The sequence below is a fragment of the Amycolatopsis sp. NPDC051371 genome (genome assembly GCF_040682155.1).
Classification (GTDB): domain Bacteria; phylum Actinomycetota; class Actinomycetes; order Mycobacteriales; family Pseudonocardiaceae; genus Amycolatopsis.
Map to the genome: position 1 here is coordinate 109693 of NZ_JBFBAG010000020.1, position 56816 is coordinate 166508.

Here is a 56816-nt window from a genome sequence, read left to right on the forward strand (position 1 = left end):
GGCCGCTCCTGCCGGACGTCGTCGACGTAGACGTCGACCTTCTCGTCGAGGAACGCCACCAGACCGGCGACGCGCTCACTTTCCGGCAGCGGCGTCGGATAGCTCCAGGCGAGGTCCTCGTGCCCGGTCACGTCGAAGTGGTCGGCGGCACCCTTGTACGGGCAGTGCGTGACGGTGTCGATCTTCTCGAGGAGATCCATCCGGACGTCGACGCGGGGCAGGTAGTAGCGGGTCGGCAGGCCGGTCTCGAACAGCAGGTGCGGCCGGACGGTGTCGGCGACGGTGACGCCGTCGACCTCGATGCGCACGTGCCGCGAGCTCGGCAGGATGTCGACGCGGACGCCGGGGTCGCGCGGGTGCGTGAAGATCTGCTCGTCCTCCTCGAACCAGTCGAACGCGCCGAACTCGAAGCGGACGTGGTCCCGGAGCTCCTCGATGGGCGAATCCGGGTATTCCAGCGCGGCGTCCACCGCCTCGGCTCCGCCACCCTTTATCGTCGACAGAACACCTTCTCCGCGGCTGGGCGAGTGCGACGTCCGGCCGGAGGGGGCGAGAACGCCGCTCACGACGTCCGCGCGCGGGAAGTAGTACGTGGGGTAGTACGGAACTTCCCACACCAGAAGGGGGTGCACCGTGTCCGCGACGACCTGCCCGCCGAGGAACACGCGTACCCGCTTCGCGCCTTGTGCCACGCGGACCCGGCCGCGTACCGGAGTGCTCATGCCCCGGTCAACGGGTCCCGGAGCGGGCGTATTCCGGCGAAACCGGGGTTCGGGCGGCTAGCGTGGCAGGAAGCACGAGGACGACAGGAAGCGGGCAAGGGTGGCCGGCGTAGAAGCTCCAACGGTCGGGACCCCCGCCGGGATGCGCAAGATCAACCAGCGGGCGGTGCTCGACCTGCTGCGCCGCGGCGGACCGGCGACCCGGCCGCAGGTGGCGAAGGACACGGGGCTGTCGAAGCCGACGGTGAGCCAGGCGCTGCTGGCGCTGGAAGCCGCCGGGCTGGCGCGCCCGACCGGGCAGACCTCCACCGGCACCGGGCGCTCGGCCGTGCTGTACGAGGCCGACCCCACTGCGGGCTACGTGCTGGGCGTCGACATCGGGCGTGAGCACATCCGCGTCGCGGTGTCGGACCTCGGCCGCACGATCGTGGCGCGCCGCGACGAGCGCAACACGGCGCGCTCCGGCGCCGCGCTGGTCACGGCGGTCGGGAAGATCGCGGCTTCGGCCGTCGCGGAGGCGCGGTTGTCGCAGACCGACATCGTTGTCCGCGTGGTCGGTTCCCCCGGCGTCGCCGATCCGGAGAAGCGCTGCTTCCGGCACGCGCCGAACCTGCCGGGCTGGGGCCGGGCCGGGTTGATCGACGACCTCGAGGCGGCGCTGGGCCCGGACCTGATGGTGGAGAACGACGCGAACCTGACGGCGGTCGGCGAGGGCGAAAGCGGCGCCGCGCGCGGGGCATCGGTGTTCGGCTGCATCACGATCGGCACCGGCGTCGGCATGGGCATGATGGTCGACGGCCGGGTGTTCCGCGGCGCGACGGGCGCGGCGGGCGAGATCGGCTACCTGCCGTACGGCCGCACCCGCGCGGCCGACTCCCCCGGTTCTCCGCCCGCGCGTGGCCACCTCGAAGAGGCGACGGCGGCCCAGTCGGTGGTCCGCGGCGCGCGCGAACTCGGTCTGGGGACGGCGAAATCGGCTCGCGAGGTGTTCCGCCTGGCCCGCGAAGGCGACGAACTGGCCCGGCGCGCCCTCGAAGCCGAGGCCGACCGCCTGGCGTACACGGTGGCCTCGGTCGCGGCGGTGATCGACCCGGAGCTGATCGTGCTGGGCGGCGGGATGGGGACCGCGGCGGACCTGTTGCTGGAGCCGCTGGATCGCGCGCTGCGGGCGTTCACGCCGTTGGTGCCGAAGGTGGTCCAGGGCGAGCTGGGCGAGGACGCCGTGCTGGCGGGGGCGATCAGCGTCGGGCTGCGGGCGGCCCAGGGCCTGGTCTTCGACCGCCGCGTCGGAGCTGCATGACGGCGCTCGCGGCTGCGGTCACTGCCCGGTGCTGATCAGGCCGCGCGCCAGGCTTCGCCGCCGGTCGAAACGCGCCACGGCGTCAGCTTCAGCACCGTGATCTTCGGGTCCCGGTAATCCTCGCCGCCCAGGATCTTCGGGTCGTAGCCCAGCGGTTCCGGTGCCGACGCGAACAACTCCCACAAGTACTTCCGGGTCGGGATGTCGTCGGCGAACTCCGCCCGGCACTCCGCCACCGCGACCTCGTGCTGCGGGTCCCAGTACGAACACGACACGTACGGCGATGCCGCCAGGTGCGCCACCTTCAGCGGCGTCGGCCGGGTGAACAGCCACCCCGTCAAGCCGTCCGGTCCCTCTTCCCAGATCGGGTGGACCACCCGCGACCGCGGCCGGCCCCGGCCGTCGACGGTCACCAGCGTGCACCACACGATGCGGTGCGCCACGCGGACGAACGCTCCGGCCAGCTCGGCCGGCACTCTGCTAGATTCCACAACCATGGTTGTGCACCCTACGCCGGACGACCTCGATCTGTCACTCACCGCCCTGTTCGCGGGCTGGGCGATGACCGACGAGGTGCAGCGGCGGCTCACCGCGCAGGGCTTCGGCGACCTGCGCTTCAACGACGGCGTCGTGATCCAGCACGTCCTGGCCGCGCCGCTGTCCATCACCGCGCTGGCCGAGCGCATGGGCGTGACGCAGCAGGCCGCGTCGAAGGCCGTCGCCGATCTCGAACGCCGGGGACTCCTGAGCCGCGAACCCGATCCGGCCGACGCACGCACCAAGCTGCTGCACCTCACCGAGCACGCGCACGACGCCGTCGAAGCCACCCGGACCCTCAGAGCAGAACTTCAGGGCGAACTGCAAACGGAGTTCGGCGCGGCCCGCGTCGAGGACACCCGGGCTTTGTTGGCCGCGATCATCGGTCGCTTCGGCGGCGGCGACGCGATCCGCGCCCGCCGGGTCCGCCCGCCTCGCTGATTACCCGCCACGTAATCGACCACGGAGCCCGCGAGGCCGACGATGGGCGGATGAGCCGAACGAACCGCATGATCGTCGTCGACTGCCTCGAGAACCTGTTCGTGCACAAGGACTTCGACGCCGCGAAGGCCGCGCTGCACCCCGATTTCGTCACCCACAGCCCCGGCCTGCCCGACGGCCGCGACGCGTTCGCCGACGCCGTCAGGAACTCGCCGCTGGCCGGCGCGACGGCGGAGATCGAACACGTCGTCGCCGAGGACGACCTCGTCGTCGTGCACCTGCACGTGGCCGGCCACGCCGTCGTCGACATCCTGCGCGTCGTGGACGGCCTGCTCGTCGAGCACTGGGACGTGAAGGAAACTAGCGCGTGATCACGCAGGTCCCCGACGCCGTCGCCAGCAGCTTGCCGTCGGCGTCGCGGACCTCCCCTTCGGCGAACGCGATCCGCGAGCCCTCCTTCACCACGCGCCCGGTCGCCCGGATCGCGCCGCGGCCCGCGTGGATGGCGCGCAGGTAGCTCACCTTCAGCTCCACCGACGAGTAGCCGACGCCGGCCGGCAGCGTCGTGTGCACCGCGCAACCGACCACCGAGTCGAGCATCGTGGCCGCGAGCCCGCCGTGGACCATCCCGATCGGGTTGTACAGCGACTCGTCGGGCTCGATGACGGCGACGACCTCGCCGTGGCCGATCCGCTCCCAGCGCATCCCGAAGTGCGCGGCGATCGGCGGCGCGGGCAGGCGCCCCTCGGCGATGGCCGTCAGGTATTCGAACCCGGTCATCGTGGCGCCGAGCCGGGCGGTCGGCAGCGGGTCCTGCCACGTGATGGTCTTCGAGCGGGTCTGCGCCCCGGCGGCCACGTCGGTCATCTCGGCTCCTCGACTATGACAACTGTCTTAATCGCAGCCTCGCCCGCGCACCCGCCCGCGTCAAGCGCGCGTGACCCAGGCCACGGGCCGGCCGGGCCAGGGTGGAATCATCCGGGGGTGGACAACGACCCCGGCCGCAAGCTCATCGACCCCGAACGGGTGGCCGCCGCGGTCGACGGGCTGGGCGACCGCGCCGTCATCGACGAGTGGGCCCAGCGCTTCTCCGTGGTCGCCGACCCGTCGCGGCTGGCTCTGCTGGTCTCGATCCACTACGCCCGCGAAATCAGCGTCACGGACCTCGCCGCGGTCACCGGCATGACGGACACCGCGGTGTCGCAGGCCCTGCGGCTGCTGCGCGCGCACGGACTGGTCACCACCCGGCGCGACGGACGCGTCGTGCGCTACCGGCTCGCCGACGCCACCGTGCACGAACTCATCCATCGGGTGCGGCCACACCCCCAGGAGTCCGCGACCGATGAGAGCGACCGGTAGCGTGCGAGCATGACGGGATTGCCCGAGACCATCACCGCCTGCCTGTTCGATCTCGATGGAGTTCTTACCGGTACGGCCGTCCTGCACAGCCAAGCTTGGAAACGGACTTTCGACGAGTTTCTTCGCGCCCGCGACGGCGCCGGGTTCAGCGAGTTCACCGACCAGGACTACGCGACCTATGTGGACGGCCGCCCGCGCGCCGACGGAGTCCGCGAATTCCTGCGCTCGCGCGGGATCGAGCTGCCGGAGGGCACCCCGGACGACCCGCCGGACGCCCCCACCGTGAACGGTGTCGGCAACCGCAAGAACGAGCTCGTCCTGAAGATCATCGACGAACGCGGCGTGAACCCCTACCCCGGCTCGATCCGGTACCTCGACGCGGCCAAGGCGGCCGGCCTACGGATCGCCGTCGTGACGTCGTCGGCGAACGGCGCGAAGGTGCTGGACGCCGGGGACCTCAGCAAGTACGTCGAAGCCCGCGTCGACGGCCTCACGATCCGCGAGCAGCACCTGAAGGGCAAGCCCGCGCCGGACTCGTTCCTGGCCGGCGCCGCGGCGCTCGGTGTCGAGCCCGCGCACGCGGCCGTGTTCGAGGACGCCCAGTCCGGCGTCCAGGCCGGGAAGGCCGGCAACTTCGGGTACGTCGTGGGCGTGAACCGCGCGAACCAGGCCGACCAGCTGCGGGCTCACGGGGCCGACATCGTCGTCGACGACCTCGCCGACCTCCTGGAGGATTGATGACCGAAGAAGAACCCCGCGGCTACGAGTGCGCGGCGTGGGAGCTGCGCTGGCGGGGGATGGACGTCGACGCCCTCCAGCGCACCGAGTCGGCGTTCGCCGTGTCCAACGGGCACATCGGGATGCGCGGCACGCTCGAGGAAGCCGAGCCGCGCGGCCTGCCCGGCACCTACCTGAACGGCTTCTACGAGCAGCACGAGCTGCCCTACGCCGAAGCGGGCTACGGCTACCCCGAAGAGGGCCAGACCGTCGTCAACGTGACCGACGGCAAAATCATCCGGCTGCTCGTCGAGGACGAGCCGCTCGACATGCGCTACGGCGCCGCCACCAAGCACGACCGGGTGCTCGACTTCCGCAAGGGCACGCTGTGCCGCAGCACCGAGTGGTCATCGCCGACCGGGCGGCGGGTCCGCGTGCGCACCGAGCGGCTGGTGTCGTTCACCCAGCGCGCGATCGCCGCCATCCGGTACGAGGTCGAGCCGCTCGACGAGGACCTGCAGCTGGTCGTCCAGTCCGACCTGCTGGCCAACGAGCCGATCGAGTCCGACACCAGCGACCCGCGGGTGGCCGCCGCGCTGAACTCGCCGCTGGTCGGTGAATTCCACCGCGCGTCCGACTACAACGCCGTGCTCGTGCACCAGACCCGCCGGTCCGGGCTGCGGATGGCCGCGGCGATGGACCACAAGATCGAGGTGGACGACGGGATCCGCGCCCGCATCCACTCCGAGGAGGACCTCGCGCGGCTGACCGTCGCGGTCGACGTGCCGAAGGGCGGGCGGCTGCGCATCACCAAGTTCCTCGCCTACGGCTGGTCCGCGCAGCGCTCGGTGCCCGCGCTGCGGTCGCAGGTCGAGGCGGCGCTGGCGGGCGCGCGCCAGACCGGCTGGAAGGGTCTGGTCACCGAGCAGCGCCAGTTCCTCGACGACTTCTGGGCCACCGCGGACATCGAGATCGAGGGCGATCCCGAGCTGCAGCAAGCGGTCCGCTTCGCGCTGTTCCACCTCCTGCAAGCCGGGGCCCGTGGCGAAAGCCGCGCGATCGCGGGCAAGGGGCTGACCGGCCCTGGCTACGACGGGCACGCCTTCTGGGACACCGAGTCGTTCGTCCTGCCGGTGCTCACCTACACGATGCCGGACGCGGCGCGCGACGCCCTGCGCTGGCGGCACTCCACAATGGACAAAGCGCGGGAACGCGCGCACCAGCTGGGGTTGCGCGGCGCGGCGTTCCCGTGGCGGTCGATCAACGGTGCCGAGTGCTCGGCGTACTGGCCGGCGGGCACGGCCGCGTTCCACGTCAGCGCGGACATCGCCGACGCCGTGCTGCGGTACCTGAACGCGACCGGCGACGAGGAGTTCGAACGCGACTACGGCGTCGAGCTGCTGCTGGAAACCGCGCGGCTGTGGGCGTCGCTGGGCCACCACGACCGGCACGGCGCGTTCCGCATCGACGGCGTCACCGGGCCGGACGAGTACTCCGCGGTGGCGGACAACAACGTCTACACGAACCTGATGGCGAAGCGGAACCTGCTGGCCGCCGCGGAATCGTGCGAGCGGAACCCCGAGGTGGCGGCGCGGTTCGGCGTCGACACGGTCGAGCTGGACTCGTGGCGCGCGGCCGCCGCGTCGATGTTCCTGCCCTACGACCAAGAGCTCGGCGTGCACCCGCAGTCCGAGGGCTTCCTCGACCACGACGAGTGGGACTACGAGCACACGGACCTCGCGCACTACCCGCTGCTGCTGCACTTCCCGTACTTCGATCTCTACCGCAAGCAGGTCGTGAAGCAGGCGGACCTGGTGCTGGCGCTGTACCTGTGCGGCGACTCGTTCAGCCTGGAGGAGAAGGCCCGCAACTTCGCCTACTACGAGGCGAGGACCGTGCGCGACTCGTCGCTCTCGGCGGGGACGCAGTCGGTGGTCGCGGCCGAGGTCGGACACCTCGAGCTGGCCTACGACTACCTCGCCGAAGCCGCGCTGACCGACCTGCACGACGTGCACAACAACGTGCGCAACGGCCTGCACATGGCGTCGCTGGCCGGGGCGTGGCAGGGTGCCGTGGCCGGCTTCGGCGGCCTGCGCGACCACGGCTCGACGCTGGCGTTCGCGCCGCGGCTGCCGCCGCAGCTGGACCGGATCACGTTCCGCCTGATGTTCCGCGGCACCCGGTTCCAGGTCGAGATCGACCGTGACCAGGCGACCTACCACGTGCTCGACGGCGCACCGCTGGAAGTGCTGAACCACGGCGAGCGCATCACGATCACCGCCGAACCGCAGCGCTTCGCGATCCCGAAGATCGACGCGGGCGACCCGCCGAGCCAGCCCCCGGGCCGCGCTCCCATGCGGCGCGACTCCGAAAAGGTGCGTCAGTACGCCGACCCGGTCAACCCGGTCACTCCGGAAGGTCGCTGACGGCGTCCCGCCCGGGTGGGGCCGGAACCTCTTCGGTCCCACCCGGGTTGACGTCCGGGTCGGGCGCGGTGGGCACGTCGTGGGTCAGCTTGCCGGGGGTCGGCAGCTTCGGGAGCTCGTCGTCTTCGTCGTCACGGGCGTGGATGCGCTGCTGCTCGCTCATGCTTTCCGGAATACCCGGTTTTCCCGGCCGCGGCCAGGGGTCAGGCCGCCACGACCTTGGTCCCGGCCTTTTCCCGCGCTTTGTCCTGCAGGGTCAGCAGCAGGCCGTCGCGGGTCGACCAGGGGCAGATCGAGACCTTGCCGCCCGCGACCGTGAGCAGCGCTTCCGCCACGATCGCGCCCGCCAGGGCCTGGTGGGCGCGGCTGCGGGAGATGCCCGGCAGCTCCGCGCGCTTCGACGGCGGCAGCGCGGCGAGCCGCGGGATCCAAGCGCGCAGGTCGTCGAGCCGCAGCTCCTTGCACTTGTTCGGGCGGGCCCCGGACAACCGCGCGAGCTGCTGCAGGACTTTCGAGCACCCGACGACGCGCGGGTCGTCGACGTCCGCGGCGCTCAGCGTGGTGGTCACGACGTCGAGCGCGTGCGCGCGCAACGCCTTGACCTGCTTGCCCGACACGCGTTCAGTCGGCAGCCAGTCCCGCGTCATCGACCGCGCACCCAACGGCAGCGACCGCGCGAAAGTGGCCTGGTCGCCGCTGCCGGCGGCCAGTTCGACCGTGCCGCCGCCGATGTCGAGCACCAGCAGCGGCCCGGCCTCCGCGCCGAACCAGCGGCGGGTGGCCAGGTAGGTCAGTTCGGCTTCGCGGCGTCCGGAGAGGAACCGCAGCTCGACGCCGGTTTCGCCGGCGACGTGCCGGACGACGTCGGCGGCGTTGACGGCATCGCGGATCGAAGAGGTCGCGAGCGGGTAGATGTGGCTCACGCCATGGCGGTAGGCGGTGGTCATGCCCGCGGCGACGGCGGCCGTGACGGCGGCGATGCCACGCGCGGAGAGCCGGCCGCGGTCGTCGAGCTCGCGGTCGAGGCGCAGCCGCGTCTGGTGGTTCAGCAGCGGCTCGCGCGGCGATCCGTCCACCGGGACCACCACCAGGCGGGCGCTGAACGATCCGACGTCCAGTACGCCCACCGCGGGTTCTTCGATTTTTCGCACGGTTCGGCGCACCTCACTTCCGGTCTGGTGGATATCCCCGGTTCGACAGGTCGAAACACGCAATACTGCCCGAAATCACCGCGGATCGCCGGTGATTGTCGGTTTTGACCCCTCCGGACGTGCCTTATTGACGCGAAGGTCACAGCCGGATAACCCGATCGAGTGAACTGCGGCACGCTGGACACGATTCGGTAACGCCCACTCTCCCACTCCCGACTTCACCGGTGTGCGGCAGGGGAACGTGAGCGAGCGGCATTCGACGCTCGTACGGCCGGCCGCCGCCGTGCTCGCGGTGGTGGCCGGGCTCGGTTGCGTCCTCCTCGGCGTCACGGCGGTGCTCACCCCGGGCGATCCGAGCACTCCCGGGGTGGCCGTGGACCGGCCCGTGACCGTCGGCGCCGGTGTCCTGCCGGCCGCGCTGGCAATCCCCGACCTGGGCCTCGCGCTGAACCACCTGGTCGACCTCGGCCACGTCGGCGGCCGCCGGGAGCAGCCCGGCACGGCGCTGGGCGTGGGCTGGTTCGCCGACGGCCCGGCCCCCGGTGCGCCGGGCGTCGCCGTGCTGTCCGGGCACGCCGGCTTCGGGTACTCACGCGGCGCGTTCGCCCGCCTCGACATGCTGAAGCCGGGCGCCCCGGTCGTCGTGCGCGACGACGAAGGCCGCGAGGCCCGCTTCACCGTCCGCAAGACCGCGACGTTCCCCGCGGACGAGCCGGACAGCACGCTCGTCGCGCCGGAAGGGCCGGGCCCCGAGCTGCGCCTGATCACCAGCGACGGGACCCACGACCTCGCCGGGATCGACTCCCCGCGAATCGCCGTCTACGCGGTCCCGGTCTGAGCCGCGCTCAGCCGAGCAGCTCCCGCAGCTGGGCCACCGCCGAAACCCGCGCCTCGCGGCCGGGCAGCATCGGGTTGACGACCAGCGTCGTCGCGCCGGCTTCCTCGAACGCCGCCAGCCGCTCCTTGACGTACCCGGCCGGGCCGACCAGCGAGATCGAGCGCAGCAGCTCGACCGGCACGGCCGCCGCGGCCTCGTCCTTCTTGCCGTCGAGGTAGAGGTCCTGGATCAGCTTCGCCTCGGCCTCGTAGCCGTAGCGGCGGGCGAGGTCGTTGTAGAAGTTCTTGCCGCGCGCGCCCATCCCGCCGACGTAGAGGGCGACGAGCGGGCGCAGGTGGTCGAGCAGCGGCTCGACGTCGTCGCCGATCGCCAGCGCGGCGCTGACGAACGTGTCGAGCTCGCCCAGCGCCGGGTCGCGCTTGGCCTTGCCCGCGGCCAGGGACTCGCCCCAGACGTCGGCGGCCTTCTCCGGGTGGAAGAAGATCGGCTGCCAGCCCTCGGCGATCTCGGCGGTGAGCGCGACGTTCTTCGGCCCGAGCGAGGCCAGCAGCACCGGGATGCGCTCGCGCACCGGGTGGTTGATCAGCTTGAGCGGCTTGCCGAGACCGGTGCCCTGCTCCGGCGGCAGCGGGATCGTGTAGTGCTTGCCGTCGTGGACGACGCGCTCGCGGCGCCACACCTGCCGGCAGATCTCGACGATCTCGCGGGTGCGAGCCAGCGGCGCGTCGTACTTCACGCCGTGGAAACCCTCGATGACCTGCGGCCCGGAGGCACCGAGCCCGAGGATGAAGCGGCCGTCGGAGACGAAGTCGAGGCCGGCCGCGGTCATCGCGGTGAGGGTCGGCGTGCGGGTGTAGATCTGGAAGATGCCCGACGCGAGCTGGACGCGCTCGGTCTTCGCCGCCAGGTAACCGAGCTGGCTGACGGCGTCGAAGGAGTAGGCCTCGGGAACGAAGGCGACGTCGAGGCCGACCTTCTCGAGTTCGACGATGTCCGCGACGCTGTCGGCGAAGCCTCCGGCGTAGTTGATCGCGGTCCCGATCCGCATGGCCACCTCCATTGCTGAGCAAGCGCTTAGTAGCGGATCCTAACGGGACCGGCCGGCCCGCGCGGCGGCGATGTGCGCGCCGCCACTCACCGGCCCGGGGCTCCGGCGGAGCCGGGTTCTCGGTGACGCTCCGGATCGTCACGGCCGGGCGCGGAATTCGCGTGCTCCGGCCCGGGCCGGCGTGATCACAGCCGGATCTCGCGTGATCCGGCCCGGAACTCGCGTGATCAGGGCCGTAACTCGCGAGTTCCGGCTTCAATCACGCGAGTTCCGGGTTCCGTCACACGAGTTCCGTGGCCGATCACGCGGGTTCGGAATTCGGCGCGGGTCAGCCGGGGACCACCGTGCCCCGGACGTCGCCGAAGCCGATCCGGGTGCCGGCCGGGCCGGGGGCCGTCGCGGTGATGACCACCTCGTCGCCGTCCTCCAGGAAGGTGCGCTGCTGGCCGCTGGGGAGGCGAGGGGTTCGCGGCCGCCCCAGGACAGCTCCAGGAGCGAGCCGCGCTGGTCGCGCTCCGGGCCCGTCACCGTGCCCGAGGCGAACAGATCGCCCGTACGCAGGCTCGCGCCGTTGACCGTCAGGTGCGCCAGCTGTTGCGGCGCCGTCCAGTACTGCGTGGCGAACGGCGGGCTCGACACCAGGTGGCCGTTGAGGCGGACCTCGATCGCCAGGTCCAGTCCCCACTTTTCCCTGGTGCGCAGGTAGTCGAACGGTTCCGGGTCCTGCGGCGGGCCGTCGACCCGCGCGTGCTCAAGCGCCGCGAGGGGGACGATCCACGGCGACACCGACGTCGCGAACGACTTGCCGAGGAACGGGCCGAGCGGCTGCGACTCCCAGGCCTGGATGTCACGGGCCGACCAGTCGTTGACCAGGCAGACGCCGAAGACGTGGGCCGCGAAGTCCTCAGTGGACACTCGCGTGCCCGGCGTGGACGGGACGCCGACGACGAACCCCACCTCCGCCTCGATGTCCAGCCGCCGCGACGGACCGAACGCCGGAACGTCGGCGTTGCGCGGCTTCCGCTGCCCGTGCGGGCGGACGACCGGCGTGCCCGACGCCACCACCGTGCCCGCCCGGCCGTGGTAGCCGATCGGCACGTGCTTCCAGTTCGGCGGCAGCTCGGCCGCGTCGGGCCGGAAGATCCGGCCGGCGTTGAGGGCGTGCTGCTCGCTCGAGTAGAAGTCGACGTAGTCGGCGACCTCGAACGCCAGGTGCGTGGTCACCTCGGCCAGGGGCACGAGGTGCGGGCGCAACTGGTCGGCGTACCGGGGTTCGGTCAGCCAGGTCCGGACGCTCTCGCGGACCTCCCGCCACGTGTCCGGCCCCGCGGCCAGCAGCGGGTTGAGCACCCCGGCGGTGAGCAGCGGCGCGAAGGCGGACGCGGTCTCGGCGGCCGCGGCGGTGAGGTCGAGGACCTGCTCGCCGACGAGCACCCCGACCCGCCGCTCGGGCGCGCCGCGGACCGAGAAGACGCCGTGGGGCAGGTTGTCCAGGCCGAACGGCGTGTCGTCGGCGAGGTCGAGCCAAGTCACGTCTGCTCCTCGTTGTCCGGACCGGACGGCGTTTCGGCTGCCGGGTCGAGCCAGGTCACGGCTGCTCCTCGTCTCGGTGGTGCCGGCTCCGCGGCGAGCCTGCGCGGAGGTCGAACCCGGTCACGGCCGCTCACCGTCCCGGTGATGCGGGCTCGGCAGCGGCGCGCCGGGTCACGTCCGCTCACCGCCCCTGCGGTGCCGGCCGAGTCCGGCCAGCCCCGGGGCTCGACCGCTCCGCTGTGCGGTCGAGCCCGACCGGGACGTGAATCGGCGCCACCTGCGATCGGTCACGATCGCGGCCGACCTCAACGGCGAGCCGCCGGTGAAGCCGGCCACGATCACTCCTTGTCCCCGGCGGAGCGCGCCGCCACCCAGGCGGCCACCACGTCCGCCAGGACCGGGAGCGGCAGGGTTCCGCTGCCCAGCACCGTGTCGTGGAACTCGCGGATGTCGAACCGCTCGCCCAGCGCCCGCTCGGCGTCGGCGCGCAGCCGCTCGATCTCCAGCCGGCCCACCATGTAGCCGAGCGCTTGCCCGGGGTGGCCGGCGTAGCGGTCGATCTCCGCCTCGATCTCGATCCGCGCCATCGGCGTGTTCTCGAGGAGGAAGTCCACCGCCCGCTGCCGGCTCCAGCCCAGCGCGTGCAGCCCCGTGTCGACGACCAGCCGCGCCGCCCGCATCGAGTCCTGCGTCAGCAGGCCGAGCCGCGAGACGTCGTCGGAGTACAGCCCCATCTCGTCGGCGAGCCGTTCCGCGTACAACCCCCAGCCTTCGGCATACGCGTTGAATATGGCGATCCGCCGCAGCAGCGGGACGCCGGTGAGCTGCTGCGCGAGCGTCAGCTGGAAGTGGTGCCCCGGCACGGCTTCGTGGAACGCGACCGACTCGCCGAGCGTCCGCTGCCGCTGGTCCGCCTCGTGCGTGTTGGCGTAGTACGTGCCCGGCCGCGAACCGTCGAGCGACGCGTCGATGTAGTAGGCGATCGAGCCGCTCTCGGCCTCGGCGGCGGGCACCGGGGCGACCTCGCACTTCTGCTCCGGAATGCGCGAGAACCACTGCGGCGCCACGGCTTCCGCCCGCGCGATCGTCTGCCGCGCGGCGTCCAGCAGCTCGTCACCGTCCCGCCAGCGCAGCGCCGGGTCCGTGCGGATCCGCTCGAAGATCTGCGCGAGATCGGTGGTGTCGAACACCTTCTGCCCCAGCTCGCGGTACTCCGCCGAGAGCTGCTCGATGATCGCCAGCCCGGTGTCGTGCAGGTCCTGGGCCGTGCGCTCGGTCGTCGTCTCCGCGCGGATGAGCGCCGCGTAGCGCTCCGGCCCGCCCGGCAGGTCGCCGATGCCCGGCGACGACTCCGGCCGCCCGGCCGGGACCACTTCGCCGGCCAGGAAGTCGCGGTAGCGCGCGTACGCCGGCCACACGACGTCCGCCAGCAACCGGTCACGCTCGGCTTCGAGCCCGTGGACCGGCACCTTCAGCGGGTCGGCTTCCGGGGCCGCGAGGTAACGCTCGACGTACCCGACCCCGATGCGCGCCAGGAACTCCGGCGGCGTGAGACCCTCGGCGAGCGCCGACCGCTGCCGCTCGATCAGCTGGTCCATGTACGTGCCGACCGCCGCGAGCCGGCTCAGGTAGCCGCGGGCCTTGGCCTCGTCGTCGATCACCGTCTGGGGCAGCATCATCAGCAGTTCCAGCGCCGGTGCGGCGAGCCCGTCGCTCACCGCGATGTCGGCGCGGCCGGAGTCGAGCACGTCGATCGTCGTGCGCGCCTGCCAGATCACGACGTCACGGGTGACGCGCTCGGCGGCCGGCAACGCCGCCGCGTCGAGTGCTTCCGCCCGCGTGATGATGCCGGCGAACGCGGCGCGCTGCCGGGCGCCCGCCTCGGCGGACTGGTCGGCGAGCCGGTCGTGCGCGCCCGGGAGGCCGTAGAGCGACGGCAGCAGCGGCTGTGCCTCGAACATCAGCTCCAGGCACTCGTCCGCGAGCGAATCCGGGGTGTCGGTCCGGCTCGCCACCCAGTCCGTGACGACCTTGGCCAGTGCCGGCAGCGGCAACATCCCGTGGCCCAGCACGACTTCGTGGAAGTCGCGGATGTCGAAGCGGTCGCCGAGCGCCGCCTCGGCCTCGGCGCGCAGCCGCTGGATCTCCAGCCGCCCCACCATGTACCCGAGTGCCTGGGCGGGCCAGCCGGCGTACCGGTCGATCTCCGCCTCGATCTCCATCCGCGCCATCGGCGTGTGGTCGACGAGGAAGTCGATCGCCCGCTGCCGGCTCCAGCCCAGCGCGTGCAGCCCGGTGTCGACGACGAGCCGGCCCGCGCGCATCGAATCCTGCGTCAGCATGCCCAGCCGGGCGACGTCGTCGGAGTACAGGCCCATCTCGTCGGCCAGCCGCTCGGCGTAGAGCCCCCAGCCCTCCGCGTAGGCGTTGAACATGCCGATCCGCCGCAGCAGCGGCAGGTCCCGCAGCTCCTGGGCGAGGCTGAGCTGGAAGTGGTGCCCCGGCACGGCTTCGTGGAACGCGATCGCCTCGCTGGTGAAGCGCGGGCGCTTGTCGGCTTCGTGCGTGTTGGCGTAGTAGGTACCCGGCCGGGAACCGTCGAGTGACGGCTGCAGGTAGTACGCGATCGTGCCGCTCGCCGCGTCGGCCTCGGGCACCGGCGCGACCTCGCACTTCTCCGCCGGGATGCGCGAGAACCACTGCGGCGCCACGGCTTCGGCGCGGGCGATGGCGTCCCGGGCCGCGGACAGCAGCTCCTCGCCGTCCCGCCAGCGCAGCGCCGGATCGGTGCGCAGGCGCTCGAAGATCTCGGCGAGATCGGTGGTGCCGAACACCTTCTGCCCCAGCTCGCGGTACTCCGCCGAGAGCTGCTCGATGATCGCCAGGCCGGTGTCGTGCAGGTCCTGGGCCGTGCGCTCGGTCGTCGTCTCCGCGCGGATGAGCGCCGCGTACCGCTGTGCCCCGCCCGGCACGTGGCCGATCCCGGGCGCGGTGTCGGGCCGGCCGACCGGCTCGACCTCGGTCCGCAGGAAGTCGCGGTAGCGGGCGTAAGCCGGGTGGACGACTTCGGCGAGCAGCCGGTCGCGGTCGGCTTCGAAGCCGTCGACGGCCGCCGTCGTGGCCACCTTCAGCGGGTCGCTGTCCGGCGAGGCGAGGTAGCGGTCGATGTACTCGACGCCCACGCGCGCGAGGTACGCCGCCGGCACGAGCCCGTCGGCCAGGCTCTCCCGCTGGCGCTCGGTCAGCGCCTCGAGGAACGTGCCGATCGCGCCGAGCCGGGCGAGGTAGCCGCGGGCCTTCTTCTCGTCGTCGAGCTGGTAGTACGGCAGGTAGAGCAGCAGCCCCAGCGCGGGCGCGGTCAGCCCGTCGCTGACCGCGATGTCGGCGCTGCGGGCCCCGAGCCGGTCGGCTTCCACCTCGGCGGAGGCGATGACGACTTCGCGCGTCACGGCTTCTTCCGCGGTCAGGCCCTCACCGGGCAGCGCCCGGGCGCGGGCGGCCAGGTCACGGAACGCGGCGAGGAACCGCTCCTGCGCGGCCCGGCTCTGGTCGGCGAGCCGGTCGTGGTCGGCGGGCAGGCCGAAGACCGACGGGTACAGCGGCTCCTGCTCGAAGGTCAGCTCGACGAGCTCGGCGGCCAGGCCGTTGGCCGTGTCGCCGTGGCCGGCCACCCAGTCGTCGACGACGGAAGCGAGTGCCGAAAGCGGCAGCGCGCCCCCGGCGAGCACGAGGTCGTGGAACGCGCGGACGTCGAACCGGGACCCGAGCCGTTCCTCGGCGCCGGCGCGGATCCGCTGGATCTCCAGGCGCCCCACCATGTACGCCAGCGCCTGCCCCGGCCACGCGATGTAGCGGTCGATCTCGGCCTCGATCTCGACGCGGGCCATCGGCGTGTGCTCGGCCAGATAGTCGACGGCCTGCTGCCGGCTCCAGCCCAGCGCGTGCATCCCGGTGTCGACGACCAGCCGGCCCGCCCGCATCGAGTCGGCGGTCAGCATGCCGAGGCGCGCGACGTCGTCGGAGTACAGCCCCATCTCCTCGGCGAGGCGCTCGCTGTAGAGGCCCCAGCCCTCGGTGTAGGCGGTGAAGCCGCCGATGCGGCGCAGCAGCGGCAGCTCGGTCAGGTCGGTCGCGATGCTGAGCTGGAAGTGGTGCCCCGGCACCGCTTCGTGGAACGCGACCGACTCGGCCGAGTGCCGGAACCGCTCGGTGGCCTCGTGGGTGTTCGCGAAGTAGATGCCGGGCCGGGAGCCGTCGGCGGCCGGGCGCAGGTAGTACGCCGGGGGCGCGCCGGGTGCGGCCTCCGCCGGCACCGGTTCGACCAGGCAGGGCTGCGCCGGGACGTGGCCGAACCACTTCGGGGCTTCGGCGGTGGCCCGGGCGACGGCGGTGCGGGCGGTGTCCAGCAGCTCGTCGGCGCTGCTCCAGCGCAGCTCGGGATCGGTGCGCAGCCGCCGGAAGATCTCCGCGAGGTCGTCGGTGCCGAACACCTTCCGGCCCAGCTCGCGGTACTCGCCGGCCAGCGAGTCGATGATGTCGAGACCCGTCCGGTGCAGGTCCTCCGGGGTGCGGTCGGTCGTCGTGTGCACCTTCGCGAGGCGCACGTACGTCTCTTCGCCGCCGGGCAGCCACTTCAAGCCGGGCTGCTCGGCGGACCGGCCGTGCGCCTTGACCTCGGTGACCAGGAACTCGCGGTACTCGGCGAAGGCCGGGCGCACGACGTCGGCCAGCAGCTCGTCGCGCCGGCGGCCGAAGTCCTCGTCCGGCGCGGGCTGGCGGCGCAGCGGGTCCGCGTCCGGGTCGGCGAGGTAGCGGTCGAGGTGCGCGATCGCGGCCTCGACCAGGTGCGCCACCGGGACGAGGCCGGCGGCGATGCCCTCGGCGTGGCGCCGCGCGGCCTGGCGCAGGTACTCCGGGATCGCGGCCAGGCGCCCGAGCTGGGCTTCCGCGACCTCCCCCGCCGTCACGGTCGTCATCGGCAGCGCGATGAGCAGCGAGGCCGCGGGCGCGACCATGACGTCGGTGACCGTGAACTCGGCCATCCGGCTGTCGATCGACGCGATGCGGTCTTCCGCCGTGGCGATCAGGACCTCACGGGTGACGCGGTCCTCGGCCGACAGCCCGGCGGCGTCCAGCGCGCGAGCGCGCTCGGCGAAGTCCGCGAGCCGGGCCCGGTGCGCCTGCTCGGCTTCGGCGGACAGGTCCGGCAGGCCGGGCTCGGCCGGGCGGACGCCCAGCAGCGCGGGCGTCAGCGGATCGGCGGCGAACAACGCTTCGACGAACTCGTCGGCGAGTGCGGTGACCGCGGTCATGGCAGGACCCCCAGCTTCGGTGATGTGCTCCACGGCCGACCCTAACGGAGATCACCGACAGGAACGGTGTGCTGTTCGCCGGGGGCGGACCACCTCGGCGCGGCCGCTCCGGCGAGGCGGTAGCGTTCAGCGGGTGGCCGTGACCGATCCCGTGGATACCCGACTGCTCGCCGCGCTCGCCGACCTCGGCAAGGCCGCGGTGCACGAGCTGGCGGCCAAGGTCGGCATGGATCCGCGCGAGGTCGCCTACCGGCTGGTGGCGCTGTCCGGCAGCGGGCTGCCGCTGCTCGTCGGCGTCGAGAGCGACCCCCAGGGGTTGCGGGCGGCGATCGCGGGCTCGCCGCCGTCGTGGGCGAACCGGCCGCCACCGCAGTTCCCACCAACACAGCAGTTCCCGCCGTCACAGCAGTTCCCGCCGTCACAGCAGTCCCCGCCCTCGCAGCAGTTCCCGCCTTCGCAGCCGGTGCCGCAGCAGCCCGCGCCGCCGATGCCGCCGCCGGGCCCGCACGGGGTGCCGTCCGGTCCGTACACCGTGCAGGGTGCGGCTTCGGGGCCGTACAACGTCCAAGGAGCGCCCTCGGGGCCGTACAACGTGCAGGGGACGCCGTCCGGGCGGTACCCGGGCCCGCCGCGGCCGCCCCAGCAGTTCGCCCCGCCGCCGGATCCGGTGGTGAGCACGTGGGGCCTGCCGCAGACGGCCTCGTGGGCCCGCGGTGACCAGCCCGGCCGCCCCGCGGCTCCGGCCGGGGGCAAGAAGGGCCGGCTCCGCGAGGTCCTGGAAACCCAGGGCCTCGAGGGCGAGCAGCTTTCGGTGCAGCTACTGGAGGTTCAGGACCCGGCGGACTACCTGTTCAGCGCGGCGGGCTACCGCTTGGAAGAGGGCGAACGCGCGGTGGTCGTGCACACCGAGATCACCAACCGCGGGGCGATCCCGTTCGCGTCGCTGCCGGACAACTACCTCGAGCTGCTCGCCGCCGACGGCGCCGCGATCGGCAAGGCCCCGGTGTCGCTGACGTCCCGCCCGCCGCACAAGATCGGCGTCCAGCCGGGCGAAACCCTGGGCGGCCACACGGTGTACGTCCTCCCGGACGCGACGCGGGTGGTGTCGGTGCGCTGGAGCCCGCGGCCGGAGCCGGACGAGCGCACGCTGACCTGGTCGATCGAGGACTAGTAGCTTTCGTCGCGCCGCGGCCGGTGCGAATGTCTTGAATGAGTCATTCAGGTCTTCGGAGGTCCTGAATGACTCATTCAAGACCTTTGGTCCGGGCTACCGACTCCGGCTCGGGCTCGGCGAACGCCCTGACTCCAGCGGCCCGAACCTCGAACAACTTGCCGAGCGCGATCAGTAGCTCTCGTCGCGCAGGATCTCCAGGGCCTTCGCCAGGTCGTCCGGGTACTCCGACTCGAACTCGACCCAGCGGCCGTCCGCCGGGTGGGCGAATCCCAGGGTCTTCGCGTGCAGCCACTGGCGGCTCAGGCCGAGGTGGCGGGCCAGGACCGGGTCCGCGCCGTACGTCAGGTCGCCGACGCACGGGTGCTTCAGCGCTGAGAAGTGGACACGGATCTGGTGCGTCCGCCCGGTTTCGAGCTTGATGTGCGCCAACGACGCCGCGCGGAACGCCTCGACCACCTCGTAGTGCGTCACGCTCGGGCGGCCGCCCTGGACGACCGCGAACTTGTAGTCGTGGCGGGGGTGGCGGTCGATCGGGGCGTCGATCGTGCCGCGCATCGGGTCCGGGTGGCCCTGGACGATCGCGTGGTAGCCCTTGTCGACCGTGCGTTCCTTGAACGCGCGCTTCAGCACCGTGTATGCGTGCTCGCTCTTGGCCACCACCATCACGCCGGTCGTGCCCGCGTCGAGCCGGTGCACCACACCCTGGCGCTCGGCCGCGCCCGACGTCGCGATGCGCAGGCCGGCCGCGGCGAGGCCGCCGACCACGGTCGGGCCGGTCCAGCCCGGGCTCGGGTGCACGGCGACGCCGACCGGCTTCGAGATCACGACGATGTCGTCGTCGTCGTGGAGGATCCGCATGCCCTCGACCGGTTCGGCGATGACCTCGACCGGGTTCGCCGGCTCCGGCAGCGTGATCTCCAGGAGCCCGCCCCCGGACAGCCGGTCGGACTTGCCGGCGGGACGGCCGTCGAGCAGCACGTCGCCGGATTCGGCCAGCTCCGCGACGACGGTCCGCGAAAGGCCCAGCAGCTTGGCGAGGCCGGCGTCGACCCGCATCCCGTCGAGCCCGTCGGGCACGGGGAGCATCCTCGAGCTCACGCCTGTTCCTCCGGCTGCTCGGCCTTCTTCTTGTCCTTGGTCGACGTGCCGTCGTAGTCCTTGCCCAGCAGGGACAGCAGCACGATCAGCGCGCCACCGACGCAGATCGCCGAGTCGGCGATGTTGAAGATCGCGAAACCCTTGCCGTTCGGGGCGAACGCCGAGATGAAGTCGACGACGTGGCCCTGCAGCCCGCCGGGCGCGCGGAAGATGCGGTCGGTCAGGTTGCCGGTGGCGCCGGCGAGCACCAGACCGAGGCCGATGGCCCAGCCGATCGAGCGCAGCCGCCGGGACAGCCAGATGATCGCGATGACGACGGCCAGCGCGACCAGCGCGAGCACCCACGTCATGCCGGTGGCCATCGAGAACGCCGCACCCGGGTTGCGGATCACCTGCAGGTAGATGAGCCCGCCGAGGATCCTCAGCGGCTCCTTGCCCTCGAGGTTGGCGGCGACCAGGTTCTTCGTCACCAGGTCGATCGCCCAGAACACGACCGCGACGGCGAACACCCAGCCCACGCGGCGCTTCGGCAGCGGCTTCACCGGCGTCTCGGCAACGGGCTCGGGCACCGCCTCTTCGGGCGCGGCGGTGTCGGGTTCGGAGTGGCTGGGGTCGGTGCTCACCGCTCCATTCTCCACGTCGCTGGTCAGGCCGTGTCGGCGGCGGTGACCGGTCCGCGCAGGAGCACGGCGAACGCGGCCCCGAACAGGACGCCCGCCGCCACGAGTGCCCCGGCCGGCGGCGCCGGGAACACCACCGTGACCAGGACGAAGACGCCGGTGACGGCCAGCACGAACCAGCTGCGTTCGTAAGCGGCGAGCACCAGGAGGCCGAGCGCCGCCAAGAGCGCGCCCCGCACGTCCCCGGGCAGCCGCAGCTCGAGCGCGCCGACCAGGTCCAGCAGCGGGACGGCCACCAGCGCGCCCAGGGTGCCGAGCACGAACCGGACGGGCCGGGGCGGTGTCTCCGCCCGGCGCAGGTTCAGCCAGTACCAGCCCGCCACGGCGAGCACCACGCAGGCGAGGCCGGCGAGCCAGCCGAGCGTCGCCGATGGCACGACGTCGACCGCGGTGGCGGTGGCGGTGCCCGAGAGCTGGTTGTCGGGGAAGCTCGTGCCGCCGACCCCGCCGGTGCCGAGGCCGGCCAGGCTCTGGCTCAGCTGGTACCCGCGCATGTTCACGAACTCGCCGGTGGCGGTGGCATCGGCCGGGATCAGCGCGACCGCCACCATCACGAGCTGCGCGAACCCCAGCGCCGCCAACGGGAACCAGGACCGCCGCGAACTCCCCATCCGGGCAGGATAGCGGCGAACACCCGGCGACGAGGACGGTCCTCGAGACGAGCGGCCGAGGCGAGCCGCTCAGCAGAACGGCGGCAGCTCCCGCGGGTCGCCGACCGGGGCCCAGCGGCCGTCCACCTTCGCGTACTCCCAGCGGGCCCCGCGCGCGACGATCCGGCGCAACGCCAGCACGACGCGGTCGACGTGCTCCTCCGTGCTGCCCAGCCCGAGGCTCACGCGGATCGCCTGCCGCCCGTCGCCGCCGGTGACGCCGATGAGCCGCCGGGCCGCGATGTGCGCGCAGAAAGCGCCGTCCCGGACGCCGATGCCGTATTCGGCGGACAGCACGGCCGCCACCCAGCCCGGGTCGAAGCCGTCGACGACGAAGCTGACCGTGCCGACGCGGTCGACCGGCGCGTCGAACAGCCGCAGCTCGGCGCAGCCCGGGATGCCTTCGAGACCCTTGCGCAGCCGGGTGAGCAGAGCCTGCTCGTGCGCCACGACGGCGTCCCAGTTCTCGCTGAGCGTCTCGCACGCGACGCCGAGCGCGTACACGCCGACGGTGTTGGGCGAGCCGGCTTCGTGGCGCTCGGGCCCGGTGTTCCAGACCACTGCGTCCTCGGTGACGAGCTTGGTCGCGCCGCCGCCGGCGAGGTACGGCCGCGCGGCGCGCAGCCAGTCGGCGCGGCCGATCAGCGCGCCCGCACCGAAAGGCGCGTACAGCTTGTGGCCGGACAGGGCGACGTAGTCGACGTCCAGCTCCTTGATCGAGATCCGGCGGTGCGGGGCGAGCTGGGCGGCGTCGAGCGCGATGCGGGCGCCGTGCTTGCGCGCCACGGCGGCGATCTCCGCCACCGGCAGGAGCTCACCGGTCACATTGGACGCTCCGGTCACGACCACCAAACGCGGTCCCTGCGGGGAATCCGCGAGGGCTTCGTCCACAGCGGACACTGCGGCGAGGCGGGTGCGCGGGGTCGGGATCCGCCGGACGTTCGGGCCCTGCCACGGCAGCAGCGCGGCGTGGTGCTCGGTGTCGAAGACGACTACCGTGGTGTGCCGGGGCAGGCTGCGGGCGAGCAGGTTGAAGGAGTCGGTGGTGTTGCGGGTGAAGACGACGGTGTCGGTGCGGCGGGCGTCGACGAAGCGGCGCAGCACGTCGCGGGTGCGCTCGTAGAGGCGCGTCGAGACCTGCGACGCGAAGCCGGCGCCGCGGTGGACGCTCGCGTACCAAGGCAGGAACTCGTCGACCTTCGCGCGGACGGCGTCGAGACAGGGGGCGCTCGCGGCGTGGTCGAGGTTGGCGTAGCCGACGGTTTCGCCGGTGACGAGCGGAACCCGCAGGGACGCTCCGGCGACGGCCGGAATGCTTTGCGGGACAAGGGTTCCAGGGAAATCAACCGGAGCGGTGGTCGTCCTGGTGCGATCGATGGCGAGAGTCATCGGTGCCTCCTCGGCGGTCCGGGGGACCCCGGCGAGGGGCCCGCGCTTGCCGGTCGCACCCGCGACCGGCCCGGTCTTCACCCGGGGCACCCCACCGCGGTAGGAGGGTTGCCGGCCAGCAAGCCGGGGCTTCGCGCTGGCACTCATGACCTGAGCCAGAAGGTAACCGAGAACGCCGCCGGCGGCCAACCCCCGACTCACATTCTGAGACGCCGCTCACAGGCTCCGCCTTCACGGACCTCAGAGTTTCGCGCGGAAGCGTCCCGGCAGCTGCGTCACGGCGCTGTCGGCGAGGTGCGTCGCCGTGCCGGTGTACTGCTCGGCGCCCGCGGTGAAGCGCCAGCCGCCGATGGTCTTGCCGTCGACGGCTTCGCCGCTGGCCGCCGCCACGGTCGTCGAGACCTCGGCGAACGACTTGCCGTCCCAGTTCGCCGCCGGGGCGTCCGGCAGGGTCCAGAGCGTGAAGTGCACGTGGGCGCCGGTGCTGCTGCCGCCGCACGGCAGCGCGTTGCCGGTCGAGCCGAGCTCGGCCCCGGCCTCGACGTGCTCGCCGTCGGTGACCTCGATGCCTTCCATGTGGTAGTACCCGGTCCGCCAGCCGCCGGCGTGGTCGATGGTCACCCAGTCGCCGCCCGCGCAGTGCTGCAGGTGGACGGTGCCGGCCAGCGGCGCGCGCACGGTGCGGTCGGCCGGGCTGAAGTCGATGGCGTTCTTGACGCCGGTGCTGCCGTCGTCGGAGTGGATGCCGGCCGAGTAGACCTGCTGGCCGGCCTTGAACGGCAGGGCGAGCGCCGGGAACGGAGCCACTTCCGCGATCGCGGCCGGCGCGGCGGCCAGCCCGAGGACGGCGGTCATCGCGGCCGCCAAGACCGCCCCACGAACGTCCAGTCTTGTCACCGTGCGTACTCCTTTGACCTAACGCTCACCCATTCGAACTAACCGGATCGAGCGCACAGTAAGCCAAAGATTGGATCACTGGGAAGATCACGTGATCTTTTCGCGAGGGCCGCTCACCCTCGCGGGAAAAGATCACCAGGTCGACGGGGAAACCGGACAAGCACCGGACAACGGCCAGCTCAGGGCATCGTCCGTGACTGAGGAGGCATCGCGTGTGATTGGAAGGGCATCACGCGTGACTGGAGAGGCGTCACGCGTGATTCCGGGGTCGACCCGAGTCGTCCGATCGGTCACGGTGCGGTCGCGACCACGAACGGGTTAACGGCCCGACTCGCCCTTCCAGCGGGCCAGGCGGCCGGCGCGGTCCACCGCACGGAGGCGGCGCTCGACGGAGTCGCGGACGACGCTCGTCGTGACCACCAGCAGCTGGTCGTGCTCCTGGAGCCGGCTGGTCTTCTGCGGTGTGAAGCCGGCGCCTTCACGCACAACCAGGCTGACCGTCGCGCCGACCGGCAGCCGCAGCTCGGACAGGTACACACCGTGCAGCTTCGACCCGAGCTGGATGCGGACCTGCAGCAGCTCGGCGCCCAGCTCGTCCAGTGGCGCAGAGTCGACTTCGATCTCGTGCGGCTCGGACTTCTTCGCCAGCCCGAGCCACCGCCCGAGCGGCCCGAGCGTCGCGCCCTGGACCAGCGTCAGCACGATGACCAGCACGAACACCGCGTCCACCAGCCGTTGCGCGCCCGGCACCCCCTGCGACAGCGGGATCATGGCGAGCACGATCGGCACCGCGCCGCGCAGCCCGGCCCACGACAGGAATGCCTGTTCCCGCCACGGCAGCCGGAACGGCAGCATCGCCAGCACGACCGAGATCGGCCGGGCCAGCAGCAGCACGACGGCGCCCGCGACCAGGCCCGGCACCACCGCCTCGAGCAACCGGCCCGGCGAGGCGAACAGGCCGAGCAGCACGAACAGCCCGATCTGCGCCAGCCAGCCGAGCCCCTCGGCGAACGACAGCGTGTCGGAGCGGTGCGGCAGCCGCGAGTTGCCGAGCACCAGCGCGGCGACGTAGGTGGCGAGCAGCCCGGACGCGTGCAGCAGCTGCCCGGACGAGTAGGCCACGACGCACACCGCGACCGTGGCGAGCGGGTAGAGGCCGGTCGCCGGCAACGCGGCCTTGCGCAGCGCGAGCCCGCCGAGCCAGCCGAAGGCGAGCCCGATCGCCAGGCCCGCCGCGAGTTCGTAGACGACCAGCAGCGGCAGCGTCCAGTCCACAGTGGCGCCTTCGGCCAGCACGACGACGGCGATGTACGCCGGCGCGTCGTTGATGCCCGACTCGAGCTCCAGCGCTCCGGTGAGCCGTTTGCCGATCCCGGCCGAGCGCAGCACCGAGAACACCGCGGCCGCGTCGGTCGACGCGAGCACCGCGCCCCACAGCAGCGCGAACCGCCAGTCGAGACCCAGCAGCCAGTGCAGGGCGGCGCCGGTCACCGCGACGCTCACCACAACGGCCACAGTGGACAGTGCGATCCCGGTGCGCAGCGCGGGTTTCACCGCCGACCAGCGCGTCGTCAGCCCGCCTTCGGCGAGGATCATGACGAGCGCGGCGAGGCCGAGCGACTGGGTCAGCTCGGGGTTGTCGAAGCGGATGCCGAAGCCGGCTTCGCCCAGCAGCACACCGATCGCGAGGTAGAGCAGCAGCGAAGGCAGGCCCAGCCGGATCGACACGCGCACGGCGAGCACGGAGGCGAGCAGCACGACGCCGCCGACGCCGAGCAGCACGGGAAGCTGGTCCATGCCGCCTCCCTCCGAGTGCCGTGGGCCCTCAGAATAGTGAAGCGGTCGAGTTAACTCCTTCGTGTACCGCTGGGGCGCGCCGACGGCGTGGTGTGTTAAGGCCCACCGAGCGCGGCGAGATCGACACCGAGCGCGGCGAACGGCTTCTGCGCCGCCGGAAACACCTTCACGGCGCGATGCCCGTCACGCCCGACCCAGCCGGCGTCGACCGCGCGCTCCAGCAGCGCCGCGGGAACGGCTCCGGCGAGGTGGTCGCGCCGCTCCGTCCAATCCAGACAGTCGCGCAGCGGCGACCGCCGCCCGCGCGCGACCGGCACGCCGAGCTCAGCCAGCACCTCGCGGCCGCGGCCGGTCAGCGCCAGCCCGCTGCCGGCGTCGAGCAGACCGGTGGCCAGCATGCCGTCGCGGACGGCGACGCCGAGCACGCCGGCGAGGTGGTCGTAGCAGGTGCGCGCGAACCCGAGCCGCTTCACGCGCAACGAAGACTTCAGCCCGGTCACCGGCCGGTGCTCGGCGTGCTGGGCGAGGTGCTCGATCAGCTCGGCGACGCGCGGGTCGGCGATCCGGACGTAGCTGGCCCGGCCCTGCTTGACCCGGGCGACGAACCCGGCGTCGACCAGCCGGGTGACGTGCTCGCTGGCCGTGGAGAGCGCGATCCCGGCCGCCTTGGCCAGCTCGCCGACGGTCCACGCCCGCCCGTCGAGCAGGGCCAGGCACATGGTGGCGCGGCTCGGGTCCGCGAGCACCGCGGCGACCTCGGCGAGAGCGATCGTCTCCATCCGACCACGGTACGGCGGCCACCCTTCGCCCGCGGCCGAAGCATCGCGGCACTTTCACGTGAAAGTGCCGTTCGGGTCAGAGGGCTTTCAGGAACTTCGCGGCCAGGGTGACCGCCGGGCCCGAGTCGTTCGAGTCCTCCAGGACCACCGCGAACGCCACGTTGCCGCGGTACCCGACGAACCAGCCGGTGGCGTCCGAGCCGTCGCCGAACTGGGCCGTGCCCGTCTTGCCGAACACCTCACCCGCGCCCGCCGCCCCGCGACCCGTTCCGCTGGTCACCACCGCGCGCATCATCTTCCGCACCTGGCCGAGCACCGCGGCCGGCGGCGGCGAATAGCCCTTGACGACCGTCGTCTCGAGGTCGTGCCACAGCCGCGGCGTCAGCGCCTTGCCGGACGCGACCGTGGCCGCCATCAACGCGCCGCCGAGGCAGCTCGCCTGGATCCGGCCCTGGCCGAATCCGTCCTCGACCTGCTCGTCCTTGCTCGCCGCGGGCTCGACCTTGCCCAGCTCGGTGTCGATCCCCGGAATCTCGTAGTCGGCGTTGAGGCCCAGCTCGTCGGCCGCCTTCTGCAGCCCGTTGGCCGGGAGGTCCAGCGCGAGCTGCCCGAACGTCGTGTTGCAGGACCGCGCGAACGCCGTCTGCAGGTTCGTCGCGCCGAGCTCGAAGCCTTCGTTCTTGACCGTCCGCGTCCCGATCGTCGCGACGCCGGGGCAGTCGACCGGCGAGGTCGCGTTGAGGCCGCTCTGCTGGACCGCGGCGACCGACGTCGCGATCTTGAACGACGAACCCGGCTCGTACAGCCCGTGCAGCGCCTTCGGGGCGTTCCCCGCGGCCGCGTTCTGCGCGACGGCCAGGATGTCGCCCGAGCCGGTGTCGAGGGCGACCATCATCGCCGAGCCTCGGTAGCTGTTCACCGCGGCCTGCGCGGAGTTCTGCGCGGCCAGGCTCAGGCTCGACGTCAGCGTCTTGGCTTCGCCGTCGGCCTTCCCGAACAGCGTCTCCACGCTCTTGCCGCTGGTGTCGACGCGCTCGACGGCGAAGCCGCCGCCGGCCGCCGCCGTGACCTGCCCGGTCAGCGCCGAACGCAGCAGCGGCGCCGGGTCGCCTTCGACCGCGTGCAGCCCGCCGGCCCCGCTGATCAGCAACGGCTTGCCGTCGCGGTCGGCCACGGCCGTCGTGTCCTGGACGGCCGTGCTGATCACCAGCCGCTGCCCCGCCTCCAGCTTCGGGTGCAGCAGCGACGGCGCCCAGTGCACGAGCCACTTCCCGCCGGCCTGGGCCAGCTGGAACGGCACGTCGTAGGCCCAGATCCGGCCCGGCTTCAGTGCCCACGACAGGCTGAACGTCCCGCCGGTCTGCGTCGCCCCCGCCGGAGTCGGCTGCAGGACGGTCAGCTTGGCCGTCACCGACGACGGGTTCAGCGTGTTCCGCGCGTCCCGCAGGGCCACCGCGGCCGCCGGCGCGGCGTCGGTCAGCCGGCTCGCCGCGTCCGGGTTGTTCTCGGACAGGTCCTGCAGGTACTCGGTGATCGCCGAGTGCGGGTCGCCGGCGCCCGGGCTCTCGACGCTCGTGGCGCCGGCTTCCGCCTCCGGCGCCGCTCCCCCGCCGTTCAGCACGAAGAACGCCGCCACCACGACCGCGACGACGAGCAACGCGCCGCCGATCAGGACGCCGCGTCTTTTGGCAGGACTCATTTCCGCGTACCCCTCCCCCAAGGAACGCCACCGTCGTGGGTGGCCGGCCGATCTTACCGGCCACCCACGACAGCCGGTCAGGCTTTTGCGACCGAAACCGTCACCTTCGTGCCGTCGCCGACCGTGCCGGCGGAGCCGTCGGTCACCGCGGCGTGGGTCACCGACGTCGCCAGCGTCTCCGACGCCAGGAACTCCTCGTGCGTCCGGGCCGCTTCGACGACGTCGGCGGGCGCGTCGACGGTCAGCGAGATCCGGTCGGCGACGTCCAGCCCGGCGTCGCGGCGAGCCTGCTGCACGACCCGGACCAGGTCGCGGACCAGGCCCTCGGCCGCCAGTTCCGGCGTCACCTCGGTGTCGATCAGGACCAGGCCGGACCCGCCGGGCAGCTCCGCCGCCGCGCCGCCGCTCTTGGCCACCAGCCGCCGGTCGAACTCGCCCTCGTGCAGCGCGATCCCGGCCGCGACGACGGCGCCGCCCTGGAGCGACCAGTCGCCCGCCTTGACGGCCTTGATCACCGTCTGGACGTCCTTGCCCAGGCGCGGGCCGGCCGCCCGCGCGTTCACCGCGACCTCGAACCCGCCGTGCGCGGCGACATCGGTGGTCAGCTCGACCGCCTTGACGTTCACCTCGTCGCGCAGGATGTCGGCGAACGGCGCCATCGACTCGGCGTCGCCGGCCGCCACGACCAGCGACGACAGTGGCAGCCGCACGCGCAGCTTGTTGCTCTTGCGCAGCGACAGCGCCGACGACGCCACCTGCCGCACCCGGTCCATCGCGGTGACGAGCGCCGCGTCGGCGGGCAGGTCGAGCGCGTTCGGCCAGTCGGTGAGGTGCACCGAGCGGCCGCCGGTGAGGCCGCGCCAGACGACCTCGGTGGTCAGCGGCAGCAGCGGCGCCGCGACCCGCGACGTCACCTCCAGGACGGTGTGCAGCGTGTCGATCGCGTCCTGGTCGCCGGCCCAGAAGCGGTCCCGGGAGCGCCGCACGTACCAGTTCGTCAGCGTCTCGAGGAAGTCCCGCACGGTCTGGCACGCGCCCGCGACGTCGTAGTGGTCCATCGCGGACTCGACGTCGGTGACGAGCTCGTGCGTCTTCGCCAGCACGTACCGGTCCAGCACGTTCGGCGAATCCGTGCGCCACTTGCCTTCCACGCCCTCGGCGTTCGCGTACAGCGCGAGGAAGTAGTACGAGTTCCACAGCGGCAGCACGGCCTGGCGGACGGCGTCGCGGATGCCCTTGTCGGTGACGACCAGGTTGCCGCCGCGCAGGATCGGGCTCGCCATCAGGTACCAGCGCATGGCGTCGGAGCCGTCGCGCTCGAAGACCTCGTTGACGTCCGGGTAGTTGCGCAGCGACTTGGACATCTTCGCGCCGTCCGAGCCCAGCACGATGCCGTGCGAGACGCAGGTGCGGAACGCCGGCCGGTCGAACAGCGCCGTCGCGAGCACGTGCAGCAGGTAGAACCAGCCGCGGGTCTGCCCGATGTACTCGACGATGAAGTCGCTCGGGTAGTGGTGCTCGAACCAGTCGGCGTTCTCGAACGGGTAGTGCACCTGTGCGTAGGGCATCGAGCCGGAGTCGAACCAGACGTCGAGAACGTCCGAGACGCGGCGCATGGTCGACTTGCCCGTCGGGTCGTCCGGGTTCGGCCGGGTCAGCTCGTCGATGTAGGGCCGGTGCAGGTTGTCGAGCCGCACGCCGAAGTCGGCCTCCAGCTCGTCGAGCGAGCCGTAGACGTCGGTGCGCGGGTACGCCGGGTCGTCGGACTGCCACACCGGGATCGGCGTGCCCCAGTAGCGGTTGCGCGAGACCGACCAGTCGCGCGCGTTCTCCAACCACTTGCCGAACTGGCCGTCCTTGACGTTCTCCGGGTACCAGGTGATCTGCTGGTTCAGCTCGACCATCCGGTCCTTGAACTGCGTCACGGCGACGAACCACGACGAGACCGCGCGGTAGATCAGCGGGTTCCGGCAGCGCCAGCAGTGCGGGTAGGAGTGGTCGTAGGTCTCGTGGCGCAGCAGCACGGAACCCTGCTGCCCGGCCGAACCCGTGCCGTTCTTGAGGTCGCGGACGATGTTCGGGTTGGCGTCGAAGACCTGCTGGCCCTCGTAGTCGGGCACGGTCGCGTCGAACTTGCCGTGCGCGTCGACCGGCGTGACCGGCGGGATGCCGGCGGCGTCGGTGACGGCCTTGTCCTCTTCACCGTAGGCGGGCGCGATGTGCACGACACCGGTGCCGTCCTCGGTGGTGACGTAGTCGGCCGCCAGCATCCGGTGCGCGTTCTCCGTGCCCACGAAGTACGGGAACGGGGGCGCGTAACGGCTTCCGAGCAGCTGCGCCCCGGTGTAGTGCGCGACGACCGTCGGCTCTTCACCGAGTTCACGCGCGTACGCGGCGACACGCGCTTCGGCGAGCAGGAACCGCTTGCCCGGGAGGTTCTCGCTCTCCACGACGACGTACTGCACCTCGGGGTGCACCGCGGTGGCGAGGTTCGACGGCAGCGTCCACGGCGTCGTCGTCCAGATCAGCAGGTAGGTGCCGTCGAGCTCGTTGTCGTTGCCCTCCAGCCGGAACCCGACGGTGACGGCCGGGTCCTGGCGGTTGCGGTAGACGTCGGCGTCCATGCCCAGCTCGTGGTTGGACAGCGGCGTCGCGTCACGCCAGCAGTACGGCAGGACGCGGTAGCCCTCGTAGACGAGTCCCTTGTCCCACAGGCGTTTGAACGCCCACAGCACCGACTCCATGTAGGTGACGTCGAGCGTCTTGTAGTCGTTGTCGAAGTCGACCCAGCGCGCCTGGCGGGTGACGTAGTCGCGCCACTCGTCGGTGTAGCGCAGCACGGACTCGCGCGAAGCCTCGTTGAACTTCGCGATGCCCATCTCTTCGATCTCGGACGTCTCGGTGATGCCGAGCTGGCGCATCGCCTCGAGCTCGGCCGGCAGACCGTGGGTGTCCCAGCCGAAGCGGCGCTCGACCTTGCGGCCCTTCATCGTCTGGTAGCGCGGCACCAGGTCCTTGACGTACCCGGTGAGCAGGTGGCCGTAGTGCGGCAGGCCGTTGGCGAACGGCGGGCCGTCGTAGAAGACGTACTCGTTGTCGCCGTGCTCGCCCGTGGGGCGCGCGTCGATGGTCGCCTGGAACGTCCGGTCCGACTCCCAGTAGGCGAGGACCTGCTTCTCCAGTGCGGGGAAGGACGGCTGCGACGGAACGCCGGTGCCGTCGTCCAGCTGGGCTTGGGGGTACATCCCGGTGCTCCTCGGTTCGTCGCTCGCGTACGGACGACCGGCTCCCGGTCACCCACACGGGGACGAAACGCCTGGCGGCGCACCGCGGTACCACCCCGCTTGCCCGGCGGTGGAGCTGCCGGGCCGCTCGTTCGACGGCTGTCACGGGCCGCACCCGTCCGGTTCTACTGCGAGCGTGAAGCTCGGTTCTTCCGGAGGCTCCCCGGTGATGGCCGGATCGACGCCTTGCTGGTTACCAGGTTAACCGGCCCGCGCAACCCGGTTGTCACGAGGGGCACGTACGCCGGCCAGCGTCACGCCGATCGCCAGCAGCCACAACGCTCCCGCGACCAAGCCGGCCTCGTGCAGCCCCGCGACGAACCCGTCGCCCGGCTCGCCGGCGACCGCGCCGAGCACCGCCACGCCGAGCGCGCCGCCGGCCTGGCGCGCGGTGTTGTTGATGCCGCTGGCGACGCCCGCGCGCTCGGGCGGGATACCGCCGACCGCCGCCGTCACCACCGCCGTCGTCAGCAGGCCCATCCCGACGCCGAGCCCGAGCAGCGTCGGCAGCAGGGCCACGTAGCCGCTGTTTCCGTTGAGCAGCACCAGGTTCAGCATGCCGAGCGCGCCCAGCGCCAGCCCGGCCACCATCAGCGGACGCGGCCCGAACCGGCCGGTCAGCCGGCCCGCGACCGGCGCCAGCACCGAAAGCGGCCCGAACAGCGGCAGCACCTCGAGCCCGGCTTCCAGCGGCGACGCGTGGCGCACGCCCTGCAGGTACAGCGTCAGCACGAGGATGGCGCCGATGCCGGTGAAGTTCATCGCCGCCGCGACGAAGTTCGCACCCGACGTCCGCCGGGCGACGTCGAGGGGCAGCATCGGGTCCGGGGACCGGCGCTCCACGGCCAGGAACGCGACCAACGCGACGACCGCCACCACCGCGGCGACCGCACTTCCGCCGATGACCGCGTAGACGCCGGCGCCGAGGGCGGGCGCGGCGGTGACGACGCCGGCGACGTCGACCCGGCGGCCGGAGGCGCGCTCGCCGCGCGGCACGAGCCGCCGGGTCGCGAGGGCGGCCGCCACCACGATCGGGACGTTGAGCCAGAACACCGGCCGCCAGCCCGCCGCCGACACGACGGCGCCGCCGAGCACCGGGCCCGCCGCCAGCGCCAGCGCCGACACCCCGGCCCAGACGCCGAGGGCCCGCGCGCGCTCCGCGTGTCCCGGATAGGCGTTCGTGATGACGGCGAGGGTGCCAGGCAGCAGCAACGCGGCGCCGAGGCCTTGCCCGGCCCGAGCGGCGACGAGCCACGCCGCGGTGCCGGCGAGTCCGCACGCGGCCGACGCCGTGCCGAACAGCACGAAGCCCGCGAGGACGACCCGGCGGTGGCCGAAGACGTCGCCGAGCGCGCCGCCGGTGAGCAGCAACGCGGCCAGGACGACGGAGTAGCCGTCCACCACCCACTGCTGCGCCGCGAGGCCACCGTGCAGGTCGGCGCCGATCGCGGGCAGGGCGACGTTGACGACCGTGACGTCCAGTTGCACCAGGAACATGCCGGCGCACATGGTGACGAGGAGGGCGGAACGCATGGTCCCAGTGGACCGCGCGGACGCTTCCGTCGCGGTGGAAGTGTGCCGGGGGCATCCTGGAGGCATGGAAGGCGACGCCGACATCGCCCGCACCGCGGCGCTGTTCGCGGACCCGGCGCGGGTCCGCGTGCTGCTCGCGCTCGCCGACGGCCGGGCACTGGCGGCGTCCGTGCTGGCGGCCGAAGCGCGACTGTCCGCGCAAGGGGTCAGCGCGCACCTGGCAAAGCTGCGGACGGCGGGCCTGGTGGTCGCGGAGAAGTCGGGGCGGCACCGGTTCTACCGGCTGGCCGGCCCGGACACCGCCGAGCTGATGGAGACGCTGGCGCGGTTCTCGCCGGCACAGCCGGTGTCGTCCCTGCGCGAGGGCACGCGCGCGGAGGCGCTGCGCACGGCTCGGACGTGCTACGACCACCTGGCGGGGCGGCTCGGGGTGGCGGTGACGTCGGCGCTGCTCGAGCGGGGTGCGCTGGCCGGAGCGGCCGACACGCGGCGGCGTCCGGGAGACCGGATTTCGGCTCCGCTGCGCGAACACCCGTACACGCTGGGTCCGTCGGCGCACTCGGTGTTCGGCGAGCTGGGCGTGGACCTCGACGCGGTCGCGGCGGGCCGCCGTCCGCTGCTGAAGTTCTGCCTGGATTGGAGCGAACAGCGTCACCACTTGGCAGGGGCGCTGGGCGCGGCCGTCACGACGCAGTTCGTGGACGCGGGCTGGGTGCGGCGGCGTGGGCAAGCGCATCGCGCGGTGAAGCTGACGCCGGAAGGAGCACGGGCGCTGGCCACCCATCTGGGCCTGAGCGACCTCGCCGCTTGACGGCGTGTCGTCGCGCCGGGCTCGCGTGTCGCCGCTCAGCGGTGGGCGGCGACCAGGTTCGCGTCGGGGCAGCAGCGGTCACAGGGAGTGAAGCCGAGCTGACGGGCCTCGCCGATACCGATCGGGATCGTGTCGCGGGTGCCGAGCCAGACGCACGTCGTCAGGTGGTAACGCGGGTGCTCGTCGACGACCACGACCTCGTCCTCGAGGTCGGCCAGGATGGCGATGTCGGCCGCCGTGGTCTCTTCCTCACCCGGGTCGGTCTCGGGCTCGGGCTCGGGCTTCGTTTCGGCCGGGGCCTCCGCCGCGGCGGGTTCCGCCGTCACCGGCTCTTCGGGCTCGGGCGTGTCGGCCGGATCGCCCAGGTCACCGGCTGCCGGGATGAGGACGGTCTGCTCCGCCTCGGCCGGGTGCTCTGCTACCGGGTGCTCGGCGGCCGGCGGGTCTTCGGAGACGGGCTCCTCGGAGGCAGGTTCTTCGGGTGCGGGTTCGGCGGGTGCCGCCGGACGACGCCGGCGGCGCAGCCAGTCGGCGACCAGGATCAGCCCGGCGAGCACCGAGAGGCCGATGGAAACCCACGCCCACAGCGAAGAAGCGGTGATGAGCGCGGAGACGAGCAACCCCAGAGCCGCCAGTACCAGTACCAGCACGATGTAAAGCACGCTGAATTACAGCACGAACGGGGCAAGATCGTCGGTCGACCCGCCCACGTGCGGTACCGGATCGACTCCGAACCGTGGGCCACCCCGCCGGCTCGTGCCGACGGGGTGGCCCCGGAGGAAAACTCAGCCCGCTTCGGCCCGCGGGCCGAACGAGTAACCCTGGCCGCCGCTCGACGAACCGGACGACTGGCCGGAGTTCGAGGAGGCCGACGCGGGTGCGGCGGAGCCTCGGTCGTCGAGTTCGCGCAGCTGGGACTCGAGGAACCCGCGCAACCTCGTGCGGTACTCCCGCTCGATCGTGCGCAGCTCTTCGATCTTCTTGCCCAGCCCGCCCTTCTCGGAGTTCAGGCTGTTCATCGTCTCGGTGTACTTGCGCTGCGACTCGCGCTCCAGCGTCGTCGCCTTGTCGCGCGCCTGGCGCTCCAGCGTCTCGGCCCGGGTCCGCGCGTCGTTCAGCATCGTGTCGACGCGCGTGCGCGCCTCGTTGACCATCGAGTCGGACTTCGCCCGGGCGTCCGAGAGCAGTTGCTCGGACTTGGTGCGGGCCTCGGCCAGCATCCCGTCGGACTCGGTCTTCGCCTCGGCGGTCAGCCGGTCGGCCATCTCCTGTGCCAGGCCCAGGACCTTGGCGGCCTGCACGTTCGGCTCGGCGCTGTCGCCGACCATCGAGTGCGCCTGGGTCTGCTCCATGGCCGACTGTGGCGGCGGCACGGGCGCGAGGCGCCGCGAGGGCTCCTCACGCATCGGGGGCGCGGATTTGGCACTGTCGAGCTCGCCACGAGTCGACTCGAGCTCGGCATCGAGCTGCTCCATCTGCTGGCGCAGCTCGTTGTTGTCTTCGATCAAGCGGGCCAGCTCGGTCTCCACCAGGTCGAGGAACGCGTCCACCTCGTCCTCGTTGTAGCCCCTCTTGCCGATGGGCGGCTTGCTGAACGCAACGTTATGCACGTCAGCGGGGGTCAACGACATCAGATCACCTCACGCACTCCATGGCCTGCAGGGTCCACCCAAGTTTCCCCGATCAACTTGGAGTCGCCAGTTGCATCGCGAAGAACACAACCAACAGCAGCACCATAATCGACAAGTCCAGTCCGACGCCGCCGATTCGAACCATCGGAATGATTCGTCTGAACAGACGAACCGGCGGGTCCGTCACTGTGTAGATGGTCTCGAGCGTCACCGCAACCCCCCCGGCCGGATGCCACTCACGGGCGAACGTCCGGACGAGTTCGATCACGATCCGTGCCGTCAGCAGCAGCCAGAAGGCGAACAGCACGTACCAGACGACCAGCCACACAGCTTCCACGTACCTACTCTAACCGGGCGTCCTCGGTGAAGACGCAGTTGAGGGGGTCGACGCGGCATCGGGTCGACAAAATCACGTCTGCTTGCGCTCAGCGGTAAGCGCGACTTCAGCCGCGCAGGAACAATCCGCCCTCGGCAATCCGCCGGCGGTCCTCCGCCGTGACGTCCACATCGGGCGGTGAGAGAAGGAACACCTTGTTGGTCACCTTGTCCATCGACCCGCGCAGCGCGAACGCCAGCCCGGCCGCGAAGTCGACGAGCCGCTTGGCGTCCGCGTTCTCCATCTCGGTGAGGTTCATGATCACCGGGATGCCCTCGCGGTAGTGCTCCCCGATCGCACGCGCCTCCGCGTAACTGGTCGGGTGCAGAGTGGTGATCCGGCTCAACGGGTCACGCACCGGCTGGCGCACGACCGGCTCGGTGACCGGTCGCAGGCGCGCCACGGGCTCCGGCTGACGGTCCATCGCGAGCGCGCCGTGGACGGCCGGCTCCGACCCTGCCACGGAGCGTGACCGGCTGCGGCTGACGGGCTCGTCGTACGTGTCGTCGACGTCGCGGTACCGTGAGCGCGACGACCGAGGGGCCGGCTCCTCGTAGGAGTCATAGTCGTCCTCGTAGCCGCGTCGGTAATCGTCCTCGGCTTCGTAGCCGTCGTCGTCAGCGGGCACCATCCCGAAGTAGGCCTTCAGCTTCTGCAGCGCGCTCATGCCTCTCCCTAGCCCTAGCCGCTCCCGCACCAACGCTTCTCCACGCCGTCAGTGCCCCGCACGGGCGGCCACTAAACGTGACGACCGCGCGAGCTCCCTACGGCGAGGCTAAACCGCGTCCGCCGAGCAACGCGGTTCCGACACGCACACAGGTTGAGCCGTGCGTGATCGCCTGCTCGAGATCATGGCTCATCCCGGCAGAGACTTCTGCGGCATTCGGGTGATCTTTGCGGAGCCGCTCACCGGCCAGAGCGAGCCGTTCGAAGACGGCTGACGGGTCCGCGCCGAGCGGTGCGACGGCCATCAGGCCGCGAAGCCGCAGTTCACCCGTGTGAGTGACGCGCTCGGCGAGCGCGCCGACCTCGTCCAGCGGGCAGCCGCCGCGCTCCGGGTCGTCGTCGAGGCTGGCCTGGATCAGGACGTCGAGGGGTTCCTCACGTTTACCGGCGTCACGCGCGGTGTGCACCGCCTTCGCGAGCGCGTCGGCGAGCCGGGCCGAGTCGAGGGACTGCACTTCCTGTGCCCATTCGACCACGGACCGCGCCTTGTTCCGCTGCAGCCGGCCGACCATGTGCCAGCGCAGGGTGGCCTCGGGCCGCAGCCCGGCGACCTCGACGGTCTTCGGGCCGGCGTCCTGGTCGCGGTTCTCGCCGAGGTCGGTGACGCCGAGGTCCGCGAGCAGCGCGGCGTCGGACGCGGGGAAGGTCTTGGTGATCGCGATCAGCTTGACCTCCTCGCGCGGCCGGCCGGCGGCGCGGCACGCGGCGGCGATCCGCTCTTCGACCTCGGCGAGGTTCGCGGCCAGCTCGGCCTTGCGCTCGGTGCTCATGCCGCCTCCGCGGGGAGAAGTACGTCGGCGGTCACGCTTCGATCCAGGTGATGCCCGCGATGCGCCCGGTGGTCCCGTCGCGGCGGTAGCTGAAGAGCGTCTTGTCCTCGTTCGTGCACCGCGGGTCGACGCCGATCTTGCCGACGCCCAGGTCCGCGAGCTGCCGCCAGAGCCCGGCGCGCAGGTCGAGGCCGGGGGTGCCCTGGCGGGTCTTGCAGGCACTGCCGGGAACGTGCTTCTCGACGTCGGCGGCCATGGCGGCCGGGACCTCGTAGCAGTCGCCGCAGATCGCCGGGCCCAGCAGCGCCTCGATGCGGCCCACCTCGGCACCGGCTTCCCGCATGGCCTCGACCGCCGCCGGGACGACCCCGACCCGCGTGCCGACGCGCCCGGCGTGCACCGCCGAGACGACGCCGGCCTCGGCGTCGGCCAGCAGGATCGGGACGCAGTCGGCGACCAGCACCACGAGCGCGACACCCGGGGTCGCGGTCACGAGCGCGTCGGTCGCTTCGGCGGCCCGGGTCTCGGAGCCGTCCACAGTGGTCGCCGTGCGGCCGTGGACCTGTTCCATCCAGGCCAGCTTGTCCTCGGCCAGGCCCAGTTCGGCGGCGAGGCGCTTGCGGTTGGCGTAGACGTTCCCCTCGTCGTCGCCGACGTGGTCGCCCAGGTTGAACGTGTCGTACGGCGGCCGCGACGCGCCGCCCGCCCTGGTCGTGACCACTCGCCGAACCCGCATGTGCCCATCCTCCCAAACGCCGTGAAGGCCACCTTCAGGAACTACAAGTTCCTCAAGGTGGCCTTCACGAACCAGTGACTCTAGCGCCGCATGAACGGCGGGACGTCGACCTCGTCGTCCGACGGGTCGTCGTGCACCGGCATCGCGCGACCGGGCAGGCTGCCCTGGGTCGCGTTGGAGCCCATCGGCGAGTAGCCGCGGGAGCCGCCACCCGGCTGCGGGAGCCCGCCCGAAGACTGGTTCCCCGTGGCCGAGGGCAGCGGCGAGTGCGACCGCGGCGGCGCGACCGGGTAGCCGGAGCTGCCGGCCGACGGCACCGGGGTGGCCCCCGACGGCGGCGTCGGCGGGTGCGAGACCTGGCCGGCCGAGGCCGACGCGGTGGTCCCGGACGAGCGCGAGCCGGAGCCGAACGTCGACGGGTCGAGCTTCTTGTGGGTCGGCGCGCCGGCGTCGAAGCCGGCCGCGATCACCGTGACGCGGACCTCGTCGCCGAGCGAGTCGTCGATGATCGTGCCGAAGATGATGTTGGCGTCCGGGTGCGCGGACTCCTGCACCAGCGACGCGGCCTCGTTGATCTCGAACAAACCCAGGTCCGAACCACCCGCGATCGAAAGCAGCGCGCCGTGCGCACCATCCATGGAGGCCTCGAGGAGCGGCGAGTTGATCGCCTTCTCCGCGGCCTGGATGGCCCTGCCTTCACCGCGTGCGCTCCCTATTCCCATCAACGCCGAGCCCGCGCCGGACATGACGCTCTTGACGTCGGCGAAGTCGAGGTTGATCAGGCCGGGGGTGGTGATCAGGTCGGTGATGCCCTGGACACCGGAGAGCAGGACCTCGTCCGCGGAGCGGAACGCGTCCATCAGCGAGACGCCGATGTCGCCGAGCTGCAGCAGCCGGTCGTTCGGGATCACGATGAGGGTGTCGCACTCGTTGCGCAGCGACTGGATGCCGTCTTCGGCCTGCTTGCCGCGGCGCTTGCCCTCGAAGGTGAACGGGCGCGTCACGACGCCGATGGTCAGCGCGCCCAGCTTGCGGGCGATCTGCGCCACGACCGGGGCGCCACCGGTACCGGTGCCACCGCCTTCGCCGGCCGTCACGAACACCATGTCGGCGCCCTTGATGACCTCTTCGATCTCTTCACGGTGGTCTTCGGCGGCCTTCTGACCGACCTCGGGGGCGGCGCCCGCGCCGAGGCCACGGGTCAGCTCGCGGCCGATGTCCAGCTTGACGTCGGCGTCGGACATGAGCAGTGCCTGGGCGTCGGTGTTCACCGCGATGAACTCGACACCCTTGAGGCCGACCTCGATCATGCGGTTCACGGCGTTCACGCCGCCACCGCCGATGCCGACCACCTTGATCACCGCAAGGTAGTTGTGCGGGGGCGTCATCGAAGTCCGCCTTCCTGATCGTTGTGCCCGTACAGCCCGCCGGCCGGTGATCGACTCTCAACCTAAACCCCAGATTGAGAGTTATGTCAACTGCCGACGTTAGGCAGGACGGTAGGCACCAGGCAGGCTCTAATCCAGTAGGCACGCCGTGTGTCGCAAAGGTGTTTTGCCACAACACGTTCGAGCGCGCAAGAGCGAGGAGCCGCGTTCACCGCTCCGGCCCCGTCTGCTATGGCGTGGATCAGGCCGGTACGGACATGCTCATGAGCACGTCCGTGGGCGCCCCGCTGGGCGATCCACCGGCCTGTTCGACGCTCACGGCGAGCTTGTCCGCGGACCCCACGCCGTCGGCCACGACCAGGCCACCGTCGGCCGCCGAGGCGATCACCCCGGCCGAGCGCGGCGCGTCCGTACCGGTGATCAGCCAGGCCTCGTACACCTTCCCGCCCGGCTGCGCCGGCAGCCCCGCGTCCATCACCATCACGCGGTTCAGCGACTTCGACAGGACGACCGTCACGCCGCCGCCGGTGGGCGACTCGCCGTGCGCGGTCTTCGCGTCCGGCGCCGCGAGCAGCGTCGCCACCGGCGCGTAGCGGTTCTTCGCCTGGTCGAGCTGCGTCTGCGCCGACTGCAGCTCCTGCTGCTGGGTCAGCGCGATCCCGCCGAACACCCCGCCCGCGGCGAGCCCGACGACGGCGGCCGCGGCCGCCACGACGACCGCCCAGCGCGGGGCCCGCCCCGACCGCCGGTGCCGGTCGGGCGAGCCGGGCCGCGTCCGCGGCGGCAGCTGGCGGGTCGCGTGCATGGCGGTCAGGACGCGGTCCTTGAACTCGGGCGGCGGCTCCTCGGCCATCGCCGCGCCCAGCCGGGCCGCGGTCGCGCGCAGCTCGGCGACCTCCTGCGCGCAGGAGTCGCACTGCTCGAGGTGGCGGCTGAACTCCGCGCGCTCGAGGTCGGAGACGGCGTCGAGGGCGAAGGCGCCGGCGAGGGTGTGCATCTCGGGCGTGCTCACGCGGTCACCCCCAGGCAGTCGCGCAGGCGGATCAGCCCGTCCCGGAGCCGCGTCTTGATGGTTCCTTGCGGCGTCGACAGCACTTCGGCCACCTCGCGATACGTATAGCCCTGGTAGTAGGCGAGCAGCACGGATTCGCGCTGCAGATCGGTCAGGAAGGACAGGCACTTGCGCACCTGGGAGCGTTCGAGCCGCGCGGTGACGGACTCGGCGACCTCGTCGAACGGACGGCCGCGGGCGGCTTCGAAGGTCGCCTTCTGCTCCCGCTCGGTGCTCGCGCGCGCCGAGCGGACGCGGTCGACCGCGCGGCGGTGCGCCAGGGTCATCGCCCAGTTCAGCGCCGAACCCTTGTCCGGCGCGTACCGCGTCGCGGTGCGCCAGAGCTCGACGAGCACCTCTTGGGCGACTTCTTCGGACTGGGCCGCGTCACGCACGATCCGCCGCACCAGCCCGAAGATCGGCCCGGCGAGCTGGTCGTAGAGCAGCTCGAAGGCCCGCTCGTCGCCCTTCGCGACGCGCGCCATGAGCTCCTCCGCGGTGGGCGCGGCGGGGGCGTCCGAAGGAACCGGCGCCACGGGGCGCCGGCGGGCCGACTCATCCATGCAGCTGTCCTCCGGCGTTCTGCGGGGTGCGCGGCACGACCGCGGCCCTCCGCAGCCACAACGCGACGCCGTGGCGGCGGATCAGCGCGGACACCCGCTGCGGGAGCAGCGGCCGGGCCAGCACGAGCCGGACCAGCCACCGCGGGTTCACCGGGCGGCGAACTCCCCGCAGCGTAGCGACCAGCGGCGTGGTCGTCCCGCGGCGCAACGCCACGGTGAGGTCGAGCAACGCTTCCGGGTGCGGCAGGCGCATCCGGTACTCGCCGTCCATCTCCTGGAACGGCGAGACGTAGAACGCCTTGTCCGCGCGGGCGCGGCCGGCCTCGTCGGGGTGCAGCAGGTAGGCGTGCCGGCCGCCGTAGGTGTTGTGCACCTCGGCGACGACGCACGCGAGCCGGCCCTCGGGGTCGTGGCACCAGTAGACGCTGATCGGGTTGAACACGTACCCGAGCACGCGCGCGGCGGCCAGCATGACGACCTTGCCGCCGCGCAGATCGACGTCGCGCTCGGCGAGCCACGCGTCCAGCTTCTCCCGGATCCCGCGCGGGTCGCCGGCGACGAAGTGGTCGCGGCGGTCGAACCGCGCGAACGGCCGCAGCCACCACGGCAGCCGCGGCGGTGCGTCGAGGTCGACGAGCCACAGGTACACGCGGTGCGTGAAGGAGTGCGGCGGGTCGATCCGCCGCACGTGCGCGACCGTGGCGTCGTAGAGCGCGTTCGTCACCAAGCCACTCCGAGGCTTTCGGCGGCGCGGGCACCCGAAGAACAACCGTCCTCGTGGAAGCCCCAGCCGTGGTAGGCGCCGGCGTAGGCGAAGACGCCGTCGTTGAGATCGGGCAGCCGTCGTTGCGCCGCAACGGATTCCGGCGTGTAGACGGGGTGCTCGTAGCGCATCTTGGCGACCAGCGCCTCCTTGCCGGTGCCCTCGCCCGGGTTGAGCGTGACGACGTAACCGGTCGGCTCGTCCAGCCGCATCAGGCGGTTCATGTCGTAGCTGACCTGGACCGCGCCGGTCGGGGCGCCGCACGCGGGGGCCCGGTAGTTCCAGCCCGCGCGGGCGTCGGCCAGCGACGGCAGCACGCTCGTGTCGGTGTGCAGCCAGGCTTCGTTCTCCGAGTAGCGGAACGCGCCGAGCACCTCGCGCTCGGCACCGGTCGGGTTGGCCAGCAGCGACAGCGCCTGGTCGGCGTGCGTGGCGACGACGACCTTGTCGACGCGGTGCGGGGTGTCGGCGTCGTCCCGGATCTCGACGCCGCGGGCGGTCCGCAGCACCGACCGGACCGGCGTGGACAGGTGCACCGCGGTGAGCTGCTTGGCCGCGCGTTCGACGTATTCGCGGGACCCGCCGACGACGGTCCGCCAGGACGGCGAGTTCTTGACCGAGAGCATGCCGTGGTTGCGGAGGAACTCGAACAGGTAGCGCGCCGGGTAGCGCAGCGTGTCGCTGCGGTCGGCCGACCAGACCGTCGAGACCAGCGGCAGCATGAAGTGGTCGGTGAAGTAGCGGGTGTAGCCGCCGATGGCGAGGAACGCGCCGAGCGTGACGTCGCCGGTGTCTTTCGCTTCCAGCAGCCGTTTCGCGTGCCGATGGAACTTTTTCACCTCGGCCAGCATCCGCAGGTAGCGGGCGCGGACGAGGTTGCCGCGCTGGGCGAACAGCCCGGGCAGCCCCTTCGCACCGGCGTACTGCAGGCCGCAGCCGTCGCACCGGATGCTCATCGACATCTCGGTGTCGCGGGTGTGCACGCCGAGCTCCGCGAACAGCTTCAGCAGCGTCGGGTAGGTGCGCTCGTTGTGGACGATGAAGCCCGAGTCCACGCCGATGGTGCCGCCGTGGGCACTGGGCACGTCGTGGGTGTGCGCGTGCCCCCCCCAGCCGGTCTTCGGACTCGAACAGCAGGACCTCGTGCTTGCGTTGCAGCAGGTATGCCGCCGTCAGCCCGGCCACCCCGCTGCCGATGACGGCGATGCGTTCTCCCGTGATCTCCACACCGGTACTTCGCCGCCGGGCCGGAAGTGGATTGGATGGACGCGGCACCAATCCACCGCGCAGCAGAGAGCGAATCCCGGACATGCCGAACAGCACCGCGCACCGCCTCGCCTCGTTCGCCGAAAAGCTCCTCGGCGGGCAGCTCCCCGTCGGCCTGCGGACCTGGGACGGAACCCGCGCCGGCCCAGTGGACGCGCCCACCGTGGTCCTACGCAACCGGCGCGCCCTGCGCCGCCTGCTGTTCGCGCCGGGTGAGCTGGGTCTCGCCCGCGCCTACGTCACCGGTGACCTCGACGTCGAAGGAGACCTGGCGGACGGCTTCCGCCGCATCTGGGCCCTCACCCGCACGGGGGAGCTGAATCGGGTGAAGCTCGGCCCGCGCGACTGGCTGGAGGCGGTCAAGCTCGCCGCGTCGCTCGGGGTCGCCGGGCTCCCGCCGAAGCCGCCGGCCGAGGAGGCCCGGCTGAGCGGGAAGCTGCACAGCCTGCTGCGGGACAAGTCCGCGATCGCGCACCACTACGACCTGAGCAACGCGTTCTACCAGCTGCTCATGGACGAGTCGATGGCCTACTCCAGCGCGTACTTCACCTCCGAAGAACCGGGGTACGGACTGGCCGAGGCGCAGCACGACAAGCTGGAGATGATCTGCCGCAAGCTGGGGCTGCGCCCGGGCATGCGGCTGCTCGACATCGGCTGCGGCTGGGGTTCGCTGCTGGTCCACGCGGCCAAGCACCACGGTGTGCACGCCGTCGGCATCACGCTCTCGGCCGAGCAGCTGCAGCACATCCGCGGCCGGCTCGCCCAGCACGACCTCGAAGACCGCGTCGAGGTGCGCCGGCAGGACTACCGCGAACTGCCGGACGCGCCGTTCGACGCGGTGGCGTCGATCGAGATGGGCGAGCACGTCGGCGAGGTCAACTACCCGGCCTACACCGCGACGCTGCATCGCATGGTGAAGCCGGGCGGGCGCGTGCTCATCCAGCAGATGTCCCGGGGGACCGTGGCCCCCGGCGGCGGCGCGTTCATCGAGCGCTACATCGCCCCAGACATGACGATGCGCCCGGTGGGCCGGACGGTCGAGCACCTCGAGTCGGCCGGCCTCGAGGTCCGGGACGTGCACGCGATGCGCGAGCACTACGTCTGGACGGTCCGGGCCTGGGCCGACACCCTGGAGGAGAACTGGGCCGAGGTCGTCGCGCTGATCGGCGAGACCGGCGCGCGGGTCTGGCGGCTCTACCTGGTGGGCGGGGCACTGGCGTTCGAGGAGAACCGGATGGGCGTGGACCAGATCCTGAGCGTGCGACCGGACGAGCACGGCGTCAGCGGCATGCCGGCGACGCGGGAGTGGTGTTGATGACGCTCGGAAACACGCTGCTGATCACCGCCGCCGTCACGGTCGTGGCGGTCGTGGCGACCTTCGGGATCGCGCGGGCGCGCAAGCGCTACGACACGGTCGACACGTTCTGGGGGCTCGGCTTCGCGGTCGTCGCGCTGGCCGCGTTCCCGTTCGGCGACGGTCCCCTGGCGCTGCGACTGGTGGTCCTGGTCCTGACGGTCGTCTGGGGCGGCCGCCTTTCGCTGCACCTGCACCTGCGCAACCACAAGCTGCCGGAAGACCCGCGGTACGCGCGGATGCGGCAGGAGCCGCTCCGCATCTTCGTCCGCGTGTACCTGTTCCAGGGCCTGGTGCTGTACTTCGTCTCGCTGCCGGCGCAGTTCGCGATGTACGGCACCGGGTTCGGCGTGCTCGGCTGGCTCGGTGTCGTGGTGTGGCTGATCGGGTTCGGGTTCGAGACGATCGGCGACGAGCAGCTGCGCCGGTTCAAGGCGGATCCGGCTTCGAAGGGGAAAGTGCTCGACACGGGGTTGTGGCGCTACACGCGGCACCCGAACTACTTCGGCGACGCGTGCGTGTGGTGGGGCCTCTACCTGCTGGCCTGCTCGACGTGGCCGGGCGCGCTGACGATCCTCTCCCCCATCGCGATGACGTTCACCCTGGCCCGTGGCACGGGAAAACCCATGCTGGAGAAGGGAATGGCGAAGACGCGACCGGCGTACGCACACTACGTCGAGCGGACCAGCGGCTTCTTCCCGTTGCCGCCCAAGAAGGTCACTCCCCGGTGAGCCCGTCGGTCAGCTCGCGCAGCAGGTCGAGGTGGCCGACGTGCCGGGCGGTCTCCTCGATCATGTGCGTGACGACCCAGCGGACGTTGAAGGTCTCGTCCTTGTGCGTCACTTCGTCGTCCAGGCCGTGCTCGGCGACGATCTCGCGGCTGCGGGCGCACTGCTTCTCGTAGTCGGCTCGAAGCCGGGCCAGTGTCGTCTCGGGTGGGATCCGGAACTCCGCGTCCGGGTCCTGCTCGAGCTTCTCCTCCCAGGTGTCCTCTTCGCCGTCGACGACCACGGCGAACCAGAACCACTCGTTCAGCGTGAGGTGGGCGAGCAGGCCGGCGATGGTCGTCAGCTCGCTGGGCAGGTGGACGCGACGGGCCTGCTCTTCGGTGAGCCCGCCGCTCTTCCACGCGACCGTGGCGCGGTGGTGGTCGAGCATGCTCGTCAGGATTTCGCGCTCGCCACCGGTCAGCGGGACCTTCGGGCGCTCGGGTCGTTCGGTCATGCCGGGAGTCTGCCAGGCACCACCGACAGATTTTCGCGAATACCTTGTGCACGATGTAATCGTGGGCTAGGTTTACTGACGTGCCGGATGAGTTCCTGTTGGACGAGCAAGCCTGCTTCGCGCTCTACGCGGCGTCGCGCGCGGTGACGGACACGTACCGTCCCCTGCTCGGCGAACTGGGGCTCACCTACCCGCAGTACCTCGTGCTGCTGGTGCTGTGGGAGTCCGACGCCCGGCCGGTCAAGGAGATCGGCGAGGCGCTGCACTTGGACTACGGCACGCTTTCCCCGCTGCTCAAGCGACTCGAAGCCAACGGGCTGCTCACGCGGGCGCGTTTGCCCGAGGACGAGCGCACCGTGGTGATCAGCCTGACCGAGGAGGGCCGGACGATGCGCACGCGCGCTTCCGCCGTCCCGTCGGCCATCGGCTGCGCACTGGGCCTCGACGACGCTTCGCGGCGGGAACTCATCACAACCCTGCGGCGGCTGACGGCGTCGGCCACCGCGTACTCACTTGGAGGCTTCGATGCCCAGCCGTGACGCGACCACCCACTGGACCGGCGGACTGCAGAAGGGCAAGGGCGAGGTCACGCTGGACTCGTCCAACGCCGGCACGTTCTCCGTGTCGTTCCCGACCCGCGCGGGCAACCCGGACGGCCAGACGAGCCCGGAAGAGCTCATCGCGGCGGCGCACTCGTCGTGCCTGGCGATGAACCTGTCGGGCGTGCTGGAGGCCCAGAAGCTGACGGCGGACTCGATCGACGTGAGCGCGGAGGTCACCCTCGGCCCGGCCGCCGGCGGCGGCTTCGAGATCAGCGGAATCGCGATCACGCTGCGCGCGGCACTGCCCGGCGTGAGCGCGGAGCAGTTCGCGGAGTACGCGGAGACGGCCGAGAAGACGTGCCCGGTGTCGAAGGCCCTGGCGGGTACGACGATCACGATGGACGCAGCGCTCGTCTGAGTCCCCGGCGCCCCAATGTGGCCTTGGTTGCGTTCAACGCACCCAAGGGGCCCTTCGGTGCGTTGAACGCACCGAAGGCCACATTGGGACGCTAGGCGCGGGTCCCCGCCTTGGCTCGATAAGTCGACTTCTTCGCCTGGTTCCCGCAGATCTCCATCGAGCACCATCGCCGCGTCCCCGGGCGGGATGTGTCCAGGAACAGCGCGCCGCACGTCGGGCCGGCGCAGCGGCGGACCCGGGTGAGCTCCGGTGACGTCACCAGGTCCAGTGCGTCCCGCGCCAGCAGCGCCACCATCGCCGATGCCGGATCCGGGGCCTGCCAGCGCACCTCGCCCGAAGCCGTCAGGGACGGCGACGGCACCGGCAGAGCCGCGAAGCGGTTCAAGCTCCGGCGCACCGGGTCCCGCACCGGCGAAGTGAGCAACGCATGGATCGCCTCGCGCACCACCCACGCGTCGTCCACTGACGTGGGGCGCACCGGCGTCCCGAACGGGCCGAACGCGTCGATCCACGCTCCCCACGCCGCCGCGTCGGGCAGCTCCTCCACTTCCGCGGGCGTCCCGCGATAACGCAGCGTCCGGATGAAGTCGAGGCACAGTCTGCCCGCTCCCGCGCGGAATCGGTCCGTCATAAGGGTCACAGTACGCCGGAACCGGTTTGACTGGTACCGTCGGGAACCGATCAAACCGGTTCCACAAGGGGGCACGCATGACGGACACGAAGCAGGACGCGCCGCCCGGATGGCTCGTGCTGCTGCTGGCCGTCTCCTGTGGGCTGACCGTCGCCAACCTCTACTACGCCCAGCCGCTGCTCGCGGAGCTGCGGCACACCTTCGGCGTCGGGGAGGCCGCCGCCGGTGGGGTCGTCACCGCCACCCAGATCGGCTACGCCGCCGGGATGCTGCTGCTCGTCCCGCTCGGTGACCGCCTCGAGAACCGCGGTCTCGTCGCGACGCTGCTCGCGGTCGCGTGCGCCGGCCTCGTCGTCACCGGGGTCGCGCCGGGGTTCGCCGTGCTGCTCATCGCCTCCCTCGTCGTCGGGGCGACGTCGGTCGTCGTGCAGATCCTCATCCCGTTCGCCGCCGACATCTCCCCCGACGCCATCCGCGGCCGGATCGTCGGGCGCGTCGTGAGCGGGCTGCTGTTCGGCATCCTGCTCTCGCGCGTGGTCGCCAGCTTCCTGGCCGAAGTGACCAGCTGGCGCGTCGTCTTCCTCATTTCGGCGGGCGCGATGGCCGCGCTCGCCGTCGTGCTGCGGTTCATCCTGCCGCGCCGGGCACCCAAGACCGACGTCCACTATGGACAGCTGCTGCGCTCGACCCTGGCCATGTGGACGAAGCATCCCGACCTCCGCCACCGCGCGCTGTACCAGTCGGCGATGTTCGGGGCGTTCAGCGCGTTCTGGACGACGATCGCGTTCGTGCTCACCGCGCCGCCGTTCAACTACACCCAGCTCGGCGTCGGCCTCTTCGCGCTGGCGGGCGCGGCCGGCGCCGCGGTGGCGCCGCTGGCCGGGCGGTGGTCGGACCACGGCCACGGCCGGCGGCTCACCGCGGGCGCGTTCGTCCTCTGCGCGGCGGCCTTCGCGCTCGCCGGCTTCGGCGCCCACAGCGTGATCCTGCTGGCGATCGCCGCGATCGCGGTCGACATGGCCGTGCAAGCGACGCTGGTGACCGGCCAGCACGTGATCTACCAGCTCGACCCGTCGGCCCGCGCCCGCGTCAACAGCGTCTACCTGGGCACGTTCTTCATCGGTGGCGCGATCGGCTCCCAGGCGGGCTCGATCGCCTACCACCTCGGCGGCTGGACGGCGGTCGTCGTCTTCGCGGGCGTCCTCCCGCTGCTGGGCCTCGCCGGAATGACCCGCACCCGGGTCTAGGCGAACACCCCCCGCCGCGCGGCCACCCACGACGCGTAGGTCGTCCCCGGGCGGCCCAGCAGCTCCTCGACCACGCCGGTCGGCACCTGCGGATGCCGCAGCGTCTCCTCGAAGCCGTCGAGGATCCAGTCGACGGCCTGCTCGGGGACGCCGTACCCGACCCACTGCGCCCGCTGCTCGGCCCGGCTCAGCTCGCGGAACCGGATCTCCTTGCCCAGCACCGATCCGAGCACCGAGACCTGCCCGCGCAGGCTGATCGCCTCGGGTCCACTGAGGACGTGCGTAGCGCCGACGTGCCCTTCGGTGGTCAGCACGCGAGCGGCCACCGCGGCGATGTCGCCGAGGTCGATCGGGGTCTGCGTCGCGTCGCCGTAGGCCAGGGCGACCTCGCCCGCGCGGACCATGTGCGCCCAGTCGAGCGTGTTGTTCATGAACACGCCGGGACGCAGGAACGTCCACGCGAAACCGGCTTCCCGGACCGCCTCCTCGACGGCGCCGTACTCGTTGCCGCTGGAGCCTTCGTGGTCATCGCCGACGCTGCTGCCCGACAGCGCGACGACCCGCTTGATGCCCGCTTCACGCGCCAGTTCACAGAACCGCCGGACGGTCCGCGCCATCGGCGCCAGGTACACGGCGTCGACGCCCTCCAGCGGCAACGTCGACGGCCGGGCCAGCGAACCGACCACCACCTCGGCTTCGGCGGGCAGCGAAGCCCGCTCCGGATCGACGGTCAGCGCCCGCACCGGCACCCCCGCGGCGAGCAGCTCGTCGACCACCAGGCGGCCCACGCTGCCGGTCGCTCCCGTCACCAGGATCGTCATGACGCCCTCCTCATTCTCGTATGCCATACGAGATCGTACGGCATACGGAAAGAAAGGTGCACGGGAAACCGGAGAATCAGGAAGTGATGGTCGGCAGCTCGGGCGCCGCGACGTCGTAGACCTTGCCTTCTTGGGTGAGCAGCGCCGCCAGGACCTTGGCCTTGCGGTCCGTCTGCTCCGCCGTCCCCCAGCGGACGATCTTCCCGCTCGACAGCGTGAACTCCACGCTCGCCGGCGTTTTCGCCGTCGCCGTCGTGACCTGCTTCAGCAGCTGCTCCGGGATCACCCCGAGGACCGCCGTCACCGCGCGCGTCACCGGGTCGTCGGCCGACACCTTCGGCAGCTTGAGCTCCGGCAACCCCGCCGGCCGCGACGGGACCGTCTTGAACACCACACCGCCGCCGTCGACCAGGTGGACGCCGTCACCGCCCGGGCCGCTGTCGAAGAACGCGATCGCCGTCCGCTCGGTCACCGTGATCTCGACCGTGTTCGGCCACGACCGCGACACCTCGACCGTCGCGATGCCCGGCATCGCCGCCACCCGGTCGCGGATCTCGTCGGTGCTCAGCCGCAGCATCGGCTGGTCCACCGGCACCGCCGCCACCGCGCGGATCTGGTCGGCCGTGACCGTGCGCGAGCCGCTGACCGAGACGTCCTTCGCCCCCAGCATCGAGCTGAAGAACAGCAGGTACACCAAGGCGATCACGGTCAGCAGCGAGAGCAGCGCGACCCACCGGCGGCGGATCTCGACCTGCCGGTTGGGCCGGTTCCGCACACCGGGCTTCGGGCGCGCGGCCGAGGGCTTCGGGCGCGCGGCGCTGGTGCGGGTGCGGCGGCGTTCCTCGTCGGAGCGCCGCCCCCGGCGTTCGCGCGCCAGGGCAGCGCGATCCCGTTCGTCCTCTCCGGACGGACGGCGGCGTTCCCTGGTCGGACTCATCGGCTCAGCGCTTGTCCAGCTCGGCGAGGATCTCCGGGCCCAGCTGCGTCACGTCCCCGGCGCCCATGGTGACGACGAGGTCGCCCCCGTGCGCGAGGCTCGCCACCAGACCCGCGGCGACGTCGAACGCGGGCTCGTAGTGCACCGGCACGGTCACCGCGTCGGCGATCAACGCACCGGTCACGCCCGGCTCCGGCTCCTCGCGGGCGCCGTAGACGTCCAGCACGACGACCTCGTCGGCCAGGGACAACGCCGAAGCGAACTCCGCCGAGAACAGCTTGGTCCGCGAGAACAGGTGCGGCTGGAACACGACGACGACCCGGCCGGTCCCGGCCGCGGTCCGCACCGCGCGCAGCTGCGCGGCCACCTCGGTCGGATGGTGGGCGTAGTCGTCGTAGACGCGGACGTCACCGGCCCGCCCCTTGAACTCGAAGCGACGCCGGACGCCGCCGAAGGCCGCGAGCCCGTCCGCCAGCCCGTCGGCGGGCGCGCCCAGCTCCAGCCCGGCCAGCAGCGCCGCGACCGCGTTGAGCGCCATGTGCTCACCCGGCACCGCGACCCGCACCGACAGCTCGCCGCCGTCGAGCGCGAGCCGGACGACACCGCCGTCCGGCGCCGGCGCGTAGTCGAGCACGCGGGCGTCTCCCTCATCGGTGACCGTGCGGCCGTAGCGGCGCACCCGGACCCCCAGCTCCGAAGCCTGCTTGCCCAGCTCGTCCGCCGCGGGGTCGTCGCCGCAGACGATCAGCAGCCCACCCGGCTCGATCCGGCCCACGAAGTCGGTGAACACCTTCGTGTAGGCCTCGGCGGTGCCGTGGTGGTCCAGGTGGTCCGGCTCGACGTTCGTCACGACCGCGACCGACGGCGAGTAGGTCAGGAACGAGCCGTCGCTCTCGTCGGCTTCGGCGACGAAGATGCCGCCCTCGCCGTGGTGGGCGTTGGCCCCGGACTCGTTGAGGTCGCCGCCGATGGCGAACGACGGGTCGAGCCGGCAGTGCTGCAGCGCCACCGTGAGCATCGACGTCGTCGACGTCTTGCCGTGCGTGCCCGCGATGCAGGCGACGCGGTGGCCTTCCATCAGCCCGGCCAGCGCCTGCGCCCGGTGCAGCACCGGGATTCCCGCGGCACGCGCCGCGACCAGCTCGGGGTTGGTTTCCTTGATCGCCGTCGAGACGACCACCGACGAAGGCGGCTCGGAAAGCGCGGTCAGGTTCGCCGCGGCCTGGCCGACGAACAGCTCGGCACCCTGGGCCTGCAGCGACAGCAGCGCGCGCGACTCCTTGGCGTCCGAGCCCGACACGAAAGCCCCCCGGGCCAGCAGGATCCGCGCGATGCCGGACATGCCGGCACCGCCGATCCCGATCAGGTGCGCCCGGCGCAGCTCTTCAGGCAACTCAAGCACCGGCGGCCTCCAAAACGATGCGAGCGAGCAGTTCGTCGGCTTCGCGGTGCCCCATGCCGACCGCGGCCGCGCCCATCTTCGCGACGCGGTCGGCGTCGGCGACCAGCGGGACGACCAGCTCGGCGATCTTGGCCGGGGTGAGGTCGGCGTCGGCGACCATCAGCGCCGCGCCGGCGTCGACCGCGGGCCGGGCGTTGGTGGCCTGCTCGCCGTTGCCGATCGGCAGCGGGACGAACACCGCGGGCAGCCCGACCGAGGTCACCTCGGCGACCGTCATCGCGCCCGAGCGGCAGATCGCGACGTCCGCCGCCGCGTAGGCCAGGTCCATCCGCTCCAGGTACGGCACCGGCGCGTACGCCGGCCGGCCCGGGAACTCCTGCACGACCAGCGTGTTCTTGGGGCCGTGCGCGTGCAGCACGCCGACCCCGGCGTCGGCCAGGTCCTTGGCCGCGCCGGAGACCGCGGCGTTGATCGACTGCGCGCCCTGCGAGCCGCCGAACACCAGCAGCGTCGGCGCGTCCGGGTCCAGCCCGAAGTGCGCGCGGGCCTCGGCGCGCAGCGCGGCCCGGTCGAGCGACGTGATCGACCGCCGCAGCGGGATCCCGACGACCTCGGCCTTCGGCAGCGGCGTGCCCGCGACGGCGACCGCGACCCGCTTCGCGAACCGCGCGCCCACCCGGTTCGCCAGGCCGGGCGACTGGTTGGCCTCGTGCACGACGATCGGGACACGCCCGCGCGCGGCCAGGTAGGCGGGCAGGGCGACGTAGCCGCCGAACCCGACGACGACGTCCGCGCCGACCCGGTCCAGCACCTCCCGGGTGCGCCGCACGGAGTCGCGGACCTTCAGCGGCAGCCGCAGCAGCTCCGGCGTCGGCTTGCGGGGCAGCGGGACCGGCGGGATCAGCTCCAGTTCGTAGCCGCGGGCCGGGACGAGCTTGTTCTCCAGGCCACGCTCGGTGCCGAGGGCGATCACGGTCGCGTCCGGGCGCAGCCGCATGACGGCGTCGGCCAGGGCGAGTGCGGGTTCGATGTGTCCTGCGGTGCCACCACCGGCGACCACGACCACAGGCGCCTTGCCCGCGACGGCTCGCTCGGTTCCCTTGACGGGCTTACTCACCAATGACCTCTCCGGTTCGCGGTACTCCGGGTACCACGGCTCGCTGTTGTCCGCGCGGCCCCGCGAGACGTGGCCGTGCTCGTCCGTGCCGCGCTGCGGCGCACCGGTTCGCGGACCGACCTGCGTCGTTCCTGCGCCGGGGCGGGCCGCGCCGCACGGGGCGCGGGCCTGGCCGCCTTCGCCCCGGTGCGCGCCGCCCCCTTGCGGGTGGCGGGCGGGCGGTACGGATCGGGCGCGGGCAGCCGCAGCAGGCGTCCGAATTTACCCGGCCCCTGTGTGCGCAGCGCGGCCACCGCCTCCGGTTCGTGCCGGGCGGCGTTCGCGAGCACCCCCATGATGAGCATGGTGATCACCAGCGAGGTGCCGCCGTAGGAGATCAGCGGCAGCGTGACGCCGGTGACCGGCAGCAGGCCGACGACGTAGCCGATGTTGATGCCGGCCTGGGCCACGAGGAAGACGGTCAGCGTGCCGGAGACGATCCGGATCCACGGGTCGATGTTGCGGGTGGCGATCCGCAAGCCCACCACGGCGACCCCGGCGAACAGGCTCAGCACCACGACGCAGCCGATGAAGCCGAGCTCCTCGCCGATCAGGGCGAAGATGAAGTCGTTCTGCACGTTCGGCAGGTAGCTCCAGCTGGCCGCGCCCTGGCCGAGGCCCTTGCCGAACAGCCCGCCGTCGGCGAGCGCCAGCTTGGCCTGGTTCGCCTGGAAGCCCTCGGCGCTGGTGTCGGCGTCCGGCGAGAGGAACGACATGACGCGGGCGAGCCGGTAGGGCGCGATGAGGGCGAGCACGAGCACGCCGGCCAGGCCGCCCGCGAGGATGACGCCGAACAGCCGTTTCGGGGCGCCGGCGAACCACAGCAGCGCCAGGAGCACCACGGCCAGGGTGACCGTGCCGCCGAGGTCCGGTTGCAGCATGACCAGGGCGAACATCAGCAGCGCGATCGGCACGACCGGCACCAGCAGGTGCCGCCACTGGTGGATCACGTTGTACTTGATCACCAGGATGTGCGCACCCCAGAACGCCAGCGCGACCTTCGCGGCCTCGACCGGCTGGAAGGTGAAGTCGCCGAGCCGGAACCAGCCCTGCGAGCCGTTCACCGTCGACCCCAGCGGGGTCAGGACCAGCACCAGCAGGCCCAGGCAGACGACCGTCGCGGTGGCCGACATGCGCCGGATCCGCTCCAGCTTGACCCGCATGCCCAGCCAGAACACCACGCCGCCGAGCGCGACGAACACCAGGTGCTTGACGAACAGCGAGTACACCCCGCTGCCGGTCTTCGGGTTGTAGGACTCGACCGACGACGCCGACAGCACCATGACGATGCCGATGACGGTGATCACGCCGGTGAGGGCGAGCACCAGGTGGAACGACGCCAGCGGGCGCGAAAGCCACGCGGTCAGCGCCGTCCGGAACGCGACGAAGCCGCTTTCCTTGCGTTCGCGGCGCGGCCGCTTCGGCGGTGTCTTGGGCTTGGGCTCAGTGACCGTCACTCGGCTCCCCCGCTGCGTCGTCGCGGAGGACGTGCACCGCCGCGGCGAACGCGTCGCCGCGCTCGCCGTAGTTGCGGAACATGTCCAACGACGCCGCGGCGGGTGCGAGCAGCACCACGTCACCAGGCCGGGCCATCGCGCTGGCCGCTGTCACCGCCGCAGTCATGGGTTCATGGTCACCCGGACGGAGGCTGTTCACCGGGACATCCGGCGCGTGTCGCGCGACCGCGGCGGCGATCACGGGTGAATCGACGCCGAGTAGCACAACTCCGCGCAGACGGCTTGCGATGCTGCTCACGAGTTCCTCGACGGAAGCGCCCTTGAGCTGGCCCCCGGCGATCCACACGATGCTCCGGTGCGCGCGCAGCGACCCGGCCGCGGCGTGCGGGTTGGTCGCCTTCGAGTCGTTGACGTACCGCACCCCGGCGACCTCGGCCACCTCGACGGCCCGGTGCGGGGCCGGCTGGTACTCGCGCAGGCCCTTCAGCACGGCCTCCGGCGGGACGCCGTGGGCGCGGGCCAGCGCGGCCGCGGCGAGGGCGTTCGAGACGTTGTGCGGGCCCGCCGGGCGGACGTCGGCGAGGGTGGCGAGCTCTTCGGCGCTGTTCGCCGGGTCGGCGACGAAGGCGCGGTCGACCAGGAGATCCTCGACCAGGCCGAGCTCACCGGCGGTGGGGGTGTCCAGGCGGAAGCCGACGCGGCGGGCGCTCTCGGGCGCGTGCTCGTCGGCGATCCGGGCGGACCACTCGTCGTCGGCGTTGTGCACGGCGACCTTGGCGCGGGTGTACACGCGCCCCTTGGCGGCCGCGTACTCGTCCATCGAGCCGTGCCAGTCGATGTGGTCCTCGGCCAGGTTGAGCACCACGGCCGCGTCCGGCGCCAGCGTCGAGGACCAGTGCAGCTGGAAGCTCGACAGCTCGACGGCCAGCACGTCGTAGCCCGCGCGGACCGCGTCGAGGGCCGCGTAGCCGATGTTCCCGCAGGCCACGGCGTTCGACCCGGCGGCCTTGAGCATCGATTCGAGCATGCCGACGGTGGTCGTCTTGCCGTTGGTCCCGGTGACCACCAGCCACGACGGCGGGTGGTCGCGCAGCTGCCCGGCGCGCCAGGCCAGCTCGACGTCGCCGATCACCTCGACACCCGCTTCGGCGGCGGCCACCAGCAGCGGCGACGTCGGCCGCCAGCCGGGGCTGGTGACGACGAGGACGACGTCGGACGGCGGCTCGGTCAGGCCGGGCACCAGCTCGGCGCCCAAGCCTTCGAGTTCGGCCAGGCGCTCGGCGTTGCCGTCGGTGACGGTGACCTTCGCGCCCAGCTCGGTGAGCACGGGCACGATCGACTTGCCGGTGACCCCCGCACCGGCGACCAGGACGTGACGACCGGCGATCTGCACGTCAGCCGCCGAAGCCGAGCTGCTCGCTGTAGAACAGGCCCAGGCCGAACATGCAGCAGATCGCCGAGAGCAGCCAGAACCGGATGATCACCGTGGTTTCGGCCCACCCGGCGAGCTCGAAGTGGTGGTGGAAGGGCGCCATCCGGAACAGTCTTCGCCGCGTCGTCCGGAACACCGCGATCTGCGCGACCACCGAGATCATCTCGACCATGAACAGGCCGCCGATGACGATGGCGAGCAGCTCGGTGCGGGTGGTCATCGACAGCCCGGCGACCAGGCCGCCGAGGGCCAGCGAGCCGGTGTCGCCCATGAAGATCTTCGCCGGGGCCGCGTTCCACCACAGGAACCCGACGCAGGCGCCGGCGGCCGCGGCGGCGACCACCGCCAGGTCGAGCGGGTCACGGACGTCGTAGCAGGCGGGCGCCGGGCCGTTGGCGCAGTTCAGCCGCTCCTGCCAGAACGCGATCACGACGTAGGTCGCCAGCACCATCGCCGCCGAGCCGCCCGCCAGGCCGTCGAGGCCGTCGGTGAAGTTCACCGCGTTCGACCAGCCGGAGATCACGATGTAGCAGAAGATCACGAAGATCACCGAGGGGAAGGTGATCAGCGCGAGGTCGCGGACGTAGGAAAGGCTCTCCGACGCCGGCGTGATGCCGCGCGAGTCCGCGAAGTTCAGCGCCAGGACGGCGAAGGCGATGGTGACGACCAGCTGGCCGACCAGCTTCGCGGTCTTGTTCAGCCCGAGGTTGCGCTGCTTGCGGATCTTGATGAAGTCGTCGAGGAACCCGACGATCCCGAGGCCCACCGCGAGCATCAGCACGAGCAGCCCGGAGGCCGTCGGCGCGCCGCTGCGGGAGTTGAACATCCAGTTGATCAAGTGCGCGGCGAAGTACCCGACGACCATCGCGATGATGATCGCGACGCCGCCCATCGTCGGCGTACCGCGCTTGGACTTGTGTCCCTGCGGGCCTTCCTCACGGATCTCCTGGCCGAAGCCCTGCCGGGAGAACACCCGGATGAGGTAGGGCGTGAGCAGGATGGAGATCAGCAGGCCCGCCCCGGCCGCGATCAGGATGCTGATCACGCGTCACCACCGTTCGAGCGATTCTCGGAGTTGTCGGTTTCCCGGGGTTCGAGCAGGGCTTCGGCCACCCGCCAGAGGCCGGCGGCCTTGGAGGCTTTCACCAGCACCACGTCCCCGGGGCGGAGCTGATCATGCAGCAGGGCGATCGCGGCCCCGACGTCGGGTACCAGAGTCGATTCCTCGCCCCAGGAGCCTTCCTGGTGCGCGCCCTGGTGCATGGCCGCCGCCTCGGGGCCGATCACGACGAGCTTCGCGATGTTGAGCCGGACGACCAGCCGGCCGATCTCGTCATGCGCGGTGACCGCGTCCGCGCCGAGCTCGCCCATCACGCCGAGCACGGCCCAGGACCGGCGGCCGCTGTCGCGCGTCATCGCCGCGAGGGCCTTCAGGCCGGCCCGCATCGACTCGGGGTTGGCGTTGAAGGAGTCGTTGAGGATCGTGACGCCGTCGGGCCGCGTGACGACCTCCATGCGCCGCGCCGAGCGCCGTTCGAGCCCGGACAGGCGCGCGGCGATCTCGTCCGGCGTCGCGCCCAGCTCCAGGGCGACCGCCGCGGCGGACAGCGCGTTGCCGACGTGGTGCTCGCCGTGCAGCGGCAGCTTCACGTCGGCCTCGCCGGCCGGGGTGACCAGCCGGAAGGACGCGCGGGCCTCGTCGTCGAGGGTGATGTTCTCCGCGCGGACCTGCGCCGAGGCGCTTTCGCCG

Annotated in this window: 51 protein-coding genes, 2 pseudogenes and 1 riboswitch (2 of these 54 only partly in view); of the genes and pseudogenes, 14 read left to right on the forward strand and 39 right to left on the reverse strand. The window is 71.9% G+C overall.

The features are described from left to right. A protein-coding gene (locus AB0M59_RS24530; RefSeq protein ID WP_364618781.1) for a DUF427 domain-containing protein crosses the window boundary here: on the reverse strand, window positions 1–722 show its 5' portion. The gene continues 19 nt to the left of window position 1, outside the view; the window shows 722 of its 741 coding nt (coding positions 1–722); the start codon lies at window positions 720–722; its stop codon lies off the left edge, out of view. Window positions 723–822: 100 nt separating this feature from the next. On the opposite strand from AB0M59_RS24530, the gene AB0M59_RS24535 reads away from it, so the two are divergent. Further along, window positions 823–2022 carry an ROK family protein gene (locus tag AB0M59_RS24535; RefSeq protein WP_364618784.1) on the forward strand — a complete coding sequence of 400 codons (1200 nt, stop codon included), beginning with the start codon at window positions 823–825 and terminating at the stop codon, window positions 2020–2022. Between the two features lie 35 nt (window positions 2023–2057). Here AB0M59_RS24535 and AB0M59_RS24540 read toward each other — a convergent pair whose 3' ends face one another. Then, entirely contained in the window at window positions 2058–2519 is a 462-nt protein-coding gene (locus tag AB0M59_RS24540; RefSeq protein WP_364618787.1) for a pyridoxamine 5'-phosphate oxidase family protein, read from the reverse strand. Between AB0M59_RS24540 and AB0M59_RS24545 the strand changes: the two genes are divergently transcribed. Further along, window positions 2518–3000 carry a MarR family transcriptional regulator gene (locus AB0M59_RS24545; protein ID WP_364618790.1) on the forward strand — a complete coding sequence of 161 codons (483 nt, stop codon included), beginning with the start codon at window positions 2518–2520 and terminating at the stop codon, window positions 2998–3000. The genes AB0M59_RS24540 and AB0M59_RS24545 overlap by 2 nt on opposite strands. 50 nt (window positions 3001–3050) lie before the next feature. Further along, window positions 3051–3371: a nuclear transport factor 2 family protein gene (locus AB0M59_RS24550; protein ID WP_364618793.1), complete on the forward strand. Its 321-nt coding sequence runs from the start codon at window positions 3051–3053 to the stop codon at window positions 3369–3371. On the opposite strand, the gene AB0M59_RS24555 is transcribed toward AB0M59_RS24550, so the two are convergent. After that, entirely contained in the window at window positions 3361–3867 is a 507-nt protein-coding gene (locus AB0M59_RS24555; RefSeq protein ID WP_364618795.1) for a PaaI family thioesterase, read from the reverse strand. The two genes, AB0M59_RS24550 and AB0M59_RS24555, sit on opposite strands and share 11 nt — an antisense overlap. A 117-nt stretch (window positions 3868–3984) precedes the next feature. Here AB0M59_RS24555 and AB0M59_RS24560 point away from each other — a divergent pair, with 117 nt between their 5' ends. Genes AB0M59_RS24560 through AB0M59_RS24570 form a run of 3 tightly spaced genes read left to right on the forward strand, consistent with a single transcriptional unit; the run spans window position 3985 to window position 7502 of the window. Further along, on the forward strand, window positions 3985–4359 hold the full coding sequence (locus AB0M59_RS24560; protein ID WP_364618798.1) for a metalloregulator ArsR/SmtB family transcription factor: 375 nt from the start codon (window positions 3985–3987) through the stop codon (window positions 4357–4359). Between the two features lie 9 nt (window positions 4360–4368). Next, window positions 4369–5097 carry a beta-phosphoglucomutase family hydrolase gene (locus AB0M59_RS24565; protein ID WP_364618801.1) on the forward strand — a complete coding sequence of 243 codons (729 nt, stop codon included), beginning with the start codon at window positions 4369–4371 and terminating at the stop codon, window positions 5095–5097. Then, a complete protein-coding gene (locus AB0M59_RS24570; protein WP_364618804.1) occupies window positions 5097–7502 on the forward strand; it encodes a glycosyl hydrolase family 65 protein in 2406 nt (801 codons plus the stop codon). Before AB0M59_RS24565 ends, AB0M59_RS24570 begins: the two co-directional genes overlap by 1 nt. Here AB0M59_RS24570 and AB0M59_RS24575 read toward each other — a convergent pair. Together AB0M59_RS24575 and AB0M59_RS24580 are read right to left on the reverse strand one after the other, a co-directional pair. After that, window positions 7483–7665 carry a hypothetical protein gene (locus tag AB0M59_RS24575; protein WP_364618806.1) on the reverse strand — a complete coding sequence of 61 codons (183 nt, stop codon included), beginning with the start codon at window positions 7663–7665 and terminating at the stop codon, window positions 7483–7485. The genes AB0M59_RS24570 and AB0M59_RS24575 overlap by 20 nt on opposite strands. A gap of 40 nt (window positions 7666–7705) precedes the next feature. After that, window positions 7706–8653 carry an exopolyphosphatase gene (locus tag AB0M59_RS24580; RefSeq protein WP_364618809.1) on the reverse strand — a complete coding sequence of 316 codons (948 nt, stop codon included), beginning with the start codon at window positions 8651–8653 and terminating at the stop codon, window positions 7706–7708. Between the two features lie 241 nt (window positions 8654–8894). Between AB0M59_RS24580 and AB0M59_RS24585 the strand changes: the two genes are divergently transcribed. Beyond that, window positions 8895–9491: a class F sortase gene (locus AB0M59_RS24585; RefSeq protein ID WP_364618811.1), complete on the forward strand. Its 597-nt coding sequence runs from the start codon at window positions 8895–8897 to the stop codon at window positions 9489–9491. Between the two features lie 7 nt (window positions 9492–9498). On the opposite strand, the gene AB0M59_RS24590 is transcribed toward AB0M59_RS24585, so the two are convergent. The 3 genes and pseudogenes from AB0M59_RS24590 to AB0M59_RS24600 form a co-directional block, all read right to left on the reverse strand. Beyond that, the gene (locus tag AB0M59_RS24590; RefSeq protein WP_364618813.1) at window positions 9499–10539 is read right to left on the reverse strand and encodes an LLM class F420-dependent oxidoreductase; all 1041 of its coding nucleotides are present in this window, start codon (window positions 10537–10539) and stop codon (window positions 9499–9501) included. Between the two features lie 328 nt (window positions 10540–10867). Continuing rightward, window positions 10868–12072 (reverse strand): annotated as a pseudogene (gene fahA, locus AB0M59_RS24595) (fumarylacetoacetase). Window positions 12073–12410: 338 nt separating this feature from the next. Continuing rightward, complete coding sequence (locus AB0M59_RS24600; protein ID WP_364618815.1) at window positions 12411–17384, reverse strand: DUF885 domain-containing protein; 4974 nt, start codon at window positions 17382–17384, stop codon at window positions 12411–12413. Between the two features lie 133 nt (window positions 17385–17517). Here AB0M59_RS24600 and AB0M59_RS24605 point away from each other — a divergent pair, with 133 nt between their 5' ends. Next, the gene (locus AB0M59_RS24605; RefSeq protein ID WP_364618817.1) at window positions 17518–18555 is read left to right on the forward strand and encodes an AsnC family protein; all 1038 of its coding nucleotides are present in this window, start codon (window positions 17518–17520) and stop codon (window positions 18553–18555) included. A gap of 171 nt (window positions 18556–18726) precedes the next feature. Here AB0M59_RS24605 and AB0M59_RS24610 read toward each other — a convergent pair whose 3' ends face one another. The 10 genes from AB0M59_RS24610 to AB0M59_RS24655 form a co-directional block, all read right to left on the reverse strand. Next, window positions 18727–19656: an RluA family pseudouridine synthase gene (locus AB0M59_RS24610; protein ID WP_364618819.1), complete on the reverse strand. Its 930-nt coding sequence runs from the start codon at window positions 19654–19656 to the stop codon at window positions 18727–18729. Continuing rightward, complete coding sequence (lspA, locus tag AB0M59_RS24615) at window positions 19653–20225, reverse strand: signal peptidase II (protein WP_364618926.1); 573 nt, start codon at window positions 20223–20225, stop codon at window positions 19653–19655. The genes AB0M59_RS24610 and lspA overlap by 4 nt, the downstream gene beginning before the upstream one ends. Before the next feature lie 77 nt (window positions 20226–20302). After that, a complete protein-coding gene (locus AB0M59_RS24620) occupies window positions 20303–20947 on the reverse strand; it encodes a hypothetical protein (RefSeq protein ID WP_364618822.1) in 645 nt (214 codons plus the stop codon). Window positions 20948–21016: 69 nt separating this feature from the next. Next, window positions 21017–22375: an aminotransferase class V-fold PLP-dependent enzyme gene (locus AB0M59_RS24625; protein ID WP_364618824.1), complete on the reverse strand. Its 1359-nt coding sequence runs from the start codon at window positions 22373–22375 to the stop codon at window positions 21017–21019. Window positions 22376–22412: 37 nt separating this feature from the next. Beyond that, window positions 22413–22526: riboswitch (SAM riboswitch) on the reverse strand. Window positions 22527–22615: 89 nt separating this feature from the next. Beyond that, on the reverse strand, window positions 22616–23272 hold the full coding sequence (locus AB0M59_RS24630) for a M23 family metallopeptidase (RefSeq protein WP_364618827.1): 657 nt from the start codon (window positions 23270–23272) through the stop codon (window positions 22616–22618). 318 nt (window positions 23273–23590) lie between these two features. Next, on the reverse strand, window positions 23591–25069 hold the full coding sequence (locus tag AB0M59_RS24635) for a potassium/proton antiporter (protein ID WP_364618829.1): 1479 nt from the start codon (window positions 25067–25069) through the stop codon (window positions 23591–23593). A gap of 95 nt (window positions 25070–25164) precedes the next feature. Continuing rightward, entirely contained in the window at window positions 25165–25848 is a 684-nt protein-coding gene (locus tag AB0M59_RS24640) for a metalloregulator ArsR/SmtB family transcription factor (protein ID WP_364618832.1), read from the reverse strand. A gap of 76 nt (window positions 25849–25924) precedes the next feature. Further along, entirely contained in the window at window positions 25925–27547 is a 1623-nt protein-coding gene (locus AB0M59_RS24645) for a penicillin-binding transpeptidase domain-containing protein (protein WP_364618835.1), read from the reverse strand. Between the two features lie 77 nt (window positions 27548–27624). Further along, a complete protein-coding gene (gene ileS / locus AB0M59_RS24650; protein ID WP_364618838.1) occupies window positions 27625–30792 on the reverse strand; it encodes an isoleucine--tRNA ligase in 3168 nt (1055 codons plus the stop codon). A gap of 240 nt (window positions 30793–31032) precedes the next feature. Then, on the reverse strand, window positions 31033–32364 hold the full coding sequence (locus AB0M59_RS24655) for an MFS transporter (protein WP_364618841.1): 1332 nt from the start codon (window positions 32362–32364) through the stop codon (window positions 31033–31035). Window positions 32365–32428: 64 nt separating this feature from the next. Here AB0M59_RS24655 and AB0M59_RS24660 point away from each other — a divergent pair, with 64 nt between their 5' ends. Further along, complete coding sequence (locus AB0M59_RS24660) at window positions 32429–33175, forward strand: metalloregulator ArsR/SmtB family transcription factor (protein WP_364618844.1); 747 nt, start codon at window positions 32429–32431, stop codon at window positions 33173–33175. 35 nt (window positions 33176–33210) lie between these two features. Here AB0M59_RS24660 and AB0M59_RS24665 read toward each other — a convergent pair whose 3' ends face one another. The 11 genes and pseudogenes from AB0M59_RS24665 to AB0M59_RS24715 all read right to left on the reverse strand — a co-directional run bounded on the left by AB0M59_RS24665 (window position 33211) and on the right by AB0M59_RS24715 (window position 42406). Continuing rightward, entirely contained in the window at window positions 33211–33837 is a 627-nt protein-coding gene (locus AB0M59_RS24665) for a hypothetical protein (RefSeq protein WP_364618846.1), read from the reverse strand. Between the two features lie 123 nt (window positions 33838–33960). Next, complete coding sequence (locus AB0M59_RS24670; RefSeq protein ID WP_284744036.1) at window positions 33961–34806, reverse strand: DivIVA domain-containing protein; 846 nt, start codon at window positions 34804–34806, stop codon at window positions 33961–33963. Between the two features lie 52 nt (window positions 34807–34858). Next, window positions 34859–35134: a YggT family protein gene (locus tag AB0M59_RS24675; protein ID WP_072477845.1), complete on the reverse strand. Its 276-nt coding sequence runs from the start codon at window positions 35132–35134 to the stop codon at window positions 34859–34861. Window positions 35135–35249: 115 nt separating this feature from the next. Further along, window positions 35250–35849, reverse strand: coding sequence for a cell division protein SepF (gene sepF, locus AB0M59_RS24680; protein WP_364618849.1), 600 nt, complete (start codon window positions 35847–35849; stop codon window positions 35250–35252). Window positions 35850–35946: 97 nt separating this feature from the next. Next, window positions 35947–36678, reverse strand: coding sequence for a YggS family pyridoxal phosphate-dependent enzyme (locus AB0M59_RS24685; protein WP_364618852.1), 732 nt, complete (start codon window positions 36676–36678; stop codon window positions 35947–35949). 31 nt (window positions 36679–36709) lie between these two features. Beyond that, window positions 36710–37414 (reverse strand): peptidoglycan editing factor PgeF, encoded by a 705-nt coding sequence (gene pgeF / locus AB0M59_RS24690; protein WP_364618854.1) that lies wholly within the window; start codon window positions 37412–37414, stop codon window positions 36710–36712. Window positions 37415–37494: 80 nt separating this feature from the next. Continuing rightward, the gene (gene ftsZ / locus AB0M59_RS24695) at window positions 37495–38802 is read right to left on the reverse strand and encodes a cell division protein FtsZ (protein ID WP_364618857.1); all 1308 of its coding nucleotides are present in this window, start codon (window positions 38800–38802) and stop codon (window positions 37495–37497) included. Window positions 38803–39043: 241 nt separating this feature from the next. Continuing rightward, window positions 39044–39799 (reverse strand): anti-sigma factor, encoded by a 756-nt coding sequence (locus tag AB0M59_RS24700; RefSeq protein ID WP_364618929.1) that lies wholly within the window; start codon window positions 39797–39799, stop codon window positions 39044–39046. Window positions 39800–39810: 11 nt separating this feature from the next. Next, complete coding sequence (gene sigK / locus AB0M59_RS24705) at window positions 39811–40416, reverse strand: ECF RNA polymerase sigma factor SigK (RefSeq protein WP_364618860.1); 606 nt, start codon at window positions 40414–40416, stop codon at window positions 39811–39813. Continuing rightward, a complete protein-coding gene (locus tag AB0M59_RS24710) occupies window positions 40409–41143 on the reverse strand; it encodes a DUF1365 domain-containing protein (RefSeq protein WP_364618863.1) in 735 nt (244 codons plus the stop codon). Before AB0M59_RS24710 ends, sigK begins: the two co-directional genes overlap by 8 nt. Next, window positions 41137–42406: pseudogene (locus AB0M59_RS24715) on the reverse strand (FAD-dependent oxidoreductase). The gene AB0M59_RS24710 and the pseudogene AB0M59_RS24715 overlap by 7 nt, the downstream one beginning before the upstream one ends. An 82-nt stretch (window positions 42407–42488) precedes the next feature. On the opposite strand from AB0M59_RS24715, the gene AB0M59_RS24720 reads away from it, so the two are divergent. Together AB0M59_RS24720 and AB0M59_RS24725 are read left to right on the forward strand one after the other, a co-directional pair. Continuing rightward, the gene (locus AB0M59_RS24720) at window positions 42489–43760 is read left to right on the forward strand and encodes a cyclopropane-fatty-acyl-phospholipid synthase family protein (protein WP_364618865.1); all 1272 of its coding nucleotides are present in this window, start codon (window positions 42489–42491) and stop codon (window positions 43758–43760) included. Beyond that, window positions 43760–44530 (forward strand): DUF1295 domain-containing protein, encoded by a 771-nt coding sequence (locus tag AB0M59_RS24725; protein WP_364618868.1) that lies wholly within the window; start codon window positions 43760–43762, stop codon window positions 44528–44530. The genes AB0M59_RS24720 and AB0M59_RS24725 overlap by 1 nt, the downstream gene beginning before the upstream one ends. On the opposite strand, the gene AB0M59_RS24730 is transcribed toward AB0M59_RS24725, so the two are convergent. Beyond that, entirely contained in the window at window positions 44517–45023 is a 507-nt protein-coding gene (locus tag AB0M59_RS24730; protein WP_364618871.1) for a DinB family protein, read from the reverse strand. The genes AB0M59_RS24725 and AB0M59_RS24730 overlap by 14 nt on opposite strands. A gap of 80 nt (window positions 45024–45103) precedes the next feature. On the opposite strand from AB0M59_RS24730, the gene AB0M59_RS24735 reads away from it, so the two are divergent. After that, window positions 45104–45562 carry a MarR family transcriptional regulator gene (locus AB0M59_RS24735; RefSeq protein WP_364618874.1) on the forward strand — a complete coding sequence of 153 codons (459 nt, stop codon included), beginning with the start codon at window positions 45104–45106 and terminating at the stop codon, window positions 45560–45562. Beyond that, window positions 45549–45983 carry an OsmC family peroxiredoxin gene (locus tag AB0M59_RS24740; protein ID WP_364618877.1) on the forward strand — a complete coding sequence of 145 codons (435 nt, stop codon included), beginning with the start codon at window positions 45549–45551 and terminating at the stop codon, window positions 45981–45983. The genes AB0M59_RS24735 and AB0M59_RS24740 overlap by 14 nt, the downstream gene beginning before the upstream one ends. Window positions 45984–46074: 91 nt before the next feature. On the opposite strand, the gene AB0M59_RS24745 is transcribed toward AB0M59_RS24740, so the two are convergent. Further along, window positions 46075–46614: a CGNR zinc finger domain-containing protein gene (locus AB0M59_RS24745; RefSeq protein WP_364618880.1), complete on the reverse strand. Its 540-nt coding sequence runs from the start codon at window positions 46612–46614 to the stop codon at window positions 46075–46077. A 77-nt stretch (window positions 46615–46691) separates the two neighbouring features. On the opposite strand from AB0M59_RS24745, the gene AB0M59_RS24750 reads away from it, so the two are divergent. Continuing rightward, complete coding sequence (locus AB0M59_RS24750; protein ID WP_364618883.1) at window positions 46692–47861, forward strand: MFS transporter; 1170 nt, start codon at window positions 46692–46694, stop codon at window positions 47859–47861. On the opposite strand, the gene AB0M59_RS24755 is transcribed toward AB0M59_RS24750, so the two are convergent. The 8 genes from AB0M59_RS24755 to murF form a co-directional block, all read right to left on the reverse strand. Continuing rightward, entirely contained in the window at window positions 47858–48682 is an 825-nt protein-coding gene (locus tag AB0M59_RS24755) for an NAD(P)H-binding protein (protein WP_364618886.1), read from the reverse strand. The two genes, AB0M59_RS24750 and AB0M59_RS24755, sit on opposite strands and share 4 nt — an antisense overlap. A 76-nt stretch (window positions 48683–48758) precedes the next feature. Further along, window positions 48759–49619 carry an FtsQ-type POTRA domain-containing protein gene (locus AB0M59_RS24760; protein ID WP_364618888.1) on the reverse strand — a complete coding sequence of 287 codons (861 nt, stop codon included), beginning with the start codon at window positions 49617–49619 and terminating at the stop codon, window positions 48759–48761. A gap of 4 nt (window positions 49620–49623) precedes the next feature. After that, complete coding sequence (murC, locus tag AB0M59_RS24765) at window positions 49624–51021, reverse strand: UDP-N-acetylmuramate--L-alanine ligase (RefSeq protein ID WP_364618891.1); 1398 nt, start codon at window positions 51019–51021, stop codon at window positions 49624–49626. After that, a complete protein-coding gene (gene murG / locus AB0M59_RS24770) occupies window positions 51014–52138 on the reverse strand; it encodes an undecaprenyldiphospho-muramoylpentapeptide beta-N-acetylglucosaminyltransferase (protein ID WP_364618894.1) in 1125 nt (374 codons plus the stop codon). The genes murC and murG overlap by 8 nt, the downstream gene beginning before the upstream one ends. After that, complete coding sequence (ftsW, locus tag AB0M59_RS24775) at window positions 52135–53634, reverse strand: putative lipid II flippase FtsW (protein ID WP_364618896.1); 1500 nt, start codon at window positions 53632–53634, stop codon at window positions 52135–52137. The genes murG and ftsW overlap by 4 nt, the downstream gene beginning before the upstream one ends. Then, window positions 53621–55027 carry a UDP-N-acetylmuramoyl-L-alanine--D-glutamate ligase gene (gene murD / locus AB0M59_RS24780; protein ID WP_364618899.1) on the reverse strand — a complete coding sequence of 469 codons (1407 nt, stop codon included), beginning with the start codon at window positions 55025–55027 and terminating at the stop codon, window positions 53621–53623. Before murD ends, ftsW begins: the two co-directional genes overlap by 14 nt. 1 nt (window position 55028) lies before the next feature. Then, window positions 55029–56111, reverse strand: coding sequence for a phospho-N-acetylmuramoyl-pentapeptide-transferase (mraY, locus tag AB0M59_RS24785; protein WP_155546014.1), 1083 nt, complete (start codon window positions 56109–56111; stop codon window positions 55029–55031). After that, window positions 56108–56816, reverse strand: partial view of a UDP-N-acetylmuramoyl-tripeptide--D-alanyl-D-alanine ligase gene (murF, locus tag AB0M59_RS24790; protein WP_364618902.1) — the 3' end only. The gene runs 794 nt beyond the window's last position; the window shows 709 of its 1503 coding nt (coding positions 795–1503); its start codon lies off the right edge, out of view — the gene reads right to left on this strand; the stop codon is at window positions 56108–56110. The genes mraY and murF overlap by 4 nt, the downstream gene beginning before the upstream one ends.

Coding starts and splice junctions, on each gene's coding strand:
- AB0M59_RS24730 (WP_364618871.1), bottom strand. CDS start 45,023: ATGACCGAACGACCCGAGCGCCCGAAGGTCCCGCTGACCGGTGGCGAG.
- AB0M59_RS24655 (WP_364618841.1), bottom strand. CDS start 32,364: ATGCGTTCCGCCCTCCTCGTCACCATGTGCGCCGGCATGTTCCTGGTG.
- pgeF (WP_364618854.1), bottom strand. CDS start 37,414: ATGCGGGTTCGGCGAGTGGTCACGACCAGGGCGGGCGGCGCGTCGCGG.
- AB0M59_RS24635 (WP_364618829.1), bottom strand. CDS start 25,069: ATGGACCAGCTTCCCGTGCTGCTCGGCGTCGGCGGCGTCGTGCTGCTC.
- AB0M59_RS24640 (WP_364618832.1), bottom strand. CDS start 25,848: ATGGAGACGATCGCTCTCGCCGAGGTCGCCGCGGTGCTCGCGGACCCG.
- AB0M59_RS24670 (WP_284744036.1), bottom strand. CDS start 34,806: ATGTCGTTGACCCCCGCTGACGTGCATAACGTTGCGTTCAGCAAGCCG.
- AB0M59_RS24700 (WP_364618929.1), bottom strand. CDS start 39,799: ATGCACACCCTCGCCGGCGCCTTCGCCCTCGACGCCGTCTCCGACCTC.
- AB0M59_RS24685 (WP_364618852.1), bottom strand. CDS start 36,678: ATGAGCACCGAGCGCAAGGCCGAGCTGGCCGCGAACCTCGCCGAGGTC.
- AB0M59_RS24740 (WP_364618877.1), top strand. CDS start 45,549: ATGCCCAGCCGTGACGCGACCACCCACTGGACCGGCGGACTGCAGAAG.
- AB0M59_RS24660 (WP_364618844.1), top strand. CDS start 32,429: ATGGAAGGCGACGCCGACATCGCCCGCACCGCGGCGCTGTTCGCGGAC.
- sigK (WP_364618860.1), bottom strand. CDS start 40,416: ATGGATGAGTCGGCCCGCCGGCGCCCCGTGGCGCCGGTTCCTTCGGAC.
- AB0M59_RS24645 (WP_364618835.1), bottom strand. CDS start 27,547: ATGAGTCCTGCCAAAAGACGCGGCGTCCTGATCGGCGGCGCGTTGCTC.
- AB0M59_RS24550 (WP_364618793.1), top strand. CDS start 3,051: ATGAGCCGAACGAACCGCATGATCGTCGTCGACTGCCTCGAGAACCTG.
- AB0M59_RS24575 (WP_364618806.1), bottom strand. CDS start 7,665: ATGAGCGAGCAGCAGCGCATCCACGCCCGTGACGACGAAGACGACGAG.
- AB0M59_RS24755 (WP_364618886.1), bottom strand. CDS start 48,682: ATGACGATCCTGGTGACGGGAGCGACCGGCAGCGTGGGCCGCCTGGTG.
- AB0M59_RS24720 (WP_364618865.1), top strand. CDS start 42,489: ATGCCGAACAGCACCGCGCACCGCCTCGCCTCGTTCGCCGAAAAGCTC.
- AB0M59_RS24620 (WP_364618822.1), bottom strand. CDS start 20,947: ATGGGGAGTTCGCGGCGGTCCTGGTTCCCGTTGGCGGCGCTGGGGTTC.
- ileS (WP_364618838.1), bottom strand. CDS start 30,792: ATGTACCCCCAAGCCCAGCTGGACGACGGCACCGGCGTTCCGTCGCAG.
- AB0M59_RS24625 (WP_364618824.1), bottom strand. CDS start 22,375: ATGACTCTCGCCATCGATCGCACCAGGACGACCACCGCTCCGGTTGAT.
- AB0M59_RS24545 (WP_364618790.1), top strand. CDS start 2,518: ATGGTTGTGCACCCTACGCCGGACGACCTCGATCTGTCACTCACCGCC.
- AB0M59_RS24750 (WP_364618883.1), top strand. CDS start 46,692: ATGACGGACACGAAGCAGGACGCGCCGCCCGGATGGCTCGTGCTGCTG.
- sepF (WP_364618849.1), bottom strand. CDS start 35,849: ATGAGCGCGCTGCAGAAGCTGAAGGCCTACTTCGGGATGGTGCCCGCT.
- AB0M59_RS24570 (WP_364618804.1), top strand. CDS start 5,097: ATGACCGAAGAAGAACCCCGCGGCTACGAGTGCGCGGCGTGGGAGCTG.
- AB0M59_RS24760 (WP_364618888.1), bottom strand. CDS start 49,619: ATGAGTCCGACCAGGGAACGCCGCCGTCCGTCCGGAGAGGACGAACGG.
- AB0M59_RS24540 (WP_364618787.1), bottom strand. CDS start 2,519: ATGGTTGTGGAATCTAGCAGAGTGCCGGCCGAGCTGGCCGGAGCGTTC.
- AB0M59_RS24725 (WP_364618868.1), top strand. CDS start 43,760: ATGACGCTCGGAAACACGCTGCTGATCACCGCCGCCGTCACGGTCGTG.
- AB0M59_RS24590 (WP_364618813.1), bottom strand. CDS start 10,539: ATGCGGATCGGGACCGCGATCAACTACGCCGGAGGCTTCGCCGACAGC.
- AB0M59_RS24745 (WP_364618880.1), bottom strand. CDS start 46,614: ATGACGGACCGATTCCGCGCGGGAGCGGGCAGACTGTGCCTCGACTTC.
- ftsZ (WP_364618857.1), bottom strand. CDS start 38,802: ATGACGCCCCCGCACAACTACCTTGCGGTGATCAAGGTGGTCGGCATC.
- AB0M59_RS24565 (WP_364618801.1), top strand. CDS start 4,369: ATGACGGGATTGCCCGAGACCATCACCGCCTGCCTGTTCGATCTCGAT.
- AB0M59_RS24555 (WP_364618795.1), bottom strand. CDS start 3,867: ATGACCGACGTGGCCGCCGGGGCGCAGACCCGCTCGAAGACCATCACG.
- AB0M59_RS24600 (WP_364618815.1), bottom strand. CDS start 17,384: ATGACCGCGGTCACCGCACTCGCCGACGAGTTCGTCGAAGCGTTGTTC.